The sequence below is a fragment of the Pseudochelatococcus sp. B33 genome, assembly GCF_053570585.1.
Map to the genome: position 1 here is coordinate 1 of NZ_JBSEFH010000034.1, position 53,934 is coordinate 53,934.

Genomic DNA, 53,934 nt, shown 5'->3' on the forward strand with positions numbered 1-53,934 from the left:
ACTATGTGGGGCCGGACAACCCGGTTCGCTTCATCGAGGCTGTCGTGGACGGCCTTGATCTTGCTGGCGCCGGCTTCGAGCGGGTGGCGGCAAAGGAGACGGGGCGGCCGGGGTTCGATCCGGCCGACATGCTGAAGCTCTACATTTACGGATATGTGAACCGGGTGCGCTCCAGCCGCCGCCTGGAGGCTGAGGCGCATCGCAACATTGAGGCGATCTGGCTGCTGCGGCATCTGAAGCCAGATTTCCGCACCATCGCCGCCTTTCGGCGGGTGAACCGTTCGGCCTTCAGGAAGGTGTTTCGCGAGTTCGTCATCCTGTGCCGCCAACTCGACCTGTTCGGCCGGGAGTTGCTGGCGGTCGACGGCACACGCATCAAAGCCGTCAACAACAAGGACCGCAACTTCACCCGCGCCGCGCTTGCGAAGTTCATCTGGGAAGCCGACGAGAAGCTGGCCGATTACATGAAGCGCCTCGATGAGGGCGACACCGAGGAGGATCGCGTTGGCGGCGAAAGCGGCGGCTCTGGCAGCAAACTCGCCGAGAAGATCGCGGCGATCAGGGACAAGCGCACCCGCCACAAGGTTATGCTGGAGGAACTGCACCGCACCGGCGAGGACCAGATATCTCTGACCGATCCAGACGCCCGTGCCATGGTGCGCATGACGAAGGTCGGCGTCGGCTACAACGTCCAGCTCGCCGTGGACACCAAGCACAAACTGATCGCCGAGCAGGAGGTGTCGCAACCAGGTGACCACATGCAGCCCAAAACGCCGATGAACGGAAATTCCGGGAAAAATACGCATCGCTCAATGGCGAGTGCCTATAAAATCCCAAGCCCGCCGCCTTTTAGGACAGTCTGTCCGAAACCTGCGACGACCTTAGCGACAAACTACTGCGACGTAACGGGTTTTAGGAGTTCTGCGAATCATCTGCCCTTCATTCCACCTCGACAATAGCGAGCGCGAAACCGTCCCATCCCTTCTATCCAACGGTCTGTATGGCGGTGCAGCTTAGGCGCTGTTCTTGGGCGCTCATGCGCAGAAACTCGCGAACGCCGCGAACATTGGCATCCTCGCTCGTTGCATCAGCAACGGCGCTGCCGCGCACAACGTTATCTCCGATGATAACTGTTCCGGGTTTGGCCGGTCGCAACGCCCATAGCAGGTAGTTCGGGTTGTTTGGCTTATCAGCATCAATGAAGATCAGATCAAACGGCCCTGCCAGAGAAGGCAGAACATCAAGCGCCGCCCCGACGCGAAGGTCAACACGATCGGAAAGGCCAGCTCGATCAATGTTGGCATGTGCAACTTTGGCGTGGTGCTCGTTCGCCTCTATCGTCACCAGCCGCCCATCTTCTGGCAGGGCGCGGGCCATCCATATGGTGCTGTATCCTCCCAGAGTTCCGATTTCCAAGACGCGTGATGCTTTGCCATTTTGATGAACAAGGCAAGCATCTTGCCTTGTATGGCCAAAACATCATGGGAGGGAAGGCCGGCCGCCGCATTCCCAGCAAGAGCGGCTTCCAAATGGCTATCCGATGGTGCCAGCAGATCGGCGAAGTAGATATCGACAGCCGACCACTTTTGAGCATCTGCCAACGGATAATCAGGGACGCGCATTTGATTCTACCTCTCAGACTGGGCTGGTTCACCGACGGCTTGTAATTCCTCTCGATACACAAGTTATGATAGAAAGGGATTTGTCGTGAAACTCTCCAACCTGCGACGAAACCGGTCTTAGGATTTCTGCGACAATACGGCCAACAGCTCGGCCAGATGATCGGCCTGGGCATCGTCCAGCTTGTCGCCAACATGCCGTTGCAGCGCTCGTGCATAGACGCTCCACATGCGCGCCTGCATGGCGCGGCCGTCCTCCGTGATGATAACCCAACGGCCGCGGCCGTCCTCCGAAAACACCTCGCGCTGAACCAGGCCGGCCTTGTTCATCCGATCGAGAAGGCGGGACAGGTTATGTTGTGCCAAGAGTGTGCGCTGCTCGATCTCGTAGGGCCGAAGTCTGCCGCCCTCAGTTCGCACCAGCTCTAGCAGCACGTCATACCATCCAAGAGGCGGAAGTTCGGCCGCCTTCAAATCCTGCTCGATCGCAGCGAGAACGATTTGCTGCGCTCGCATGAGGCGCACCCATGCCCGCGTGACGGACGGGGAGGGCCGTGGGGAATTGGTATCTGAGCAATCGGACATAGATGTAATTACATCTACATTGATCAGCAAGGCAAGTGCATATATAGATGCAGATGCATCTATATCAATCGGGGGCCTCGCCCATGATCCAAGACCACCTGACTGACTACGTCGTCACGCTGCTGCGTATCAGCCTCGGCGTGATGTATCTCGCCCATAGCATCGTGCTCAAACTGTTCACCTTCGGGCTTGCCGGCACGGCGGGCTATTTCGAATCCATCGGCCTGCCGGGCTGGCTGGCCTATGCCACCTTTGCCGCTGAAGCCGTGGGGGGTGCGATGCTGGTTCTCGGCATCTATGCCCGTTGGGTGGCCGTGGCGCTGATCCCGGCACTTCTCGGCGCCATTATCTGGGCGCATGGCGGCAACGGATGGGTGTTCAACGCCCCGGACGGCGGTTGGGAATACCCGCTCTATCTCATCGTCCTGTCGGTCGCCCAATTCCTGCTTGGCGACGGACGCTATGCGCTCCGGCCGTCCCCCGCCCTTCGCTAAACCTAACATCAGGAGCATGTATCATGTCCGATGCCAAGCTGACCCTCATCAGCCACCACCTTTGCCCCTACGTCCAGCGGGCCGCGATCGCCCTTGCCGAAAAGGGCGTGCCTTTCGAGCGCCGCTATGTCGATCTGTCGGCAAAGCCCGACTGGTTCCTTGCCATTTCCCCGCTCGGCAAGGTGCCGCTGCTGATCGTCAAACAGGACGATGGCACGGAGGCTGCGTTGTTCGAGAGCGCGGTGATTTGCGAATATCTCGAAGAAACGCAGCCCGGCGCTCCGCTTCATCCTGCCGATCCGCTGGCGCGCGCCCGGCAGCGTGGCTGGATCGAATTCGGTTCCTCCATCCTGTCGGACCTGTGGGGGTTCGAGACGGCGAAGGACGCCGCCACCTACGAGGCCAAGTGCGCCGCCCTGCTCGACAAGTTCGGCCGCGTCGAGGCTGAATTGGGGGCGGGACCATACTTCGCCGGTGAACCGTTCAGCCTGGTCGATGCGGTCTTTGCGCCGATTTTCCGTTATTTCGACGTGTTCGACACCATCACGCCGACCGGCATTTTCGACGAGCTACCGCGCGTGACTGCATGGCGGAAGGCACTGGCCGAGCGCCCGAGCGTGCGCGAGGCCGTCACCGATGACTATGCCGACCGGCTCAAGATGTTCCTCAAGAAGCATGACGCGTGGCTACTGAAAATCGCCCTCTGACAGGACCACCTCTGCCGACCAGGCAAAGCCGGCCACTAGCAGCGTTCCATCGACACCCTTCCCTTGGGGCTGACGATGCGCTGCTCATATCCCTCCGCTTCGAACAGGTCGCAGGCATACGTTAATTCGGAAAACCACAGGCCGGTGGGCTCGTCCGGATCGGCATAATGAGAAACGTTCGTGACCACGGGGAGAATGCGTTCGGTCATAGGAATGTCCTTCCTCTTGGCACTCACGACAGGCGTTCCGATCGCCACAGGCCATCCTTGCCTCGGGCAAGTCGCCAGGTCCGCGCTGTCACAAGTGTGCCCTTCGCTGTGCGATAGTCGGGGACGGAAAGTCGGATGGCCTCGTCATCGATCTGCCATTCCGCGATGACGGTGACACCATCGCCAAACTCGACCAGGCATTCCGGCCCGGCCTTCCCGTCATCATCGACCGTGACGCGCCCTCTCCGAAAGGCATGGCTATGAGGGAACACGAAACGCATCCGTTGGCACCACCTCGATTTTCATCGCCCGATACGGATACTATGTCAGGTGTGTCCATGCTCGGTCCACAGTGAAGCGACGCGTCGCGCTCGAAGGAAAGCGAGATGCAGACATTCTTGGCGCCTCAAGGCGCGGTTGCGAAAAGGCGTCGAGAACGGCGATCTTGCCGAAGACACGGAAATTGCGCATCTCGCAGCCTTCTATCACGGCGTTATGCAGGCAATCTCGTTTCAGGCGCGGGATGGCATTGCCCGAGCCGGCCATGTTGGCTCTATCTTGACGCCATCGCCGTATTCCCTCCCAGGACATTTATTTCGTGCCGGTGGAGAGCAAAGCTGGTAACGCCCGGCACGCCGAGCGCGGGCCGAAGCTCAAGGGTCGGAATCAGATAATCTCCACCGTTCTGGCGACGGAATGGGATCGGGTCGGTGATTTCCACCGTACGCATCCGCTCGCGCAGGCTCTCTGCCGCCCATGTAAACCCAGCCTCGTCCAGACGGTCCGTCCGGTAGGTGGCGAAGGGCGGCAGCACGTCGTAGCCTGGATAGTGCAGGATACCGTGGTTGATCGGGTAGAGGTCCGACACTTGAACCTCGTGAACCCGAGCCTTCAGTTCCGCGATGGCGACGTCGCGCAAGGCGGCGTTGAGGGAACGGGGTTCGGGGTGGGCGAAAACGATGAGCACGTTCATGATGAGCACCTGTTAGCCTGGAATGACTGCACTCCAAGCTAGGCGTCAGCTCATTGATCCGGTATGGGTCATGTCCGGATAGGATAATGCCGATAAATGGATAAGTCTGACGTCACTCTTGAGCGCATGCGCACCTTCGTTCGCGTGGCGGAACGCGGGAACCTGTCGGCCGTCGCGCGCGAGATGAACATCGGCCAGTCGAGCGTCGCGCGGCATCTGCGCGAGCTTGAGGAAGCCCTGGGCGTGGCACTGTTTAGCCGGACGACGCGGCGCGTGACACTCACCGAGGAAGGCAGCCGCTACTATGCGAATGCCGTCCAGATCCTGCGCCTCGTGGAGCAGGCCACCGATGAGGCGCGCAGCACGCGCGGCGCTTCGGCCGGCACCGTACGCATCTCCTGCACGGCTGCGCTGGGCATCCGGCACATCAGCCGGCTGGTTTTCGCCTTTCAGGACCGTTATCCTGACATCGACGTCGATCTCGGCCTGACCGACGAGCGCATCGACCTCGTCCGTGACGGCGTGGACATCGCCATCCGTCTCGGCCCGCTTGGCGACAGTTCCATGAAGCTGCGAGTGCTGGGGATGAGCCGGCGCATCCTCGTCGCCTCTCCCGCCTATCTCGCGCGCCATGCACGGCCGGCGACACCCGAGGAGGTGGCGGGACTCGATGGCGTCCGCATGTCGAACATCGCCGGCAGCGACAGGCTCGTCCTCGAGGGGCCGGACGGAGAAAGCCATGTCGTGCCCTTCGGCGGTCGGCTGCGGGTCGACCACGGGCTTGCCGCGCGGGAAGCCTTTCTGGCCGGACGCGGCATTGGCCCCGCGCATATCTGGCTGGTGGACGATTTGCTAGCGGAAGGCCGGCTGGAAACGATCCTGCCGGACCACGCTCCCCCGCCCGTACCACTGAACATGCTCATCGTGCCGGAACGCGCCGCTATTGCCCGCGTCAGGCTGCTGGTGGAATTCCTGGCCGAAGAATCTGCGCGCATTCCAGGCATCGAAAAGACATCGATGGATGGCTACAGCATCAAATCACGTCGTCCTCACACCAGCTCGATGACGATCTTGCCGAAGGCGCCGCGGTCGAGATGATCGAGCGCAGCGGGCAGTACTGCAAGCGGATTTTGCGCCGGCAGCGCGACCGCCGATGCCTCATTATGACAATCGGCGTCGGTGAATTGCGTTGAACGCTGACCGTCGCTGGAGATTCAGAAGCAGCGTCGCATACAAGGCCAATGGGGTTGACGAGGGCGCACTGATGATCCATCATTCTATTGTCTTTTAGAATGATGGATCAAATGACTGGAACGATAAGCCGACAGCAGCTTGAGGAGGCGGCCGCCATGTTCAAGGCACTGTCTGACCCTGCCCGGCTTCAGACGCTTATCATCCTGGCCGCTGGTGAGCGCAATGTCGGTGAGCTCGCTGAGGTCGAAGGCGATCGGATGGGTACGGTCTCTGCGCGTTTGAAGGTTCTGCTGCAAGCCCGCCTCGTCAAGCGCCGACGAAAAGGAAAGACGGCAATTTACGCGATTGCCGATGCGCACGTGCTCGGCCTTGTCCAAAACGCCGTTGAGCATGCCTGCGAGCAACACTGAAAACGAAAGGACGCAAAAATGACCAGCTGCAATCTTCCCCATCATGCCAACCACGATCATGTCCATGGACCTGGTTGCGGACATGTCGCCGTGCGCCATGGTGACCACATTGACTATCTGCACGATGGACACCTTCATCATCCGCACGGCGATCATGTCGATGAGCATGTGATCGAGGTGAGCGAACGTAACCCGGATCGATGCACGCCGGAGCATCGCTGTGGCGGCCATGAACCGGGCCACGTCCATGGGCCGGGTTGTGGGCACGAGGCCGTGCCGCACGGCGATCACATCGACTACCTCGTCGATGGTCATCTGCATCATCCGCACGGCGACCATTGTGACGATCACGGCCCGCTGGAAGTCGTTCGCCGTTAAAAGCTCCGTTTTCAAGAAAAGTGGACATCGGGTCGCACGGAAAAAGTGCGTCAGATCAAAACTTACAGCTGTCTACGTTTCACTGAAACGTAGACAGCTGTAGCGGTTCCTGTGTTGTGGCTGTGCGGTTAGTGTCGAACCACTTAGTCATTTCAAGTGCGGGCACGCCATCGGTCGGAACGGCATCGCCGGCGTGATGATCATCGACGATGGCGTTGGGATCGAATTTTTCGCTACCACGGGCCATGGCAAAGTAGACGTCCAGCGATGGCTTGCCGCTCTTCCAGCCATAGATCGCAGGAATGGCCCCCACCATGACGCTGGTGTCGAGCACCTGGTCATAGAGCGAAAAGTCGTTGCTCGGGATGTGTGTGATACCGGCCGCCTTCTGGCTGGCCCAGTTTGCCTTGCGGAGGTCGGCGGCGACATCAAGAAGGGAAAGCTCGGCCAACTTGCCGGACCAATAGCCTTCCAAGGCAAATTTGAGTTCCCGCTTGGGGCCGCTGGACAGCAACTCGCCGCCTACAGCTGCGGGAGTCGCTCCGGCATTGGCTGGCAGCTGCCGCACCAAATTCCCTCTCAACCCTGATCGCGGACAGGCAATCAAGTATTCGATGCATTATAACGTTGCATTAAATAAGCATGATCATCAAGGCAGACATAAAGAAATATTTATGTCCTTATTCTGCCTGATATTGCCAAGCCACGCGCCGACATTGTGCCTTGCCCGTTGCCGCCCCGGAGATCAAAGCAGTCATCCGGTCAAATCACAGTCGCAAGGTCTTCTCTCCTCACAATGTCGCCATCTACCGGCATCGCAACCGGATTGAACGATGCTGTGACGCCTCAAGCGTGTCCAGTGCGTCGCAACCCGCTACGATGCTGAACGACGTCATCCGGACCGTCCCATGTGATGATCCGGGGTTCCTTGCACGATTTTCCGCCACCATCTGCTGCCTTCATGGGGTCACCTGCGGCCAGGGGTCTTCGAAGATCTCCCCTTGTTGCCAAGCGGCAATTTCGTCTTCGGTGCAGAAGCACGTCTTCAGTGCATCCACGAAAGTGTCAAGCTCCCGCTCCTGACCGATAATGACCAATTGGCACCGTCGATCACCGAAGATTGGCGACAGTCCCGCCACGTGTTCCTCAAGGGCGTCCCGTTCTTCCTGCGTCAGCTTCAGGTCCGGGTCGTTCAATGCAGCAGCACGCCAATAGCTGACCACTTCAAGGTTGATCGAACCCGCAGCCTGATTCCAGAGCAGGCATTGACTGTCTCGCGACGGAAGCCAGAAGAAACCTTTGGATCGGTGGATGCCCACGCCCAGAAAACGATTGTACACATCCCACAGCCGCTGCGGATGGAAGGGACGGGGATCGCTCAAGGCGCGCGACGCGATAGCATAGGAAGCAGGGTCGGCAAGATCGTTCTCGCCATCGGTTTGCTCCGCCAGCTCTTCTCCCAGACGCGCAACCCGGTGAAAGTCGTAGGCCGGCATGCCAAGGACATCATCGAGCCGTAGCCCGCCCCAGGTCATTCCGGTAATCTCCGCGAAGGGATTGAGGGGATGGACCGCCTGCGCGATTGCCTGCAAGGCGCCGTCCGGGAGGCGGTCCGTCTTGGTCAGGATCAGCCGGTTGGCGAACATGATCTGTTCGGCCAGCAGATTCTCCATCCCGCGCCGGCCTTGTGCCAGATTGCGACGAAAGCCTTCGATGAGCCCATTGCCACGGTCGAAATCCTGCAAGAGCATCACGCTGTCGACAAGTGAGAGGAAGCCGCGCAGCTCGACTTGAGGCATATCCCGCAAGGCTTCGATGAGCGGCCACGGATGGGTGCTGCCCGAGGTCTCGATCAGGATATGCGTGGGAGCATCGTCCGCGATCAGTTGCGCCAGCGCCGCCTGAAAGCGCGGCAGCAGGCGACGGCTGGAGAGGCTGCCGGTGCTGATGGAAATGAAATTGTTGCGGCCACGACCGACAAGATCGGTGTCGGCGATGACATCGGCATCGACATCAATCTCGCCCATGTCATTGGCTATCACGGCAACGCGAATGTCCTCTCGATTCCTCCCTTGATGCAGGAGAGAGTTGAGCAGGGTCGTTTTCCCCGACCCGAGAAAGCCGTTGAGAACGGTTACTGATATTTGGGCCACGAAATTCTCACCATGAGCAGATTTCTCTTCAGCGCAGTTATTGAGGCAAGGCCCGGACAAGTGACGCCGGCGCGGCTGCCAGGAACCGGACCATGGCCTTCGACCATTCTTCATCGAGCCTCGACTGTTCGAGGGGAGGGCTGAAAGCCGTCGATGCTCAACAGTGCAAGATCGCGGGCCAGCGGATCATCTCCAGAAACAAGGAGCGTCGTGAGCCCGCGCTGACCGAGCAAATCAAGCAGAGTCGCCGGGTCGTCCGGGCGAGGCATTGTTTCGACCAGAGCGTCGCGGTCCTGCGTCCGGGTAAGAAGCCGGAGCCGGCCCGCCTCGCTCATGACACGGGCATCGAAACCGTTCGGAATGGTCATCGGCGACTGTGGAACTTCACCGATCCGCACGAGCGGTCTCCCGGTCGCGATGCGGTGAAAGAAGCCGGCCATGATGTCGCGGGCCTCGTCCGCCGCCAGACCGACCGTGACCTCCACGCCCGTTTCCCGCAACTTCCGGAACCCGCCGCCATTCACACGCGGATCCGGATCCTGCAACGATGCATGGACATGCGTGACGCCGGCTGAAATGATGGCGTCTGCGCAGGGCGGCGTCCTGCCCCAGTGGCAGCAGGGCTCGAGAGTAACGTAAAGGGTGGCGCCGCGAGCCTGCTCACCGGCGTCGTCGAGCGCCACGCGTTCCGCATGGGGGCGACCGCCGATCTGCGTCTGGCCACGGCCGACGATCCGGCTGTCGCGTACAATCACGCATCCCACGGCGGGATTGGGCCAGACCCGTCCCAGCATGGTGCGGGCAAGGGCAACGGCCTCCGCCATCCAGCGCTGATGATTGTCGGGTCGATGGAGCATCCTGAATATCCCACCGCTCACAGCTGCGTCGGATTGGGAGCGTCGCCGTAGACCTGTTTCGGATCGAACACCTTGTCGGTCTCCGTGAAAGTGAGGCCAATGGGACGCGACGCAGTCCGAACCGGAACGGCGCGGTAGAAGCAGGAACGATAACCGACATGGCAGCTTGCGCCGCCAGCGATCTCGACGCGCAGCCAGATCGCATCCTGATCGTCATCGACCCTGATCTCCACCACCTTCTGGACCAGCCCGCTCGTCGCGCCCTTGTGCCACAGGCATTGCCGGCTACGGCTCCAGTAGTGGGCTTCGCCCGTCTCGATCGTGCGCAGCAGGGCCTCGGCGTTCATGACGCCCATCATGAGAACCTCGCCCGAGGCCGCATCGGTCGTCACCACCGGGATCAGGCCGGCGGGACCGAACCGGGGCGCGAGAAAGATGCCTTCTTCGACTTCTTCGACAGACTGCCGGGCAGCAAAGGGAGCAACGTCCGTCGTCATCCGAAAGCCTCGTTCGACGACAGGGACGACAGAAACTCCCGGCGCAAATCCGGATTGGTCTGGAATTCGCCGATCAGACGGCGGGTAACCATGCTAACGCCAGGTTTTTTAACGCCGCGCGTCGTCATGCACATATGAGCGGCTTCGATGACGACCGCCACACCGCGCGGCTGAAGCACGTTCTGGATGGTGTCCGCAATCTGCGAGGTGAGCGTTTCCTGGATCTGGAGGCGCTTGGCGAAAGCCTCGACCACGCGGGCGATCTTGCTGATGCCAACCACGCGGCCGGCCGGCAGATAAGCGACATGGACCTTGCCGATGATCGGCACGATATGGTGCTCGCAATGCGATTCCAGCCGCATGTTGCGCAGGACGATGATGTCGTCGTAATCATTCGTCTCCTCGAATGTCCGGGCAAGGAGCTCGGTCGGGTCGGTGTTGTAACCGTCAAAGAATTCTTCATAGGCCTGGACAACCCGTTTCGGTGTATCGGCGAGCCCCTCGCGATCCGGATCGTCGCCAGCCCATTCGATCAGCAGCCGGACAGCGGCCTCGACATCGGCCCGGCCGGGACGCGGCCGCGTTGATTTCACGACAGGCAGCCGGCCAAGTCCGCTTACAGCCATATTCATCGCTGACAAACTCCTTGAGATGATTTGAGGGAGCGCGCTTGCTCCGTAAAATGCAATGTTATACTGTTTCATAGAATCCGCTTGGAGGGCAAGTCGGAAATCGGGAGAGATCAATGGAGATGGCTTTCGCAATCGGCCAGTGCCTCCGCAGTCCCCGGCTTGTCGAAGCGGGTCTGCATGCCGCTGAACGGACCTGCGAAAAGCGTGGTCTTCGATTCACGCCCATTCGGCGGGCGGTGCTTGAGGCGCTCTGGCATTCAGGGCGGCCGGTTAGCGCCTACGATCTTCTGCATATCCTCGAGACCGGGCTCCAGCGTCGGCTCTCACCGCCGACGATCTACCGGGCGCTTGAGTTCCTGCAGGAGCAGCAGCTCATTTCGCGCATCGAAACAAAAAATGCCTTCGTTCCCCGCGTGCATTCGGAACACGAACGGGCATGCGTATTCTTCATTTGCGAGAGTTGCGGAACATCGGCGGAAGTCGAGAACCCGCACGTTGCAACGCTTTTCGAGACAGACGCAGCCGAGCTCGGTTTCCGGATCGGAAAACGTGTGATCGAGCTGCAAGGCATTTGTGCCAACTGCCTCTCGCTGGTCCATGCCGCTGACTGACTTTTTGAGCAGGAAAGTTCCCTTGCCTCACCCCAATAACACAGACGCTTCGATCAAGAGGGTTGTATCACGCCGCCCTCACAAGCAACCCGCGCGGGCGAACATTGTCATTGTCGGCGCCGGCCCGGCCGGTCTCGGCATGGCGCGCGTGCTGCGCGATCTTGCGATCCCGGACGTGCGCATTCTGGAGCGTGCGCGCATCGGCGCCTCGTTTCGGGCCTGGCCACAGGGGATGCGCTTCATCTCGCCCTCCTTCCCCGGCAATGCCTTTGGCCTGACGGATCTCAACGCGATCACCTATGACAGTTCGCCTGCCGCCACGTTGAAGCGCGAGCACCCGAACGGGGTGGAATACGCCGGCTATCTCGAACGGGCGGCTGAGGTCTTCGGCCTGTCGGTCACGACCGGGATCGATGTCGCGGGTCTTGAACCGGATGGCGACGACATCGTGCTGCACACCAACGCTGGCGAAATCCGTGCTCGTTTCGTGATCTGGGCGGCCGGCCAGTTCCAGTATCCTGACGATGGCGGCATTCCAGGCGCCGAACACGGCATCCATTCGAGCCGCGTGAAACGCTGGTCTGATCATCCGGGTGAGGAGGCGATTGTCATCGGCGGTTACGAGAGCGGGATCGATGCCGCGATCGGGCTTGCCAACGCCGGAAAGGCGGTCACGGTTCTGAGCCGGTTCGCGGACTGGGAGAACAACGATACGGATCCGAGTGTCGCGCTGTCGCCCTACACCCGCCAGCGCCTCGATGCATCCCTGCGCCGCAGGCCGATCACGCTCGTGAGCGATGCTGACATCATCGGCATCGAACGGGGTGATGACTGGGTTCGCATATTCGCGGCGGATGGTCGGTCCTGGACGACCGGCGCTATTCCCGTTCTGGCGACGGGGTTTGCCGGTAGCACAAACCTGGTCCGGGATTGGTTCGCTTTTGACGACGGTTGCCCGGTGGTGACGGCGCAGGACGAGTCGACGGAGTTGCCGGGTCTGTTCCTCGTCGGCCCGGAACTCAAACATCGTGGCCACCTCTTCTGCTACATCTACAAGTTCCGCCAGCGTTTCGCCGTCGTGGCACGCGCCATCGCCGGGCGCCTGGGCGTCGATACGGATCCGCTCGAAAGCTACCGCGCCAACAATATGTATCTCGACGATCTGAGCTGTTGCGAGGCCGACGATTGCCGCTGCTGACCCCGTTCATGCCCGCTCAGGTCGAGCTTATTGCCATGCCGCTCGTTCTTACCAACAGTTTCGGAGGCCGCAAGGAGCCCTTCGTTCCTTACAGGCCGGATGAGGTTCGCCTCTATGTCTGCGGCCCGACGGTCTATAACTTCGCCCATATCGGCAATGCGAGGCCCGCTGTCGTCTTCGACGTGCTGGTGCGCGTGCTCGAACGTCATTTTTCGACGGTGATCTACGCCCGGAACCTCACCGATGTCGACGACAAGATCAATACCGCGGCGCTTGCCGAAGGCGTTTCGATTGGCGTGATCACCCGGCGCTATACGGACGCCTATCATGCCGACATGGCGGCGCTCGGCGTGCGTCCGCCGACCATCGAGCCGAAAGTCACGGAGCACATCCTCGATATCATCGCGCTCATCGCACGTCTGATTGCGCAGGGGCACGCTTATGAGGCTGGGAGACATGTCCTGTTCCATGTGCCGTCCTTCGCGGATTACGGAGCGCTGTCACGACGCAGTCCCGAGGATATGATCGCCGGCGCGCGGGTCGAGGTCGCTCCGTTCAAGAAGCACCCGGCCGATTTCGTGCTGTGGAAACCATCGACGCCCGAGCAGCCCGGCTGGGAGAGCCCGTGGGGACGAGGCCGTCCCGGCTGGCATATCGAGTGCTCGGCGATGATCAAGCGCCATCTCGGTTCTCCCATCGACATCCATGGCGGCGGCCAGGACCTGATATTCCCGCATCATGAGAACGAGATCGCGCAGGGCACCTGGGCGCGCTACTGGATCCACAACGGCTTCGTTACCGTCGAGGGCCGGAAGATGTCGAAGTCGCTGGGGAATGTGCTGCTCGTTCGCGATCTGCTGAAGGAGGCGCCGGGGGAGGCGATCCGCTACGCTCTGCTTGCCGCGCATTATCGTCAGCCGCTCGACTGGAGTGCGCAGGGGTTGCAGCAGGCCCGCCGCAGCCTCGACCGGCTCTATGGCGTCTTGCGCGATCTGGACGATACGCTGGCGGACGGCAATCCTGACGTTTTCCTTGCGGCCTTCCATGCCACCCTCGACGATGACCTGAACACGCCGGCCGCCTTCTCCGAATTGTTCCGGCTCGCGCGCATGGCGCAGCACGAAACGTCGCCCGTGGCGCGAAGCGCCCTCCGGGCCGCGCTGCTCAAGGCGGGTGAATTACTCGGGCTACTTCAGCAGGAACCCGAGGCGTGGTTCCGACAGTCGACGATGGGGGAGGGCGACGGTGACGACGCCGAAATCGAGGCGCTGATTGCCAGCCGGCACGCCGCGCGCGTGTCCGGTGCCTTCGGGGAGGCGGACAGGCTGCGTGAGCAGCTCAGAGCGCTTGGCGTCATTCCTGAGGATCGGGGTGATCGAACCGAATGGCGGAGAATCTCACGATGATACTGTCCACGCCGTTCTGCCGGCACCAGCTCGCATGTTCAGGCTGCGTCGCGCGCGCTTGCGTACCGGCAGTCGTCCGAGGGCGATGGCCGCAACATCTTGGCGGTCAGGCCGTTTATTTACTATTCTTCACCGAGGTTATGTCATGATCCGCATCACCCTTCCCGACGGCGCGCAACGTGAATTCGGGCAGCCTGTTACCGGCGTGGAAGCCGCTGCAGCCATCGCTCCGTCCCTGCGCAAGACAGCGGTTGCCATGCTGGTCGACGGCGCGTTGCATGACCTTGCTGACCGGATCGATACGGATGTGCGCATAGAGTTCCTGACACGGGAGGATCCGCGTGCGCTGGAACTCATTCGCCATGACGCCGCCCATGTGCTTGCCGAAGCTGTGCAGGAGCTGTTCCCCGGTACCCAGGTAACGATCGGGCCTGTGATCGAGAATGGTTTCTTCTACGATTTTGCCCGCGACGAGCCTTTTACACCTGACGACTTGCCAGCGATCGAGGCGCGCATGCGCGAGATCATCGCCCGCGACCGGCCGTTCACCAGGGAAGTGTGGCGTCGGGAAGAGGCGAAGGCATTCTTTCGGGAGAAGGGTGAGAGCTTCAAGGTCGAACTCATCGACGCGATCCCAACGGGTGAGGACGTGAAGATCTACCGGCAGGGCGACTGGCTCGATCTGTGCCGTGGACCGCACATGACTTCCACGGGCAAGATCGGCACGGCTTTCAAGCTGACCAAGGTCGCAGGCGCCTACTGGCGGGGCGATGCCCGAAACCCGATGCTGACACGCATCTATGGCGTTGCATTTGCAACCCGAGCAGATCTCCAAGCCCATCTGACGATGCTTGAGGAAGCCGAGAAGCGCGACCATCGTCGGCTCGGCCGGGAAATGGACCTGTTTCACTTTCAGGAAGAAGCGCCAGGCTCCGTCTTCTGGCATCCCAGGGGCTGGACATTGTTCCAGACGCTGATCGGCGACATGCGCGAGCGACAGGCGGCTGCGGGCTATGTCGAGGTCAACACGCCGGATATCGTGGACCGGCATCTCTGGGAGACGTCGGGTCACTGGCAGAACTATCGCCAGCACATGTTCACGACGAAGACCGAGGACGGGCGGGACTTCGCGCTCAAGCCGATGAATTGTCCGGGCCATATGCTGATCTACAAGCAGGGTCTGCGGAGCTATCGCGATATGCCGCTCAAGATCGCCGAGTTCGGCAAGGTCCACCGCTACGAACCCTCCGGCGCGTTGCATGGGCTGCTGCGCGTGCGCTCCTTCACGCAGGACGATGCGCATATCTTTTGTACCGAGGATCAACTCACGGACGAATGTATCAAGGTCAACGATCTTATTCTCTCGATCTACCGGGATTTCGGATTCAAGGATATCCGTATCAAGCTGTCGACGCGGCCCGATCACCGCATCGGCTCCGATGAATCCTGGGATCGCTCGGAGCAATCGCTGCGCCAGGCGCTCGATGATCTCGGCCGGCCCTACACGATCAACGCCGGGGAAGGGGCCTTCTACGGTCCCAAGCTCGAATATGTGCTGCGCGATGCCATCGGCCGTGACTGGCAGTGTGGAACGCTGCAGGTCGACTTCAACCTGCCGGAGCGCTTCGGAGCCTTCTACATCAACACCGACGGCGAGAAGGTCGCACCTGTGATGCTCCATCGGGCGATGTTCGGCTCGCTTGAGCGTTTCACGGGCATTCTCATCGAGCACTATGCGGGCAGGCTGCCGCTCTGGCTGGCTCCGCTGCAGGCCGTAGTCGCGACCATCACATCGGAGGCTGACGGCTACGCTCAGGAGATCGCTGCTGCTCTGCGCGCAAGCGGGTTTCGGGTAGAAACAGATTTGCGTAACGAAAAAATCCCTTACAAGGTCCGCGAGCACAGTTTGGCGAAGGTTCCGATTCTGCTTGTGGTCGGCAAGCGTGAAGCAGCTGAAAAGACCGTATCGTTGCGTCGGCTGGGGTCAACAACCACTGAAACGCTTCCCTTTGACGAGGCCGTGAAACGTCTCGCGGGCGAGTCGCGAGAGCGGCAGCCGCCGGAGCCGGCCGATTCGCCGACAGAGGGTGCGGAGGTGGGGCCGATCCTGGAGGCTGCCGTATGAGGAAAAGGAGCAAGGGCCGGCTCAGGAGGTCGACGTCGCCGTCCTGGGCCGCGTTTGTGACGTCGCGCTTGCGTCGTCGTCCGACAGCGCGGGGGTGCCGGGTTCTTCATCCCGGCCCCGTATCAGAATCTGCCTGAGCGCGGTCAGGTGCGGAAATTCCACCAGCATGCCAACAACAATGGTGGCGTAGATAAGCGGCTGGTCCGGTATGGCGATTGCGGTCACACCCAGCATCATGGGAGCGTTGCGGGCTGCCGTCGTCATGGTCAGCAGGGCATGTTCGGGATAGGTCAGCTTGGCGATCCGGGAGACGATCGCGCCCATCACGAATGTAGCGACGAAGAACATGAAGATCGCTACCAGCACCACCACGAAGACGGAGGCATGCTCGATGAGCGTGCCAATGTTGGCCGCAAAGATCTCCAGTATCAGGAGCGCGATCACGAAAGGAACCGCATAGCCGGCCCAGGCGAGCAGCCGCGAAAAGGCGACAGGAGGCAGAACGCGCGCCAGCACCTGGTGAGTGGCTATGGCGATGACGAACGGCAGCAGAAACCATTGCAGCAGCGCGCTGCCGATTTCGGGCGCACCGACCGGCGCGGCGCCTTCGGCAAAGAGGTGGAGGTAGAGGGGATAGAGCAGGAGCTGGGTGATCATGTTGATCGGCAGCAGCACGGTGCCAAGCGCGGTGTCACCCTTCGCAAGCCGGGTGAAGCCGAGGAACCAGTCCGTACAGGGAGCCATGAAATAGATCATGAGGCCGGTGAAAAAGAGCGGCTGCCCGGACAGAAACAACGACGCGATGGCAAACCCGATCAGGGGCACGACAACGAAGTTCGCCATCCAGGCAGTCGACAGAAAGCGGATGTTCAGCCAGCTCTCCCCGATCCGCGCGAACCGTATCTCGAACATCAGCAGGCAGACGAGAACAAGCACGGTATAGTCGACATAGTCGCCAAGGCGCTCGCCAATCCCGGGAGATAGTTGCCCCAATGCTGATCCGGCCAGGATCGCCGTGACAAACAGTACGGTCGGACCGACACCCGCACAGAGGCGAGCAAGCCCATGCTCAAGGTTCGCTACCCGCCATTGCTTCGTTACCGGGTCAGACATGAATGCGTTCTCCTGCATTTCCAGCCTCACGCTCATTCCCGAATTTGCGAGACTGGCAGTGGAACGGCGCCCATGCGTTGCCCGTCTTCGTCCGTTCGATCGGGGGCGCAGGCAAATGCCTTGGGTGGTCATAGGAACCGGGCAGCCGTTCGTATCTGCGCCATACCAGAGGATGAATCCGAAGTGCGGATTCATGCATGGAGCAGCTCTTCCTGAGCGCGCCAAGCGTGCGTTCCGCCAAAGGGGGATCCGGGGGCTGCTCCCGAACCCGGTCAGGCATCTTCACGATGCCGATAGGGAGTGTGACGGCGAAGATGACAAACATGCCATGTAACGTGCTCACGGCCATGCTGTGAGCCCGGCCACGCGAAGCAGGTGCTTTCACGCTGGATGCGCCGTCGACGCCTTCGATCACGTGCTCAAGGTTTGGCGGATCCGGACAGGGCGCTGAAGAGGGGTGCTCAACGGTGACAGGCAGCATGGACATGCATATATGAGATGATATAACATTTCGTATATTGTGCGCTGACAGCAGCAGGATTGCAACAGGCGACCTCGGCGGGATGTCGTGAAGGGCTCGCTTCCCACGCGGGGGAGACCAGCGATATGCATTATCCGCGATGGCTACCCCGGCCAGATGCGGCGGATAGGGGAGGGGCTTGGGAGAAAAATTCCATGCGATCGTTAACAACCTACGATGACTGGAAATATTGCATCACCGAAACTTGCAGGATACCGCTCACAGCGGAATTTATCGCGTCGCGGCTCCGGGAACTGCGCAATGGCAGCGACCACAATACGCAGAAGTTCATCCGGATCTGGGGGGAGCCCCACCGGCAGCGGGTCATTACATGGTTCGAGCAGGCGGAAGCCGAGCTGGCACAGAACAGCCGTCGTTAGAAGCACGGGGTGGTTCGGGAATGTGTACAGATTAGTTGCGCGCGAAACCGGCTTCTTCTGCCAATCGTGCTGACAATGGGCTGTGGACAGCCATGACGTGGAGAAGGATGCATTCGGCGATGCGGCGGTGGAGAGAAAGCCGGGAAGATAGCGCGGTATCAGTCCTTGAAGTTGAAGGTCAGTTCGACACGGCTGCTCGCAAAGCAAGTTTCGGCGTGCGTCAAAGGTACATCGTTCTCATCGACACTGGTAACGATGGTGACCAGTACATGCTCACGCGCTGCAATATCGAGGTGGCGAGCTTCCTCGTTCTCAGGCGGACGCGATCGAATCCGGACATTTTGGCGTTGATAACCCGTGGCACCGCATTGCTCAAAAAGCGCGGAAAATGAAAATTGCTGACTACTGCGTCCGACCAGTGACTTGAAAAGATCGACGACGCCCAAAAGCCGGCTGCTGGCGACATAGTGCCGACCATAATTGACGACTACGTCATTGGCATGGCCGAGCGTCGTGACGAAGAGAACATTCTCTCCGCTTCCGAGCTTCAGCGCCTGGACAATCTCACTCGACGGCAGACATTCGACGGCCGACAGAACGGTACGAGCCGGGACGAGATTGTTCCCCGCCAGATTTTGTTCGAAAAGCTGATGCGGTCCGATGTTGTACTTCAGGGGATTGACGACCGCGTAGGTGCCGCGACCACGCTCGATGCGCACCTTTCCCTCCGCCTCCAGATGCGCGATCGCTTTACGAACCGTGTGGCGGTTGACACCGAAACGCGCGGCGAGGGCTTCGCTGGAGGGAAGGCGCTGGTCCGTCGTGAGGACACCTTTTTCAATGTCTTCAACGAGACTCTGGCCAATTTGTCGCCAAAGGGTCAGGCCGTGTTCCGTCATCTTCACCTCAAACCACGTCACAAACGACTCACATAGAAAATAGTAGTCTATACTTATAGGGAAAATTCGCCGCGTTGGCGAGTACGACCTGAGTGATGTCGATCCCCTTCACAGTTCTCCCCTCTGCCATCCCAGATAGACGGCGCTCATCTTCGGCCGTTCGACCATCCAGCGCCCCTATGTCACATCAACTTCATACATAGCATATAGTCGTCTAGTCCCAATAGGAAGGCAAGGTGCCATGGCGGCTGTGGAGTTCTCACAGGTTACGAAAACATACGGTTCGCAGCAGGTGCTGCGCGACGTCTCCCTGAGCGTGCGGAACGGCGAGTTTCTGACACTGCTCGGGCCTTCAGGCTGCGGGAAGTCCACGCTGCTTCGCATACTGGCTGGTTTGACAGCTCAGGATACGGGAACCGTCTCTCTCGACGGAATGCCTGTGGATCGACTGCGCCCCACGCAGCGAGACGTGGCGATGGTCTTCCAGAACTACGCGCTCTATCCGCATATGACGGCAGGCCAGAATATCGCGCTGCCGCTCAGGATGCGGAGGCTCAACATATGGCAGCGCCTGCCGCTTCTCGGCCGCTTCCTGCCAAACACCAGGCCAATCGAAAAGAGCATCCACGCCGAGGTGGCCGGGACCGCCGAGGCGCTCGACATCGCCCATCTGCTGCATCGCAAACCTGGGCAACTCTCGGGCGGCCAGCGCCAGCGCATTGCAGTCGGCCGCGCCATGGTACGGCATCCTGCGGTTTTCCTCATGGACGAACCGCTGTCCAACCTCGACGCCCGGCTCCGGGTGCAAATGCGCTTGGAAATCTCCGAGCTTCACCGGCGCCTCGGAGCCACTTTTATCTATGTAACCCATGACCAGACCGAGGCGATGACCATGTCGGATCGTGTCGCTCTCATGATGGACGGCACGATCCTACAACTTGGTCCGCCCGACGAAATTTATGCCGATCCCCTCAATATCCGCGTGGCGACCTTTATCGGCTCACCGCAGATGAATCTCATCGAGGGCGTCCTGCGCACCCCATGTGTGATCGATCTTCCGGGCACAGAACTTGCGCTCCCGCAGCCGATCGACGGCGCACCGGGCACGAGGGTTAAGGTAGGCATCCGGGCCGAGCATCTGCATGAAGCGACTGAGCGGAACGCCGCGACGCTAAACGGCACCATCTTCATGAGCGAACATCTTGGCGCGGACATTCTTGTCCATATGAGGCTTGCGCAGGGCAACACACCCATTGTCGCCCGACTGCCGGCCGAAGCCCGTCCGAGAGTATTTATCGATGCCCTCTTCTGCCTTACCGCATCGCCGCACGCGCTTCTTGTCTTCAATGAGGCCGGTCAACGGCTACGCGCCCGCCCGGTCGAGACGGCAGCCGCAGCATTGGAGGCCGTCCTGTGAAAGTGATGGAAACCCTGACGCAGAGGGCACGGCCGCCGCGGAGTCCCGATGCATGGACGGCTTATCTCCTGGCCGGGCCGGGCATCTTACTAATGGCAGTGTTGGTCATCCTACCGGCTGCGGGCGTGCTGATCATCGCGCTAACTGACTGGCAGATCGGAGCCCCGTCGCTGAATTTCGTCGGCTTCGGCAATTTCCTGTCGCTGGCACGCGACCCCGTATTCGTGTCTTCGTTCGTCAATACGTTGACCTATATGCTCGTCGTCGTGCCGGTGACTCTGGTACTATCGTTGATAGTGGCGCTGTCGATCGAAGGTAGCGGACGCTTCCGTTCCCTCTATCGGTCGGTACATTTTTTGCCGGTCATGGCGACCTTCTCCGCCATGGCGGTTGCCTGGGAAGCGATGCTGCATCCCACGATCGGGCTCATCAACCTGATGCTCAGAGATTATGGTCTGCCACAATCCAACTGGTTGCGCGATCCATCCCTCGTCCTGCCGACCTTGATGGTAGTAGGCATATGGCAGCAGCTCGGTTATGCGGTGCTACTTTTCATTGCGGCACTGAAATCGGTCCCCACAGAACTTTACGAAGCTGCTGACCTGGACGGTGCTGATGGACCGCTGGATCGGCTGGCAACCGTCACGCTGCCGATGCTGGGGCCTGCCGGCATGTTCATCATCGTCATTATTTCGATGCGCGCCTTGCAGACCTTTGACTCGGTCGCAGTGCTCACCAAAGGCGGGCCAGGCAGCTCCTCCGAACTCTTGCTGCACACGCTCTATGTGGAGAGCTTCCAATATTTCCGCACCGGCTACGGGGCGGCAATGACCGTGGTGTTCCTCATTCTCGTCATCGGGCTGACATTCTTGCAAACGCGCATCCTGGATCGGAGGATTCACTACACATGAGCGGCCAACTGTCTCATATGCCGTCTCTTCTGGCGCGGCACCTGACGCTGATCGGAACCTCTGCCTTCATGCTAGCTCCGTTCCTGTGGATGGTGAGCCTTTCGCTCAAGCCGCCCAGCGAAGCCTTCGCGCAGACAGTATATTTCTGGCCTAACCATTTTTACGGCTACGAAAACTATCGCCAAGCGCTCGTTTCCTCACCGCTGGCGCGCTTCATGCTCAACGGCGCGTTCATCTGCATAGCGACCCTGATCCTACAAATCCTCGTGGCGGCACCTATGGCCTATGCGTTGGCGAAGCTACAATTTCGCGGGCGTGACGTGCTGTTTGGATTTGTCCTTGTTGCGTTGCTCATCCCCCCCGAAGTTCTGGCCATTCCACTGTTCATTTTGCTTCATTATCTCGGGTTACTGAACTCTTATGCAGCCCTGATCCTTCCGGGAACCATATCACCTTTTGCCATTTTCCTGCTCCGGCAATACTTCAAGGCCATTCCGGACGACTTCCTCGATGCCGCGCGGCTGGATGGACTGTCGGAATGGGCCATCATCTGGCGCGTCATGGTTCCCTTGTCGGTCTCTGCGGTGGTCGCCTTTTCGCTTCTTTCGATCGTTGGACGGTGGAACGATCTATTCTGGCCGATGACCGTCATCCGGAGCGAGCAATTGATGACGCCGGCGATGGGTATTGTCCGCTTCCGCAACGAAGAAATGGGCAGCGCCTACGGCCCGCTGATGGCAGCGGCGGTCGTGGTCGTCGCGCCGATGGTCATACTCTTCCTCGCCGCCCAAAAACGCTTCGTCGAAGGTTTGACCACGAGTGGACTGAAATGAGGTCCGCTGCCCTTAGGCATTCCCGGTTTCCGATTTGCATGAATCGGAAGGGCCGGAGTTCAGGTGCAAGCTGACCTCCGGCCCGACTAGCGCCAACCTGCACAATGATGGAGACTCACCATGCATCCAACGCTAAAGGCGGTCGCCGCCAGCCTCATTCTTGCAACATCCTCTGTTGCAAGCGCAAGTGCCGAGGAAATCACCCTCGACGTATGGGCGACGCCGTCCATCTTCAAGTCGATGTTCGATCGTCTTGTGGACGGGTTCGAGGCAAAGAACCCGGATATCAAGATCAATCTCGACGCCTCGCAACGCTCGCAGGAGGATATCGTGCAGGCCGTGCTGCGACAGGCACTGGTCGGTGATCTGCCGGACATCTCGTTTCAGGGACCCAATTTTCTGCGCACCATTGCCGATCTCGGTGTGACGGTTCCGCTCGACGGACTGATCGCTGGCGATCCGGATTGGACCAGCGAGAATTATTCAGAGGCGCTTGCCGCGGGCGGCACTGTTTCGGGTTCGGTTCATGGAATTCCGATCGGGCTTTCCGTGCCTGTTCTGTTCTATAATGCGGATTTGGTGAAGCAGGCGCAGGGCGACGCTCCCTTTCCTGATACCTGGGACGGTATCATTGGACTCGCTGCCAAAATCGGTTCCCTGAACAGTTCAGTGGTCGGCGGCTTCTACCGCACCGATGCACTGTTCTATCAGGCCCAGGTCAATGCCCGCGGTGGTACCTTCATGAATGAAGCGGAAACCGAGATCGCATTCACGGGTCCGGAGGGTCTTGATGCGCTGACCTTCTACAAGCGCATTGGGGAAGCCGGTCAGGGACGCACGCCGATGACGCGCGATCAGGCACGGCAGGCGTTCGCGGGTGGAACAGTTGGCATGCTCAGCGATACCAGCTCCGGCATTGCCTCGCGCCTCGAAGAGATCGGTGATCGTTTCACGATGGGAGTCGCGTCTTTCCCCATCCCGGCAGCGGACGGCGGCATCCCTTCTCCGGGTATCGTCGCGACTATTTCAACCAAGGATGAAGCCCGTCAACAGGCAGCTTGGCTGTTCATCAAATATCTGGTGAGCGTCGAGGGTCAGGAAATCGTGGCGACCGAGACTTCTTACATTCCGGCCAACGGCGCCGTCTTCGATAAGTCCGACGTTTTGAAGAACCTCGCGGTGAATCAGCCGCTGCTCGCGCCAGCGCTCGACAGCGCTAACCATGCGGTAGCCTGGTATGCCTTTCCCGGTCAGAACGCCGCCAAGATCGACGAGGTCATGGCTGCCACGATCGAAGCAGTCTCGACTCTGAGGATCAAACCGGAAGAAGCGCTCTCGAAGATGCGCTCGGATGTCGAGGCGCTGCTGCCGCGCTGAACCTCGCCCCAGCCGGCCTCGGGCGACATGCCCGGGGCCGTCCTCCCCTAAATGCGACAGCACAGAAGCTGGCAAGAACAGGAATATCCAATGCAAATCAGTACGTCGAACGGGGCCCGTACCAGTACCGGGATGATAGATACTGCGGGCAGGCTTCCGATCGATCTGTCGCGGTCCGTGCCTCCAGTCGTCCAAGAGTTCGAGGATTTGGTGCGTCTCTCTTTCGCCCAGCTGGCTCAAACGCAAGGCGACATCGGAGAACGATTGCGGCTTGCCGTACTTGGCGGGACGGACGAGGATCGGGAGATTGCCGCGCAATTTCTTTCACCACGTTTCGGCCACCCGATCGATCCCGGCCGTATCATCGTCGGAAACGGCACCCAGAACCTTCTGACATTATTACTTGCTGAACTCGTCGGGCGTGGCGGCCTCCTGCTCAGCGAGGAGCTGACCTATACTGTACTTTCGCTTGTTACGGATCGGGCCGGCATCAATCTGCGCGGCATAGCGATAGACGACGGCGGCCTGCGCAGCGATGCCTTTGCAGATTCCTGCAAGAGACTGCGGCCGAAGGCGCTCTACTGCAATCCGACCGTTCAGAACCCCACAACCGCGATTATGCCTCTGGCGCGTCGGCTTGAAATTGCAGAGATCGCCCGGGCGAACGGCGTTGCAATTATCGAGGACGATGTTCAAGGATGTCTACATAACGAGGCGCCGCCGCCGGTCGCCGCTATCGCCCCGGATGTCACATGGTACATCATGGGCCTGACGAAATGCGTCGCTCACAGCACCCGTATCGCTTATCTGGTCGCGCCGAGTGCGGCAGAAGCCGCAAGATTGATGGAGCCGATCAAGCGCCTTTCCATGTGGTCCGCTTCGCCTCTTTCGACTGTCATCATCAATTGGCTCATAAGGACCAATCGGATTGACGCCATCGTCCAGGCGATACGCGATGAGTCCCATGCCCGGCAGGCTCTCGCAGTTCAGCATCTTCCATCCGATTATCTCGTCACCAAGCCAGGCGCACTCCACCTTTGGCTCAGGCTACCCGCAGGCTGGAATCGAGAAGATTTCGCCCGCATGGCCGAAGAACGTGGCGTGCTGATGCGCCCGGCCGATCGTTTTGCCGTTCCCGGCGCGACGATTCCCGAGGCTGTCCGCTTGTCGCTTTCTAGTCCAGAACAACGAAGCGACGTCGAGTTGGGATTGCGCATCGTGACGAACTTGCTTGACGGGAACTGATTGACGGTAGCTAGGCCGTTTTGGCTGCCGTGGGTGGCGCCGGCGCATGGGCGCAAAGCCGATCACCCTCAGAGCATCGGTCGAGAGCGTTTTCGACAACAGCGACTGGACGGTGGCATCGTCGAATTTCGGACTGGCGAGAGGCGCCCGCGTACCTTCCGCCTGTCGACGACATTCGACTTCTGATGGACGGCTGCAGCCGGACGAAAGCTGGCCCCTCTAGACCATGTCATCATCTCATGGAAACGCTGACATGGCCTAACATTTTGATTTTGATCGGAATGCGCTCTAGGATCGGGGTGTCCATTGAGGAGAACTGTTCGAAAATGGAGGGATCGCCCGGACTCAACCGCAGAGGTTTCCTGAGAGGGACGCTTGAGCGCGACATAACGGCGGCCTGTGTGCCCTTCAACTGTTCGGCAAAAAGTTTGATGGAAGCCGGGCTGATGCCTCAGGCTTTGGCGCCATTCGAAGGCAAGCTTCGCCTCCTTCACCACGATTCCATCGGCGTCAACGATGCAAATACTCGTCATCTCAAGGGAAACATCCAACCCTGCAAAGTAGTCCATCTTCTTTCTCCATTCCGATCGGCAGCAGACCGCTGCTGGCCGGTCGGCTCACCGATCCCGGTACGGCCGAGAGCGAGCTCTTCCCACGCGACGAGAACAGCAACAGCTATCCCGGCTAACTTAAACTGGAGGAGAATCTCAGTGGCAGGTCGAAACAGTCCGAAATCAACAATGCACGAGAATGCTTCGAGTCGCTTGCCATTCAAAACCAGAGGTTGCTCGAACCCCTCCTCTCGATACGACATTAATATGTCATATCATGCGTTATCGATGTCGATGAATTCTGATATACCGCTAAGAACGAAGTTTGTTGCATTAAAATAGGCAAATATGTCAAAAAATTGCGACAATTTTATCTTGCTGCCTAATAAAAACCCATTTTTATATAAATTGCGTGTGCAGATGTTTGACCTCAATTCAATTGTTGCTGATACTCAGAGTCAATTGCCTAGGGTTCAACTAATGTGACGCAAAGGTCCGCGTCGCAGAGGTTTTGTCACGTGGCGAGGATAACGTCTTTCAATCCTAACTTGTGGGGTGGCGTGAGTGTGATTTTTGAAAGGGCTTGAGACATAGTTTTGAAAAGGGGCTGCGATATGGCGACGTTGAGCATCAGCGGTGTCTCGGAAGTTGACGTTTTTGAAACGGGCGATTTAGCTGTGGATAAGTGGTCGTTCTATGACCGCTTTACCTTTGACTATGTAGAGGAGGGTAACTCTTCTGATTGAAGTTAATGACGGCGGATTGCTTCTTGATACTGCGGAAAAACGTGTTAAGTTCTTAAAATTTACTGGTTCTTTAGTCGATGTTCAGAGCGCAATTAGATGCGCTCTATTTTATTCCTGACAATAAGGAACTTGGGGGTGAGGGTGTAACGCCCCGTGCGACGTTTACGCTATCTGCGCCCGGCGCTGAAACCGTCACCCATACTGTTACGACCCCCATTGGTTCTCCCGAGCTTTTGTCGACGGCCAGCAGTGATCCGCTTGGGGATGCTGCCGAAATCGACGGGCAGGTGTCACAACCGTTTGATTCACAATCGGAGACCCCGGCGGGGGAAGATGTTTCCCCCGAGGTGGCAAATTTGTATCACTGGATTTTGTTGCGGGATGGGGACCCTGAGGGACTGGGGTTCTGGACGCAATATTCGCAAGAAAATCCCTCACATAGCCTTCCTTGGTTGTTCCTTGAATCTCTGGAAGCGCAAGAGACAGGGACACCGATAATCCTGCTATATCAGCTCGTGTTCGGACGCGTGCCGGACCAGGGGGATTGGCGTACTGGCAGAATCGGATAAAGGAGAGTAACGACGTCGGTTTTCTGCTGAATGAGCTGGTCGCGTCGGATGAGTTCCACGTCCTGCATAATGATGTGAGCCGTGAAACCTTCATTAGGTCTCTTTATGAAAACGGCCTCGGCCGCGCACCAGACGAGGAAGGGCTGCAATTCTGGCTTCACTCTTCTTTCAGCTACGCCGATTTGCTCAAGCACTTTGTTATATCGGAAGAATATCTTGAAAGAGAACATACGAAGGTAAGAGAATTTCACGAGGACGTTGCGGACAATTCACAAGATTATACAGGATCATTGTTTGATGTCGATGTGCCGCAAATTACAGGCTTTGTGGACGATACGGGGGGAGCAGGGAGATAATATTACATCTGACAACACCCTCACGCTATTTGGCGCGACAAGGGCCGGCTATACTGTTGTCATTATGCTTGCAGTTATTGAAATTGGAAGAGCTATTGCCGATGAACACGGCAACTGGGAACTTGAGGCCCCCAAGCTTGACCCCGGAAAACATAAATTTGCAGCCTATGCGATTGATTTTGTAGGAAATAATAGCGACAACTCCGATAAAATCAAGATTACAATTATCCCGGACGATGCAGACGCGGATTTCGCGTTCGACGACAACGTTGGTGTCGATTTGACCGTTCAGCCCGCAGAGACCGCAGTGGCACCAAATACTGCTAGCGGTACAAGCCTTCTTAACGCCTCCTTGCTAGGGGACACGGTCTCCCTAAGTGTCCTGTCCGGGTCTGAGGTTCTTCGTGTGAACGTGGCAGAAGGCACGGAGCAGGAAATTAGCCTTAGCGGTACTTATAGTGCTCTTGGCGTAACACTATTGGGAGGTGCCAGCGTTAATCTGGTGTTCAAGAGAGATGTATCTGGACAGAATTATGTCAGAGATACAGAGAATAGCATCTCTGAATGATTTTCTGTCCAAGGCGTCTTTGGTATAAGTGGACAGCATTCTCCTACCTCCATTAGGCTTGATGACCCAGGTGAATACGCTTTTTTATTGACTACATCGAACAGCGGTCTATTGGGCATAACGGTCTTACCGAATACAACGCTCAACCTTCTCGGTGGTACGGAGTATGATTACAACACACCTCCTGCAATGGTTGTTGGAGAGGTTGAAGGCAATGTCATCATCGACGACAACGGCAATGGCTCCGATGACGCTCCGGAAGGGTCGGTCGTCTCGCTGATCAAGGGGACGGACGGCGTGGACGTAGAAGTTCCCGACGAAGAAGGACAATCTGTCGATGTAGGTGGAATCTACGGAACCTTGACCATCTCCAAGAACGGCGACTTCACTTATGTCGTGAATGAAGACGCCGGTGAGCACGAAGGTTCTACTGACACATTCACATACACCCTGCAAACTCTCGACGGACGTACCGATACGGCCGAGTTGCGGATAACGATTGGCGGTTCTTCCGAGGGCGCTTCCGTTGAAAGCCTGGTGGCATTCACTCTGGTTGCCCCGGATGATGGAGTGCTCGATGACGTCGGCGTCGATGACAGCGGCAACGACTTCGCGCTTGACGACGGCGAGGTCATCGACACGCCTGAATCGGTTGCCGATACCGGTGAAACGACGGACTATCGCAACGGGTCGGCATTTGCCCTCATCCTTGATGGAGAGCAGAATGTTGGGTATCAGCCCGATGCGGGAGAGCCCGAGATCAGTCTTCCGCTTGTTGGCATCCAGACGGATCATCATCTGGCGGATATAGCGTAACGATCAGCCGCGTACGGAGAGCCGATCTGCAAGGATCATGCTCCCGCGCCAGCCAGCGATCCCGAAAAGTGGCACCCACTTTTCGGGATCGTTCGTTAGGCGGCGGATGGCGAGAAGAAATCGTTCCCGCTGCTCTACCCCTCTCGTTGGCGCATCAAATTCGTCCAGAAACCGGCATCTGCTTCCGGATTTGGTGCTCCAGAGAGGTTTTATGCGGAGCATTGCAGATGAAGCAGCATATATGGCCGCTTATGCGTTGGTCGTGTCTCTCCCTTTTTCCAGGCCGTTTTCAGGTTCGTAGCCAAGCTCTGAAGATCAATAGCTAGTGGCTCGGCTCGTCCGGCGCTGGAAAGCAACGGATGCGAATGCGTGTGATGGGGCCAGAATGCGCGAGGGATTACTGGATCGCAGCAATTGTGGGTTCCAACGTGCTGGGCCGCGACCGCGTATCGGCCAGCCGCGAACGAGCGCTACATGGAGCCGTGTGCCTTCGTCTCGAAGATCCACCCCAAGACGACGCCGCATCGGGAGATGCCCAAGCAGACACGCCGCGCAAAACGCGATCGAGGTGCTTGAGCCATGCATGGCGGCAGAAACACCGGATCGTCGCGGACATGCTGGCCGTTCTTGAATGCTTCCTCAACAAGCTCAAGCAGTTCCGGCGGGTCGCCGTGTGCTACGACAAACTGCTCGGCACTTCACGGGCTTGTCAAACTCGCTGCAATCGCTATCTGGCTAAGATAGTTAAATCGTCGCTACGCACCAATAGCCTGGGCCTCACGCCAATCGATTAGGCGCTTTATTCCTTCTCTCAAGGAGACTTTTGGCTTCCAGCCAATTTGGTTGCGGGCGAGATCAGAGCTGTTCCGGAGATGCGCGACGCTGGAGGAACGTACCTCTCGAGTATCCTGGACGTATTGGGGACGCAGATCGGTCCTCCCAGCAAGTTCCAGAATAACCAGGACAAGTTCGTTAAGGGAGACGTCGATGCCGGTCGAGATGTTCATGGCCAAGCCAAACTTCTCGCTTGTGTAAGCGGCAACGCAGGCATTCGCTACATCCGTGACATAGATGTAGTCATGCACTTCGCTGCCGTCGCCATGGATAATTGGAGGCTCTCCGTTGCGAATCGCTTCGTATGTCTTTGCCATGAAGGCAGCGTTCACTGCACGAAGATGCTGGCGCTCGCCGTAGACAGTCGAGAAGCGAAGTGCGTTGAACTCAAGCCCATATTTTTCCTGGTACAGGGAACACAATCCCTCCCCGACCAGCTTGCTCGACGAGTAGACCATCGACGCGGAACTGAGGCCCGCGCTGAGATATGGTGTCGGCTCGATCATACGATCGGGATTGGAGTTCCCGTAGACGGCCGTCGAGGAGGAGAACACGACACGGTCCACCCCGGCCATCCTGCTGGCTTCCAGCGTGTTGGCCATTCCAGTGCAATTCACCGCAACGCCTGTGAGCGGGGTCTGGGACATAGGCAGCGTCAGAAAACCAGCCAGAGCGAAAACGCCGCTGACGCCTTCTGCGGCTTCGCGGATCTCGTCTGGCTTCAACACGTCGCCGGTGATCATTTGCACGCGTGGATCATTCACCAGGTGGGCAATTGTCTGTGGCGTGCCGAGAGAGAAGTTGTCGAAAAGTATGACCTCGCTCGCTCCCGCTGCCAGCAGCGCGTCCGCGAGGTGAGATCCGACGAGGCTTGCCCCGCCAGTGACAAGCATCCTTTTTCCCTCAATTCCGCGCGTCATCGACCAACCTCTTATGTAGCGGATATTCAACAAGCTCTCGTTCGCCGCTTCCGCCCGCAAGGGCGGGGAATTCCGCCGGCAGTCCCTGCCGGCCGATCATCCGCCTTCCGGTTCGAGGTCGAGCCGTACAACCCCTTCCAGCCCTTCGCACAACGCCGGGTAGCGCCGCATCACCAGTGGATCGTGTCCGGGTATGATGTGAGCCGGGGAACTGGCGAGTGCGTGAAGCGTGTCATAGCCGCGCAGCATATCCTCGAGATCGACCACGATGGGGAACGGACGCTGCTGTTCGAAGTTCGCGTAGTAGTGGGAACTGTCGGAGGCCAGGACGATATAGCCGCGCTTCGTGCGAACCCTCACGACTTGAAGGCCTGCGGAGTGGCCGCCGACCCAGTGAACGCTTATACCGGGAGCAATCTCCTCCGACCCGTCATGAAACGTTACCCGACCCTCGAATACGCGTCGAACCATCGCGAGCACGTCGTCGAGCTCGAATGGCCTCTTGAGTTGCTGATAGCACATGCACGAGCCGGTGCAGAAATGCATCTCCTTTTCCTGGAGATGATAACGGGCATTCGGAAAGATGTCGTGATTGCCGACGTGGTCGTAGTGCATGTGGGTAATGATGACGTCATCCACCTTGTCCAGGTCCACGCCGGCGGCTTTCAAGCCCTGAGCCACCGGCCGAACGACTACCCTTCCTCGTTTGACGCCCGTCGCGGGATCGAACCCTGTGTCTACTATAAAGGTGCGGTCCGCGCCTTTGATGACCCAGACAAAGAAGTCCATGTCCATTGGTCCATCATGCGGATCGGCCCCGAGGAAATTCAGGTTGGCAGGACGATGGAGGTGTTCGCCGTAGCGAACGGCGTAGACTTCATATTCGGACATTTGTGCCCTCCCTAACGGTGTGAACATAGCCTCAGCAAAAAAGCTGTGCAAGGACATTTGTCGTCAAAATTAAGAAAAACATTTTCAAATGTCGCTTGACATAACCGTATTTAGCGATGATCATTGCGATATTGATCCATGAACTGGACATATACTAAGAGAGGCGCGGAAGGAAAGCGGACCTTGGGTGGAGCGATGAATGACCAGAAAAGGCCGTTAGGGGGAGTGCGCGTCGTTGACCTGACGCATGTCATCGCTGGCCCCTATGCAACACAGATCCTGGGTGACCTAGGAGCAACCGTCACCAAAATAGAAGAGCCCAGCCAGGGGGATGCGGGAAGGCACCTCGCTCCCTTCGTTAATGGCATGAGCCACTATTTCACGTGCTTCAACCGTAACAAGCGCAGTATCGCATTGGATCTCAAACATCCTGCGGGTCTCGATGTAGCAAAGAAGATCATATCCAGTGCGGATGTGCTTGTTGAGAATTATTCACCCGGCGCGCTGCGGCGCATCGGCTTGGGGTACGAGGATATAAAGGCGCTGAACCCGAGTATTATATATTGTAGTATTTCAGGTTTTGGTCTTACAAGTCCACTGAAGGACCATCGATATTACGACCTGATCGGGCAAGCTTACTCCGGCGTGATGTCAACGACCGGCGAGCCGGGGCGGACGCCCGTGAAGGTCGGCGTGCCGATCGGAGACACGAGCGGGTCTCTCTTTGCGGTCATCTCCATTCTCGCAGCGCTTAGTCTGCGCGATACGACCGGTCACGGTCAGCATATCGACATCTCGCTAACGGACTGCCTTCTGGCGGTGCTCGCAAATTATGGCGGCTATTATCTCGCGACCGGAAAGCAACCGGAACTGGTCGGATCACGGCATTACTTCTCTGTTCCATACGGCGCCTATGAGGCGAAGGATGGAAGCGTTGTACTCGCCACATCCACCGACGAGCAATGGCAGCGCTTCTGCAAGGTGCTGGACCTTGGGGATTTGGCGGGTGATCCGGCGACAGCCACGCGGCAGAGCCGATCCGACAACCGGGCGCGGATTGAGTCCGCTATTGTCGAGCGCTTCGCGACAATGACCGTGGCTGAGATAACCGACCGTCTGGATTCCGTCGGTATTCCCAGCAGCCCCCTCAACGGGCTCGATGCAGCCTTTAATAGCCCGCAGGCGCAGGCAAGGCAGATCGTACGCGAGGTCAGCCATCCCGACTACGGTTCGACTCGCATCGTGGGTTCTCCCCTTGGCGCGCCGCTGACACGGGACCAGATTGACGCGCCTCCGATTCTCGGAGAGCATACCGTTCAGGTCTTGGAAGAATATGGATACGACCGCAGCGAAATAGACCGTCTTCTACAAGATAACGTTGCCCGTTACAGTAGGAAACAAGAGATATTTTTATCGACGAAGGAAGAAAATAGCCATGTCAGACCTTCCAAAGAAATCCATCATACGTGAAGAGGGGCCGCGCGAAGGGTTTCAGATCGAGGAACAAATTATCTCGACGGAAGATAAGCTGAGATTCATCGACTCACTCGCTCAAGCGGGTGTTCCGGAAATCCAATGTGTTTCCTTCGTCAACCCTAAGCTAGTTCCGAACATGGCCGACGCCGAGGAGGTCGCTAAGGGTATTAAGCGTGTTCCCGGCGTCCGCTACACGGGGATCTGGCTCAATCTCAAGGGTTTTCTGCGGGCGCTGGAGGCGCCTCTGGATCGCCATGGCACGCTGCAGATGAGTGCCTCGGAAACTTTCTCCATCAGGAACACGAACCGGGATACTGCGGCGACTGTCGAGGAACAGCGCAAAATCCTCGATGCCTATCTGGAAAACAAGGTGCCCGTTGATCGCGCCTACGTCATGACGGCCTTCGGCTGCAATTTTGAAGGATCGATCGCACCTGAGACAGTGCGCGATCGGGTGGCCACAATCCTGGACATCGCTGCTGAAAGAGACGTCAAGTTGAATACCATGATGCTGGCCGACACGGTCGGCTGGGCCAATCCCGAGGCGGTAAGCCGGGTGGTGGGTCTGATCCGGGAACGGTGGCCCGATCTCCAGCTCGGTTTGCATCTTCACGATACGCGTGGTCTTGCGATGGCCAATGCGCTTCGTGGCCTGGAACTGGGCGTCCAGGTTTTCGACGCTGCCTGCGCGGGCCTGGGCGGTTGCCCATTCGCCGGACACAAAGGCGCGGCGGGCAATATCTGCACCGAGGATCTCGTATTCCTCTGTCAGGAGCTTGGCATCGAGACGGGTATCGATCTCGACGCGCTCATTGAGTCCGCACAGCTCGCGGAATCGATACTGGGCCGACCATTGGCTGGAAAGATTATGCATTCCGGAAGCCTTAACCGCTATCGGCAGGCCGCATAACAGAAGGTGAACTGAATGAGCGACTATAAGGAAGTCCTGGTCGAGACGCGCGGTCAGGCTCTCTGGATCACGATCAACCGGGAGGAGCGCCGCAATTCGATCGATGACCAAGCCATCCATGCTATTTCCGCCGCGCTCTCTCAGGCCGAGACCGATGTTTCGGTGCGAGCGGTGGTGCTGACCGGCGCTGGTGATCGCGCCTTCTGCTCCGGCGCGGATCTGTCGGCCAATTCTGGAACCTTCCAATTCGATCCCTCGCAGACAGGTCTCCCGTTCGCACGGCTGTTGAAGCAGGCGCGGGAGCTCAAGCTGCCCATTATTGCGCGGGTGAATGGTCATTGCGTTGCAGGCGGGATGGGTCTTGTCGGAATGGCGGATATGGCCGTCGCGGCGGAACACGCGAAGTTCGGGCTGCCCGAGGTGAAGGTTGGCGTATTTCCGATGCTGGTCACCAGCGTTCTGCAGAGCCTCGTTACGCCGCGACAATTGAGCGAACTGGCTCTCACGGGCGAAATGATTTCGGCATCCGGCGCCCTGGACATCGGCCTGCTGAACTATGTCGTTCCGGGGGCTGAGCTTGATGCGAAGGTCGACTGGCTCCTGGGCCGTCTCGTCGACAAAAGCCCCACTGGAATTCGGCGAGGAAAGTTCGCTATGCAGCGCGCGTCGTCGATGAGCTTCGAGGGCGCCCTGGCCTATCTTGAGTCGCAAATCGCAATCATGGCGCTGACCGAGGACGCAGCCGAGGGACGCAGGGCGTTCCAGGAAAAGCGCGCGCCGATCTGGACGGGGAGATAGATTGAGCTGCCAGGCGGGGAACATGCCGGATCACATGATGAGTTCCCAGGGCCTCCCCGTATCCATCAGGTCGTCCAGGAATTTCATGAAGGCGCGGACGCGTGCCGAGGAATGGCGGGAAGGTAACATGAGCGCGTAGATCGAGCCGCCCGACACCGTGCATTCCTTCAGGACTACTTCGACTTGACCGGACTGAAGCCTGGCATGACCGGAACGGCTTTGCCTCCGACATGCACCAGAAGCAGCAAGGGGGTGTTCATCAGAACCATCAGTATCGACAGGGCAACCATCAAGATCGGCGTGGCCAATCTCGCCCACAATAGCACCCGCTATGTCTGCCACGAGAAAAGAGCAGCGGCGGCGTGACATCACGTGAACCGGCGGCACTCGCCGGTGCCGAAATCCGAGTGAACCATCAGCTCGCAAACTGCCATTGCGCAGAAAGAACGAACATCAGAGGACGAACGCGGCAGGTAAATCAAGCTGGATCCGGATGGGGAGTGCGGTTTCGAAACGGCGCTATCGGCCAGCGAACAAAGGGTATTTCAAGGGGAGGAAAGCATGTATCTGAAGAACTTGATCGTTTCCGCGGGTCTTTTGCTCGCGGGTCTGGTTGGTGCTCAAGCTCAGGACTACCCCAGTCGGCCCGTAACGATCGTCATTCCATACACCACAGGTGGGGGAGGAGATTCGCTTGCCCGCATCTTTGCGTCGGATATGGAAAAGACCCTTGGTCGGCCTGTCGTCGTGGAGTCTCGACCGGGCGCGGCCAGTCTGATTGGCATCGAGTATGTGGCAAACGCCCCTGCAGATGGCTACACACTGCTGCTGGCGTTTTCCTCGATAACCGTCAATCCGGTGGTCTTTCCCAACGCAAAGTACAAGGTCTTGAAGGATTTCACGCCGGTTGCGCTGCTGGCGACCGTCCCCCACGTCATGGCGGTGAGCAAGAATACGGGTGCGACGTCGGCGGCAGATTTCATCAGGATCGCAAAGGACAAGCCAGGGCAGCTGAACTTCGGCTCCGTCGGCGAAGGTAGTTCAAACCAGCTTGAAGCCGAACTATTCAAGAAATTGACGAGCACCGACATCAAACACATACCGTATCAAGGCGGCGCGGCAGCGGTTGTCGATCTCATCGCTGGCCGACTGGACATGATGTTCGCAACGGCGTCGAGCCTTCTTGGACCCGCACAAGGGGGCAAAGTCGTGCCGATAGCTGTTACAGGCGACAAACGCCTTTCCGGCCTGCCGGATATTCCCACCATCGCGGAAGCCGGAGTCACCGGGTTCAATGCAGTTGAGTGGGCAGGCTTGTTTGCGCCGGCAGGCACGCCCCAGCCGGTCATTGACAAGCTCGAGGCTGCAGTCGAGTCAGCGTTGGCCAATGACGATCTTCGGATGCGCATGGAAAAGATCGGATTTACACCTGCGGAGATGAGCCGGGACGCGTTCATAGAATCGCTGGAGAACGACTCTTGGTCGCAAATCGCCAGTGAACTCGGCATCCGCATTCAACAGTAGTCCCCAGACGGTCTGCGTCCGGCAGGCCTTCGCCTGCCGGAACATAGCGCAGGAGTATCAGTATGCAACAGCGCACAAAAAACGTCTTCGCGGGGGCACTGTTCCTCGGAGTCGGAGCGGTATTTCTGGTCTGGTCGCTGCTCACGCTGCATATGGGTACGGCTTCGCAGATGGGGCCGGGCTATTTTCCGGCAGCTCTTGGCGCTCTTCTTTGCCTGCTGGGAGTCGGCGTCATCACTTCCGCGCAGCGGCAAATGGCCCTCGCCGAAGATGCGGAAGCAGATGAGCGCGGACCTGTCCGCTGGCGTCCGATCCTCATGATCGTATTGTCGCCGCTTGCATTCGCATTGACGATTGAGCCGCTGGGACTTCTTCCGGCTTCGTTCCTGACTCTCATCATCTCTGTTTTCGCGAGTTCCAGCGTCAGTATCGGCAGGGGGCTGGTCGTGACGTTGGGCTTCACCGCGTTTTGCGCGCTCGTTTTCAAATACGGTCTCGGTGTCCCGTTTCATCTGGCTTGGTTCTGACGACGCGGAGAGAATTAATGGACCTGTATAGTTCTCTTTTGCTGGGCTTCGGGACAGCGCTCTCAGCGACCAACCTTATATTCTGCTTCATCGGTACGTTGCTGGGCACTCTGATAGGTGTGCTGCCCGGTATCGGACCTTTAGCGACAATCGCCATGTTACTGCCGATCACGGTCACGCTCGAGCCGACAACAGCCCTGATTATGCTGGCAGGCATCTACTACGGAGCGCAGTACGGCGGCTCAACCACGGCCATCCTGATGAACCTGCCCGGGGAAGCGGCCTCTGCCGTGACTGCACTGGATGGATATCAGTTGGCGCGGCAAGGGCGCGCCGGACCCGCACTCGCCGTTGCCGCTCTTGCGTCATTGTTTGCAGGCACCGTGTCAACTGTGTTTATCGCACTGTTTGCGCCAATATTGACGGTTGCGGCTCTGCAGTTCGGCGCGCCTGAATACTTCTCGCTGATGGTACTTGGCCTGGTTGGCTCCGTGGCTCTGGCCCGGCAGTCTGTGCTCAAGGCGATCAGCATGATCGTTCTGGGCCTTCTCATAGGCATCGTGGGGACAGATATCTACTCCGGTGCCTGGCGTTTCACGTTTGGTTTCAATGCGTTGGCGGACGGAATCGATATTGTTCCCGTCGCGATCGGTCTCTATGGCATAGCGGAGATCCTTCGGAACCTGGAGCATGAGTACGCCGAGCAGGGGACTCTGCGTCAGATCGGGCGGCTGATGCCAAGCCGGCTGGAGGCACGCCGCTCTGTTGGTCCCGCCGTTCGAGGCACTCTTCTCGGCTCTTTCCTCGGCGTGCTGCCCGGTGGCGGCGCACTTCTGTCTTCATTCGCTTCCTACGCAGTCGAAAAGCGAATTTCGCGGGTACCAGAACAGTTTGGCAAGGGAGCGATAGAAGGCGTGGCAGGGCCTGAGGCTGCCAACAATGCCGGCGCGCAGACCTCGTTTATCCCGATGTTGACACTTGGCATTCCGGGGAATGCGATAACCGCGATGATGATCGGCGCGATGATCATCCAGGGAATTGTGCCGGGTCCAGAAGTGATCCAGCGGCAGCCGGAGCTTTTCTGGGGTCTCGTTGCTTCAATGTGGATCGGCAACCTGATGCTGGTGATCCTCAATCTGCCGCTGGTGGGGCTCTGGGTCAGAGTCATATCTGCGCCGTACTATATTGTATTTCCTGCTGTGATAATTTTCTCAGCAATCGGATGTTATGCAATCGCAAACAGCACGATCGACGTGGTGTGGATATCGGTATTTTCTGTTGTAGGCTATATTTTCTACCGGCTGGATTGTGATCCCACACCTTTTATCCTGGGTTTCATCTTGGGTCCGATGATGGAAGAGAATCTCCGTCGTGCGATGATTTTTTCGCGTGGAGATCCGATGATCTTTCTGACGAGTCCGATCAGCCTTGTAGAGCTTGTTCTGGCATTTCTCCTGCTGATCATGCTCACACGTCCTGCGATCACGAGAAAACGCAGAGAGGTTTTCAAGGAAGAATAGCTATCGATAGTACGATGGCTATCTGGTGTGCCAGGAATCCGTGCGTGATCCGATACTTTTCTGCCCATATCCACTTAACATAGACGAATAGAAGGATAGAACAATGAAAGTGAGCGAGACAGCGGGTGAAATTCTTGGTCGACATTTCTCCGGTATTCGGGACGAAGCTATACCGGCTGAGCAAAAGCATAAAGCCAAGACATTGGTTACGGACTATTTCGGTGTCGCTATCGGCGGGAGCCAGACGGATAGCGCGGACATTGCGGCCCGCTTCGTTCTTTCGGCGGGCGGCCGCGAGGAGGCGTCTCTGATTGGTCGACGTGAGTCCAAAGTTCCGGCAGTGCATGCCGCCTTCGCAAACGCCATCGCGTCACACAGCATCGAAATGGACGATGTGGATGTGCTGGCACTTTTCCATTTCAGCCCGCCGGTTGTTTCCGCGGCCCTTGCTGCGGCTGAGCTTGCCGACTCAACCGGTGCGGAATTCGTGTCGGCGGTGGTGCTGGGGTGCGAGATGATGGCGCGCGCCAGCGATGCCACCAATTTCTCCCTGCGCAACCGCGGTTTTCATACGACTCCGTCCTGCGGTGTGTTTGGCGCGGCTGTGGCGGCCGGACGTCTGCTGAAGCTCTCTGCGGACCAGATGACGTCTGCTCTGGGGTTGGCGGGCGCACAGGCTTCTGGCCTGATGGAAATGTATGGCCCATCCATGCAAAAGCGCTTCAATCCGGGGCCGGCCGCCCGAAACGGGCTTACTGCGGCTCTGATGGCCAGGCTTGGATATACGGGCGCAGCCACGATCCTTGATGGCGAGCGTGGATTTTGCCGGGCGTTTTCCGATGAGCCGGATTTCTCGAAGCTCACAGACGGGCTGGGCACTGACTTCCCCATTTATATTGAATACAAGCCATACTCCTGCGCGCGCCCCATCCATAACGCCATCGATTGTGCCCTCGATGTCCGGAATCAGCTTGGCGAACCGCCGGAAGCAATCGAGTCGATTACTATGTTGCGGCATCCCGCCTGGGCGCAATACCATCTCAACCCACGACCGGCTACTTACCACGAGGCTCAAGTCAGCCTTCCATATTCCGTCGCCGTTGCACTGATCGAGGGTGAGGCGTTGCCCCCGCAATACAACGACGAAAAGCTAAATGATCCATCTATTCAGCGTTTGAGTGAAATGGTGCAGGTGTTTCCGGACGAAAGCCTTCTGCGCGGCGTTTCATGCCGAATGACCGTTACGACCCGCGATGGACGTACTCTCGTTTCACAAGTGGATCATCCGCTCGGTTCCATCGAAAGGCCGATGCCGTCGGAGCGGGTCAATCACAAGCTGCACATGCTTGCAGACCCTGTGATCGGAAAGGCGGGTGTGGACAACCTGGTCGATTTGGTGGGCTCACTCGAAGGGCTCGACACCGTTGGCGCGCTTATGCGTGCATCCCAGCCATCCGCTTGAATGAGGAAATGCCGGCCATGAACGAGCGAGCGACCGCGACCATTGAATTTCCTGACGTTGATAGCGACGGCATCACGCGGCAACTCGCCCGTTTCGTCGCTGGGCTTGATGCCGTCAGCATTCCTTCGGCAGTGCGCCAGGTCCTGCAGGTTGCGGTCCTCGACGCTGTCGGCTGCGGCCTCTATGGACTGACGACGCAAACATGCCGGATTGTGCAGAGCTATGCCGCCGATCAAGGCGGACCTCCGGAGGCGAGCCTCTGGGCTAGCGGAGGTCAGCATATCTCGGTCGGCAATGTTGCGCTCGCCGCCGGGACGGCGGTCCATGGCTTCGACTTCGACGATCACTCGCGGGCGAAGATCCACCCCGGAGCCGCAGTAATACCGGCGGCGTTGGCCCTCGCCGAGCGGAACGCATTGAGCGGGGCCGAATTCCTCGTTGCGATTGCCGCAGGCTATGAAGTGATGAACCGGGTCAGCCTCGCGGCTGACCCGAACTCGGCACGAATGCGCGGTTGGCATCTAACGGGCACGACAGGAACCTTCGGAGTGGCAGCATCGGCGTCGAGACTGCTGGACCTGGATGCGGAAACCACTGCGAGCGCCCTGGGGCTTGCCGGAACGCAATCGAGCGGACTTTGGGCCTTCAACGCCGACGGAGCGATGAGCAAGCGCATTCATCCCGGCCTCGCCGGCCGCAGCGGCTTGATGGCGGCGGAGCTTGCCGCTCGTGGCTTTCATGGGCCGCGTTTCATTCTGGAAGCCGAGGACGGTGGATTTCTGGCTGCGATGTCGGACAAGAGATGCCCCGAGGAAGCAGTGCGTGAACTGGGCAATGTCTGGCGGACGGAGAAGACCTGCTTCAAGCCCTATGCCTGCTGCGGCAGCAATCATGCGGCGATAGACGCTGCGCTGCAGTTGATCTCCGAAAATAACCTGTCGGCGGAAAGCATCGACCGGATAGAGGTTGGCGTTAGCGCGGTGGTGGAGCGGCAGACGGGGTTTCCTTATGTCCCTTCAACCGTGCTGAATGCCCAAATGAGCATCCGGTTCAATGTCGCTGTCGCTATCATCGACCGAAATGCGCTCGTGGAGCAGTTTACATCCGCACGCATCGTGGACCCCGCCGTTTGCGATCTTGCAGCGCGAGTTAATGTTGTTATCGACCCTGAGATGGATGCGGTCTACCCGCGACTCTACGCCGGCATAGTAACGCTGAAGCTGAAGGATGGTCGCAGTCTGACGCGTCGTGTCGACCATTCGCTTGGCATGCCTGAAGCACCCATGTCCACCGAAGCCATGACCGAGAAGTTCATGTCACTGGCTGGAACTGCAATCGGATTCGATGCGGCGAGGGATCTCCTTACCGAACTCCAGAGCATCTTCGATGCACCGGATGTCAGGCCGATCGCGGAACGAATTGGAAGCTTGACGATCCGCGACCCGTAGGTGGGATTGCCGCCAGGCAACGCGGACTGTGACTATCTTCTCAGGAACTTGAAAGTTCCCTGGGCGCTGCAGATAGTGCGCTGCCCAACGACCAGAAGCCCCCGAGTGAAGCTCATGCTTCCGGTTTCGCGCGTGACCTCGCACCGACTGCTAAGAAATTCGCCGATCTCCACTCCGTCCAGGAAGTGAACGTCCAAGTGAATAGTGACTTGATCGCTCAGCGTATATCTCACCTCTGAATGAGCATTCCTGGCTTCAAGGGCGGCCAATGCAAGGCCCTGGTCTGCTATGGTCGCAATAAGGGCCCCGTGCATCCGGCTGAAACCATTATTGTGTCTTGGTTCGCATAAAATGCCCAAATTTGTGCGTTCGTCCTCGACTTTTTCCCACAGCGTTCCGATGGACTCCATGAAAAGGTTTGATCGCCGGATAGACCAGCCGGCTGCAACGGGATCGTAAGTCATTGGATGTCAACTCAGCGATAGGATTTGACGGGCCTGAGCTGGCGTTGCCAGTTCGAAACCGAGGCCCTCAATGATTTGCACGCCCCGTTTCACAAGCGGCACATTGCCCTCAGCCAATTCTCCGTGGGCGATAAATAGATTGTCCTCCAGACCGACCCTGCAATGCCCCCCCAATATCGCGGATTGCGCCACCATCGCCATCTGTGTTCTGCCGATTCCGAAAGCAGACCACACCGCGCCAGGTGGAACCATGGACTTCATCAAGATCATCGCTTCTGTTGTTGCTGGCGCTCCGCCTGGGATGCCGAGACAGAACTGGAAGAACGGCGGCTTTTCGATTTGACCTTCGTCAATAAGCCTGAGTGCAAGCTCGAGTTGACCGAGGTCGAACACCTCGAGCTCAGGCTTCGTGCCGGCCTCCGAAATCATTTTCGCCATCATTCTAAGATGGTCGGGCGTGTTGACGATTGCCTTTTCGCCGAAGTTCATCGTCGCGACGTCGAGCGTGCATACCTCCGGCTTGAGCTTGCTAATGTGGTTAGTACGCAAAACAGGATGCATCACGACTTCTTGAGCCGGCATTCCTTCTTCAAGCGACGGGATATAATTCGCTCCCATTCCGGTGGTCAGATTGAGTACGACGTCTACATCGGAGTTTCGAATTCTATCGACGACCTCCTCGTAATATTCGAATTTCATCTCCGGTGCGCCGGTAGCCGGATCGCGCACATGGATATGCACGCAAGCTGCGCCGGCACTGGCTGCGGCAATGCATTCGGTGGCGATTTGCTCTGGCGTGATCGGTACGTAACGGCTGTTTTTGGTCATCGGTGTTCCGCCGGTAACCGCACAGGTCAAAATAATTGGTCGACTCACTGTTTGAATCCTTCCCTTGCCGTTCCCTAGCCATTCCTTCCGGCATCTTCAGAAATCAATATTCATTGAGATGCCGATTGAGTGAGCATGCAACTTCTAAGAAGCGGGGCTGTATGCTGCCGTGGTGGCGCCATCCACGGGAATAACGGCTCCCGATATGTAGCTGGCTGCATCCGAGAGCAGAAACTGGATCAAACCAACAACATCCTCGGGCTGCCCAATGCGCCCAAGAGGCGATTCACCCGAAAGTTTATAGCCTGGTCTTGCCGCGAGCGCTCGCGTCATTTCGGTGTCTACCGTGGCCGGGGCGATGACATTTACCAGGATTTTCTTTGCAGCCAGCTCAGCGGCCAGCACCCGCCCGATGTAGCTGACGGCAATTTTGGATGCCGCATAGGCTCCGCCGCCGATTTTGGGACGCAGCGCTGCTGCCGAACCGAGAATGACGATACGTCCCAGGCTGTTACGATCGGCATATTTTTCCAGTAGCGGAATGGCGGAGCGCGCAGTCAGCCACGCGCCTTTCACATTGACAGCAAACGTCTTGTCAAAATCGAGTTCATCCATTTCGGCGAGAGAGGAAGGCCGCAGTATTCCTGCAGAGCAAATGACGGCATGAAGCGTACTCGTTTCCGCCTGTATCTTCGCGAACGCTTCGATGACCTCGGAGGATGATGTCACGTCGCACCGGACAGGAATTATGCGACCGCTCCCGCTGGCAGGCTGCAACGAGTCGGGATCCACTACTGTGCCCGACACCTCAAGAGCGTAAACTATCCAGCCCTGCTGTGCCAGCATGATCGCGCAGCTCCGTCCGATGCCGGAACCCGCACCCGTGACAACCGCGTGTTTCAATTCACGCTTATGCTCAACGGTCATAGTCCCTCTCCCCCTGCCTACCTGACTGCTCTTGTAAGCGACATCAGGTCGCCATAATGTGGATTTCTTCAAGCCGTGAGACTCGACGTCTGGCTCCCGACAGGTGCAACTCCTGGATAGCTCAGGAGGAAATTCTTGTAATACCCTCAATATTCCTAGTGTGTGCGCGAATTAAGAATATCCATGATAGGCTTTATGTCCTCTAACCCTTCAAAGTTATCGACGATATTTATAATATCCTTTATGTCGCTACTACTGAGGCATGAGGAAACAACATTGCGGAACTTGTTGACGACGTCGTTCCTTGAAATAGGATTATCGGGACTGCCCCGGCGATTCCATTCAGCTCGGGAAAAGACCCGACCGTCGGATGTGGTGATGGAGACTTTTGCGGCGTGGCGAAATGCTGCTCCACGCCCGTCTATGTCGGGATCGACACTCGCCTTTATCTTCTCTATGAAGTGCAGGAGCCGGGGATCCGACAAGCGCTTTTCGTTATACTGGTCGACAAAAGCAACACCATCGACGGCAATGACGGCCAAGCCATAGAACAAGTTCATTTGAGCAGCGGTGACGCCCTGCGCTTTATATTCCCAGGCGCAGTGAACATGCGTCATGGTGCTGAGTTTGACGTCGACACTTTCAATGTCGTCGGGGGATACCCCTGCTTCCTGCATAAGGGCGAGCAATGCGTCCTGTGCTGAGTGGATGCTTGTAACGCTGGCGTGTGGCTTGTAGCCTATTAGTGCCGTCTCCCAAACTTCGCCCAGCCCGTCCGTCAGGCGCTTCGGGTTTGGCGCTCCCGAGTAGGTGCTCAAGAAGCCTCCGTAGCCGGCTTCGAGAACATCCTGCGTTCCCGTGAAACCTTCGCGCGCCAACAGCGCCGAATACACTCCACTTTGTGCTGCTCGGCCGGCGTGGAAGCGCTTCACCATTGCCCCTTCCTGCGCCGCCATCAGCCCTCCCGCCTGGGAGCCGGCGATCCCAAGCGCGTGCTGCATCCGGCCGGCGTCCAGATCGAGGCATTTGCCTGCAGATGCGGTTGCAATAAAGACGCCGGATGCACCTTGAGGATGAAATCCGCGGAAGAATAAATTCATTGTGGCGGCGTTGCCGATCCGTATTCCGACTTCATAGCCGGCAACGATCGACGTGATGATATCTTGTCCGGTTGCGTCGCCTGACGCTTCGGCGAATGCAAAGGCTACAGGGACTGCGATGGAGCCAGGATGGAGAATGGACTCCTTATGGATGTCGTCCAGCTCGAATGCGTGTCCTGCCGTGCCGTTGACAAGGACCGCGTTCGCAATGGACGTTCGGGTTCGTCCACCGTAGACGGATGCGACTTCGCGCGCTCCTTCGGCTCGAACCATTTCCTCGACACGTTGCGTCCAAGGTAATGTGACTCCAAAAATGCAGCAGCCGATACTATCGAGAATACTCAACTTTATTTTATCGATGACGAGGTCAGGGATATCTTCAAACCGGAGCCTGGCCGCAAAAGCGGCCAGATTCGCCGTCGCATCTGGGAGAAGGGGGCCTGTTTGCTCTGTCATTTCAGATCTCAATGAAGCGACCATAGGTCAGTTACACCGTGCGGTGCGGGATTTTTGGTCTTCTGGATAAACAATCTAGAACGCTGAATCTCGTTCCGGTGCCATCTTGGAACGTCCGGCAGTCACCAGACGTATGAGCCGCGAAGGCTGATTCAAAACGAGGAGGCATCAAGTCGGTTGCGATCTCCCGTCTTTGAAGAGATAGATGTCCTCGGTTCAGCTCAAGGGAGGCATCATCGCTCATTGGTCTGCCATACTATCAAGTGTTCTTCGCGAAGCAGTCTCAGAGCGCAGTAGGCTTGTCCGGACCGAAGCGAAGATACTGTATGCAAGGAGGGCGGCCGTAACAGCCAGTACCCCTAGACTGATTGGACGCTCTATGAAGGTTGACAGGTTTCCTTGAGACAGAAGAAGGGCTCGCCGAAAATGCTCCTCCATCAGCGGTCCGAGAATGAATCCGAGCATTAATGGTGCCACAGGAAATTCGAATAGCCTCAGAATATATCCAAGGATCCCAAACGCGATCATGACCATGACGTCGCCGGTGCTGAAGTTCACCGAATAGACACCGATGCAGGCAAAAACCACGATCGCAGGATAGAGAATGCGGTAGGGGATCGAAAGCAGCCTGACCCAAAGACCGATCAGCGGGAGGTTAAGAATAAGCAGCATCAGATTGCCGATCCAAAAACTCATCACCAATCCCCAGAACATGTCAGGCTTGTCGAGCATGAGCCGGGGGCCTGGTGCCACGCCGTGCATCATCAACATGCCGAGCATGAGGGCCATGATTGGGCTGCTCGGGATCCCAAGCGTCATCATGGGGATAAAGGCTGTCTGATCGCTCGCATTGTTGGCCGCTTCCGGCGCAACCACGCCTTCTATGGCACCTTTCCCGAACCGGGAAGGATCTTTGGCAACCTTTTTCTCGACGCCGTAAGCCAGGAACGATGCAAGCATGCTGCCTGCTCCCGGCAAGGCGCCGAGAGCCGAACCGATGGCAGTGCCGCGCACCGCAGGCAGGCAGGACCTGCGGATGTCGTCGCGCATCGGAAGCATAGATCGGAATGTCACCTTGCCCACAGTCCCCGGGGGTACGTCACGAACGCTCGTGATGATTTCCGTCAGGCCGAAAAGACCCATTGCGACGGCAACAAGATCAAGCCCGTTATAAAGCTCGACGAATCCGAAATCGAAGCGTTGTACGCCGCTGTAGACATCCACGCCGACACAGCCAAGGCCGATGCCGAGAACGACCATGGCGATGCTGCGGATGGCAGAGCCCGACGACATGGTCGATGCGGCCACTAGCCCGAGCACCATGAGCGCAAAATATTCCGCCGAGCCGAAAGCGAGGGCTGTTCTGACAATTGCCGGCGAAAACAGCATCATTAAAATGATGCCGACGCTCGCTCCGAAAAACGATGCGATCGTGGTGGTGAAGAGAGCTATGCCCGCTCTACCCTGACGGGCCATCGGATAGCCGTCGAGACATGCAACCGTGCTCGAGGCGGATCCAGGTACGTTCAGCAGGATGGCGGTGGTTGAGCCTCCGTAAGCCCCGCCGTAGTAAATTCCGGCCAACATTATAAGGGCGGATGTCGGGTCCAAGTAAAAGGTGAGAGGAAGCAGCATCGATATCGTCGCCAGGGGACCGATCCCCGGTAAAACGCCAATGAGCATCCCCAGAAAGACGCCGATGAAGCAATAGAATAGATTGCTCATCGATAAGGCGGAGTTAAGCCCGTAGGAGATGTTATTGATAAGAGTATCGATATCCATCACAAAGCCCAGCTGAAGAGAGGTATGTTGATTTTCAGGCCATAGTGGAACACGACAATCGAGAATATCGCCATCGCGAGCGCAATTGCCAAAGGCTCAAGCCATCCGGATCGCTTTTCGGCATAGGTAGATGCTATCGCCGCCAGCACAACAGCGGGCAGCATGCCGAAATATGGAACAGCAAGCGCGAACAGCAATACGCTTGCCGCAATAACGATAAGTGGGCGATAGACAATGTCTATTCTATCGCCAGGCGTGAACAGACCGGTCAATATGATGACACAGCTGACCCCGCTCAGAAGCCAACCAACAAGGACGGGGAAGAGGCCTGGCCCCATTTCCCTCAATGTGCCCAGCGAATAGTGATAGGCCGGATATATTGCCAGAAGTAAGCCGAAGGCTAGCATCACCAGGCCTCCGAGTACAGACTTGTAATCCAGATTGTTCATGGCGATGACAGCTTTTGTTGTTGGTATTCAATACGGTGTTCCCCGTTCGATGCAGGAATCAGCCGTGCTTGATACCAAGTTCCGCGATCAGCGTTTCGATTGTTGTTCGCTGCTGTGTGATAAAGCCGAGGAACTCTTCGGGTGTGCCTCCGACAAGAACTGTTCCCAACGCTTCTTGCGGGCCAGCAACGGAGGGGTCCCTGCACGCCTCACCGAGCGCCTTGCTCGCTTTCTGGACGATGGAATCTGGAACGCCGGATTTGAAGAACATTCCCGCCCAATCGTCGAGATTGAAGCCGGGAAAGCCGCTTTCCGCCAACGTCGGAACGTCGGGGTGGATCTTCACTCTTTCGGCGCCTGTTGCGGCGAGAATGCGCGCCTTCCCACCGTCGAAGGCGGGCTTGATCGTGGAAGTCGTCGCAATCACCGCGTCGACCTGGCCGCCCATGAGATCACGAACAGCATCCGATGCGCCTTTATAGGGAATATGCGCAAGTTTGATGTTGGCGGTTTTCTGCATCAACGCCAGCGCAAGGTGAGGGACGCTAAAGGTAGAGTGGGTGCCGCACGTGACTTTACCCGGGTTGTTCCTGACATATTCAAGGAATTCGGCAATTGTCCCGGCTGGAAAATCTTCCCTGACTGCCAATATGCTTGGAAACCGCGCAATCTGAGTTACGGGGACGAAATCGGTCTTGTAGTTGATCGTCAAATCTTTGACGGTCACGGGGTTCGTAATCTGGTTCGCTGAATCCCAGAACATCGTATAGCCGTCGGCAGGGGCCGCCAGCGCCGCGTTGGCGCCCACAACTGCGTTCCCGCCGGGGCGGTTATCGACAACTACCGGCTGTCCGATCTTCTCCGTCAGTTTGACCGCGAGCGCTTGTGCGACAATTCCGGCGGCGCCACTCGGGCCATATGGCAGAAGAAGCGTGACTGGTCGGGTGGGCCAGTCGGCTTCTTGAGCAACGGCCCTTCCGATGAAGGGGACGCTCGCCATCGCGCCTAGAAAAACGCGTTTTGTAATCGTTGTCATCTTATCCTCCCATTCTTTTTTGTAGCTTATTGCTGCTCAAACAACCTGCAGGTAACTGGCAAATAGTTTGTAAATTCTTGAATTCCTGGACTACGCAAATGCCCCGACAAGCTCCATGCCGACAAGAGCTATGACTTCGACCGCTGCCAGCGGGACCGGCACCAGAAGGGCCTCAAATTCTACTGATCCCCTGCCGGGAGGTCCCGGCAGCCGATCCTGAAGAGAAGCGAGCGCTCGTGAAAGACGTCGGATGTCGGATCACGGAAACTCAAAGGCGCTTGATGCCAATATGCCGAATAAAGCAGATCACGATGTTCCTTTAGATTTCAAGCGAATTGCTCGCCAGGCCAGCGTATGCGCCTTGAGTGCCATGCGATTGGCTACGATGCCGTGTGGCGAAGTCAATTCCTCCTTGAGATTTCGGGAAAACTCATCAAGCAAGACAGCCAATACCACCCGGCCGCCCGATCGTGCCAGATCGGCAAGTATGCCGCCAAATTGAGCGATCAACGTGAAGTTCACGACCGAGTTACCGATGTCGTTGCCGGGCAGGACGTTGAATTTCGCCGTTACCGCCACGTTAGAGTTTCTTACTTTGCCGACCCCGACGCCCGATACGGTTCCACACCGATTATCGACATCGAAATCGGAACTCAGTTGCCCTTCGAAACGGATACGCTTTGGACCGAATGCGACGACCAGGGCTCCGCTATAAACGCCGCTCTCGTCTGGCCCTTCAAGTTCCGCACCAGGCAGACATTTGGCCATGCGCCTGAGGTCAGACATGGCTGCAATGGCCTCATCCGCCGGCAGTGGTACGCCGAAAGTGCCGTCAGAAGTGATCATGGTCGAGGTTCCTGCCTTTAGACCGAACGTGCATGTTTCAGGAATGGCGACCGGTTCGGGATGCCATATAGTACTTTCCGATAGGCGTCGTTCATTTCGGTTGGGGATACGCGCGCGTCGACAAGGAACAGACCGCCTTCCACCAGTCCGCGACGGATTGCGTCTCCTATATTTTCTTCCTTATCAAGCAACACGCCGTCTCCCCCGAGGCTTTGTGCAAGTCCAACGAAATCCGGCGAGGATTGTTTTGCGAGATTAGGCTCATACCCTTTGGCGCCAAGCTTGTGCACTTCCGCGCCCAGCGCGGCATCGTTCATCACGACCACAATCGTGGGCCTGTTGTACCGGGCGATAGTATCCAGTTCCTGGATATTCATCATCAGGCTTCCGTCGCCTTCGATGACGATGCATGGTTTGTCAGGCAGGGCGAGGGCCATTCCGAATGCAACCGGAATGGTCTGGCCGATCGAGCCGAACTGTATCGAAACGTGGAAGGTCGAATCGCTCGGTACGGGCAGGTGCATCGCCACAAATCCCAGGAAATGGCCGAGTCCCGAGACGATCAGCGCATTTTCGGGGATGGCGCGGGACAGATGGCGCATCAAGAGCCGTGGATCGAGGCCGTCGCTGGCAGACTCGTATTTGTCCGCAGCTCTGGAAAGAACGGCCATCGTTTCCTTGGTACGAAATCCAATATTGTTATGCCCCACGCTTTCGAGACGCTCAACAACCCTGGCGAGCGTTTTCGCCGCATCGCCGCGTAGATGCAGCCCTGGAAGCATTCCGAGCTTGCCGGGCTCTGAAATGTCTATGCGAGCGATCTGCGCATCAGGATAAAGCAGCCCGCCCTCACTGGTGTAGTATCCGAACTCCGCGCCAACAGCGAGAACAAGGTCAGCTTGACCAAGCACCTCCTCGCTTGCTGCGCTTGCATATGAGCCGGAAATGCCGGCATCGTACGGCATCCCGTCGAACATTCCTTTACCCTGCAGGGACGTCGCCAGCAAGGCTCCAGTGATCTCACCAAGACGGATGATCAGCCGCCGCGTTTCTGGAGAGCGGGCGCCCCGACCGGCAATGATTACCGGATACTGCGCGGTTGCCAACAGGTCGACAAGGCGGTCGACGTCGTCGTCGTTCGCTGCGGGCCGGCCGGGGATGAAGTTGCTCGCCGGTCGATAATCCCATGCCCAGTTGAGCTCTGTCTCCTGGAGCGCAAGAGGCACATCGAGAAGTACAGGGCGGCGGTACCTCCTTGTGGCATAAAAGGCCTCAGCGATCTCTTCGGCGGCGGTGTCGAGCGACTCAACCTGCACATACATGGCTTCGCAGGCATCGACGAATCGTTTGTGATCGAACTTCTGCATGCCGGTGCGGTGATTGCTTGTGGCCAGGCTCCCTGTCGCAATCACAAGTTCGCTGCGCGCGCGGGACGCGGCCACAAGGGAAGTCCCGACCTGAGTCAATCCAGGGCCGCTGGTCAGTGTGACGAGGGCTGGCCTGCCACTGCCGCGGAAGTAGCCGTCGGCCATCGCGACGGCGCCCGCTTCGTTGCGTGCCGAGTAGATCGATACACTATTCTGCTTCGCCAGCGCTGCCCAGATCGACATGTTGCCGTCGCCAATGACACCAAACATGGTGTCGACGCCTTCGTCGACCACAGCAGAGGCTACTGATTCAGCGAGCTTCATGATCGAACTTTCTGTTCCCCGTCTGCCAGGCGATACGATCCCAAAGACAGTTTCCATAAACTGCCAGTTCATAACAGCCTCTAGGCGGCATCCTCATAGCGAAGACGAATCAGAATCGTGTATTCGCATGTCATCGCTATTTCATCTCGTTGGTTCTTCACCGAAATCTCAAACTTGAGAATGGCTCTATCGCCGCCCGATGTCAGGCGCTTGTCAACGATCTTTGCGAAAGATGAAATAGTATCCCCTGGGACTACCGGTACTTTGGCGCGCACCTTGTCCAGTCCCAGAAACGCAACGATCAGATACCTGTAAATCAGCGTCGAACTGATCTGGTTCAGTGAATAATGCAGGATCGTCGTTCCGGGTAAGAGGCGATCAGGAAAAGGTGTATTGGCGCGGATCCACTCGGTATCGGCGTGAAGGGGAGCAAAGCTCCCGCCCAGTGCAGACATAAGCAAGTCAGCTTCGGTGATCGTGCGACCTGTGCCGCTGAATTCAAAGCCATCGGGAATCTCATCATAAGATCTCCACGGCACGAGGAATTGTTCTAGCGTCTTCGCCATATCAGGCCGAACCTCTACTTGTATTTCTTTGCAGTTCTGAAGATGCAGGCGATCTGATGACCCCCTGAACGATGAGCGCCTCGATCTGATCTTGCGGGAGACCGGCCTCGGCTAAAATCTCGGCGGAGTGTTCCCCATGCAGGGGCGGCGCCGTCATGTGCTGGGCCGCCAGATCGCCGAACGGGTGTGAAATGACGCGCACGCTTCCGTAGCCGGCATGGTGGACGTCCTTGACCATACCGCGCCCTTGCATATGCGGGTTATATAGAGCCTGACCGATGTCGTTGACCGGGCCGCAAGGGATCGACGCTGCATCCAGGCGAGAAACGGCCTCCTGAACGGTCAGACAAGACAATTTCTCGACAACTGCTGAATCAATGATTTGACGGTGCGCGACCCGGCCAGCCGCGGTGGTGTATCGTTCGTCGGAAGCCAGTGCTTGCAGGCCTAGGGCCTCGCAGATTGACTGCCACTGAGCATCGGTGAAGACGCCGATGACGATGTCGCCGTCCTTTGCAGGGAAAGAGCCGTAAGGGACCGAATAATAGTGCTTCGAACCCGCGCGTTGAGGCTGAATGCCTGTGGCCAGGTAGTAGCCTCCATAGTTGGCGAGGGTTGAAAGCAGGCAATCACAGAGGCCGAGATCGATATACCTGCCTTTTCCGGTTTCTCTCTTGCCGTGAAGCGCCGAAAGTATAGCGATTGTCGCAAAAAGTGATCCCGAAGTGTCGCCCACCGGCACGCCCACCTTGACCGGGGGAGAATCCGGCTCGCCATTGGTGCTCATGATTCCGGCATAAGCCTGACCTATCAGGTCGTAATAGCCCTTGCTGGCGAGTGGTCCCTCCTGGCCGAAGCCGGAAATGCTGCAGTAAACGATGCCCGGATTTAGTTTTTGCACGTCTGCGTAGGCGAGCCCACGACGTGCCATCGAACCTGGCGCGAAGTTCTCGACAAGCACGTCCGCCCGGCGCACAATTTCATTGACCGCAGCGAGACCGCGCGGATCCTTGAGGTCGACCGCCAGACTGCGTTTGTTCCTGTTGAACGCGAGGTAATAATGGCTCTGGCCAGAGATGTAGGGCGCCATGGACCGACCGACATCGCCCCGGTGGACTTCTTCTATTTTGATCACGTCCGCACCCAGATCGGCGAGGAACTGGGTGGCCAGCGGTCCGGCGATCACATGCGTAAAGTCGGCAACGACTACTCCCTTCAGGGGTAGTTGTTCGACGGAACCTATGGTTTCAGGCCTCATGGTCGGCCCTGTCCTCCCGTTTTTTAATCGTCCTCATTTTTTCCATAAAAAAAATCAAACGTCAACAAATTTGAGGTTATAATTTATGTATGTTGTCGATGTGCCCCGGAAATCCGTGCGCTTGAGTGCGGGGCATGTGGCGCGACGTTTCCCTATCGACCTTCTCCAAATTCGGGGATAAACAGGGGTTCAGGCACGGTGCAGTGGACAAAGGGGCAGCTTTGCAATGAGCGGACAGAATAGCGAATACATACCACCGAAGATGGACAACTTCCTGCTTACCGATGGCACCGAACCCGCAGTTCAACTCGACGATCTGGACCGAAGAATACTGTCGATTCTTTCTCGAAACGCGCGTCTGTCTGCCCGTGCGATCGCGAGAGAACTCGAGGTCTCGGCGACCTTGGTCCTCGATCGGATCTCGCGCCTGGAAGCGTCAAAGACAATTCTTGGCTATCGCGTGGAGGTCAGCCCGGCGGCGGTCGGATTCAGCGTCAGCGCCTCGATAGGAATTCGGCTCAGCAACGGCGTCGATATTCGGGATGCCATGAGCTATCTTGCTACGATCGACGAAGTTCAGGTCGTTGTTGCGATTTCGGGTCAGTACGACCTTTTGGTCAGTGTCTTGACCAAGAACATCGCCGATTTGTCGAGAGTCACACTTACCAAAATACGGGCGATGCCCGGCTTCTCCAGCAGCGATTGCATGATTGGGCTCATGCAGATGCGACGGGTCGGAGGGCGCTTCTCCTTTGTTTGGACGAACGAGTGATCCTAGGCGATTAATTTTAGCCCTATAGCATATGGCGCATGGAAGGACTGTGAGCAATGGCGATCTCTTTGGGTTTCATTGGCGTTGGCGTAATGGGCGCACCGATGTGCAGGCATCTTGCTCAAAAAAGTGGCTCGACTGTGTATGCTTTCGATCGGAATGCAAAAGCGCTGGAAATGCTCGAAGAGCACGATGTGCAGCCGGTGGCCTCTGCGGCAGAGGTGATGGCATCGGCGGAAATCGTGTTCATTTCACTGCCCAGCGGAGCCCATTTGAAGAGCCTCTGCGAAGGACGGGACGGCTTGCTGAGAAATAGTCGGCCGGGCCAGACCGTCGTCGACCTCGGAACGAGCCAGCTTGAACTGACCCGCAAGATCGGCGACCGGTTCGAGGCGGCGGACGTGAGCTACGCCGATGCTCCGGTCGCGCGCACGCGCGCCGCTGCGGAGGCCGGGAATCTCGCCGTGACCGTCGGGGCGCGCCCTGAAGTATTCGAGCGCATAAGGCCATATCTCGCCTGCTTTGCGACGGAGGTGACTCATTGCGGTCCGATCGGCAGCGGGCAGGTCGTGAAGATCCTCAACAACATGATCGTTTCGAGCACTGTGGTCGCCTTGTGTGAAGCAGCTCTCATTGCGCAACGCAACGGAATCGAGACGACGGAGCTATTCCAGACACTGGCTAAGGGGTCGGCCGACAGCTTCGCTCTGCGCAATCATGGCTTGCAGTCCGTCGCTGTCGATTCTTTCCCGATCGGTGTATTTTCCACGGAGTATGAGCTGAAGGACGTAACTTACGCGCTTCAGATGGCCCGCGACGCTCACGTTGAGGCACGCTCGGCGCGCCTCACCCAAAATCTGCTCAGGAAGGCGGTGGATGCAGGCTGGGCCCACGAATACTGGCCGGTAATCAAAAGGCTTGTAGCGCGCCCCCGCAATCAAGAAAGTCATCAAAAGACTATATAAGCCAATATTTTAGCGCGGAATGACATAAAGTTGCTCCGTATCCAGCGTTGAGCAAGTAGTTTCGGCATTCGTACTGCGTGAATTGTCGAGCAAGGAGCCGGTACGTCTCCACGTTGCTTCTTGGGTTCGTTCTGC

At 58.0% G+C, this 53,934-nt stretch carries 54 protein-coding genes and 3 pseudogenes; 32 read left to right on the forward strand and 25 right to left on the reverse strand.

The genetic code is table 11. The features are described 5' to 3' along the window. Positions 1 to 959: transposase (locus ACUSIJ_RS26395; protein WP_449311405.1), on the forward strand; the 959-nt coding region annotated here is incomplete at its 5' end. Positions 960 to 984: 25 nt separating this feature from the next. Here ACUSIJ_RS26395 and ACUSIJ_RS26400 read toward each other — a convergent pair. Together ACUSIJ_RS26400 and ACUSIJ_RS26405 are read right to left on the reverse strand one after the other, a co-directional pair. Next, positions 985 to 1,622, reverse strand: a pseudogene (locus ACUSIJ_RS26400) (O-methyltransferase). Positions 1,623 to 1,739: 117 nt separating this feature from the next. Next, entirely contained in the window at positions 1,740 to 2,135 is a 396-nt protein-coding gene (locus ACUSIJ_RS26405; protein WP_449311406.1) for a MarR family winged helix-turn-helix transcriptional regulator, read from the reverse strand. A gap of 152 nt (positions 2,136 to 2,287) precedes the next feature. Between ACUSIJ_RS26405 and ACUSIJ_RS26410 the strand changes: the two genes are divergently transcribed. Both ACUSIJ_RS26410 and ACUSIJ_RS26415 read left to right on the forward strand, forming a co-directional pair. After that, on the forward strand, positions 2,288 to 2,698 hold the full coding sequence (locus tag ACUSIJ_RS26410; protein WP_449311407.1) for a DoxX family protein: 411 nt from the start codon (positions 2,288 to 2,290) through the stop codon (positions 2,696 to 2,698). Positions 2,699 to 2,721: 23 nt separating this feature from the next. Then, on the forward strand, positions 2,722 to 3,405 hold the full coding sequence (locus ACUSIJ_RS26415; RefSeq protein ID WP_449311408.1) for a glutathione S-transferase family protein: 684 nt from the start codon (positions 2,722 to 2,724) through the stop codon (positions 3,403 to 3,405). A 50-nt stretch (positions 3,406 to 3,455) separates the two neighbouring features. Here ACUSIJ_RS26415 and ACUSIJ_RS26420 read toward each other — a convergent pair. The 3 genes and pseudogenes from ACUSIJ_RS26420 to ACUSIJ_RS26430 all read right to left on the reverse strand — a co-directional run. Further along, positions 3,456 to 3,614 (reverse strand): annotated as a pseudogene (locus ACUSIJ_RS26420) (type 1 glutamine amidotransferase domain-containing protein); the annotation flags it as partial. A gap of 23 nt (positions 3,615 to 3,637) precedes the next feature. Continuing rightward, positions 3,638 to 3,895, reverse strand: coding sequence for a hypothetical protein (locus tag ACUSIJ_RS26425; protein WP_449311409.1), 258 nt, complete (start codon positions 3,893 to 3,895; stop codon positions 3,638 to 3,640). A 272-nt stretch (positions 3,896 to 4,167) separates the two neighbouring features. Continuing rightward, positions 4,168 to 4,587, reverse strand: a complete 420-nt coding sequence (locus tag ACUSIJ_RS26430; protein WP_449311410.1) for an NAD(P)H-dependent oxidoreductase — start codon at positions 4,585 to 4,587, stop codon at positions 4,168 to 4,170. Positions 4,588 to 4,683: 96 nt separating this feature from the next. Here ACUSIJ_RS26430 and ACUSIJ_RS26435 point away from each other — a divergent pair, with 96 nt between their 5' ends. The 3 genes from ACUSIJ_RS26435 to ACUSIJ_RS26445 all read left to right on the forward strand — a co-directional run bounded on the left by ACUSIJ_RS26435 (position 4,684) and on the right by ACUSIJ_RS26445 (position 6,569). Next, a complete protein-coding gene (locus ACUSIJ_RS26435; protein WP_449311411.1) occupies positions 4,684 to 5,685 on the forward strand; it encodes a LysR substrate-binding domain-containing protein in 1,002 nt (333 codons plus the stop codon). A gap of 251 nt (positions 5,686 to 5,936) precedes the next feature. Beyond that, positions 5,937 to 6,191 (forward strand): ArsR/SmtB family transcription factor, encoded by a 255-nt coding sequence (locus ACUSIJ_RS26440; RefSeq protein ID WP_449311412.1) that lies wholly within the window; start codon positions 5,937 to 5,939, stop codon positions 6,189 to 6,191. 18 nt (positions 6,192 to 6,209) lie between these two features. Further along, on the forward strand, positions 6,210 to 6,569 hold the full coding sequence (locus ACUSIJ_RS26445) for a hypothetical protein (RefSeq protein ID WP_449311413.1): 360 nt from the start codon (positions 6,210 to 6,212) through the stop codon (positions 6,567 to 6,569). Positions 6,570 to 6,696: 127 nt separating this feature from the next. Here the strand turns inward: ACUSIJ_RS26445 and ACUSIJ_RS26450 are convergent. The 5 genes and pseudogenes from ACUSIJ_RS26450 to folE all read right to left on the reverse strand — a co-directional run. Then, positions 6,697 to 7,128 (reverse strand): annotated as a pseudogene (locus ACUSIJ_RS26450) (5-methyltetrahydropteroyltriglutamate--homocysteine S-methyltransferase); the annotation flags it as partial. A gap of 400 nt (positions 7,129 to 7,528) precedes the next feature. Then, the gene (locus tag ACUSIJ_RS26455) at positions 7,529 to 8,836 is read right to left on the reverse strand and encodes a CobW family GTP-binding protein (RefSeq protein WP_449311414.1); all 1,308 of its coding nucleotides are present in this window, start codon (positions 8,834 to 8,836) and stop codon (positions 7,529 to 7,531) included. Further along, entirely contained in the window at positions 8,833 to 9,579 is a 747-nt protein-coding gene (gene ribD / locus ACUSIJ_RS26460) for a bifunctional diaminohydroxyphosphoribosylaminopyrimidine deaminase/5-amino-6-(5-phosphoribosylamino)uracil reductase RibD (RefSeq protein WP_449311415.1), read from the reverse strand. The genes ACUSIJ_RS26455 and ribD overlap by 4 nt, the downstream gene beginning before the upstream one ends. Before the next feature lie 17 nt (positions 9,580 to 9,596). Beyond that, positions 9,597 to 10,076 carry a phosphoribosyl-AMP cyclohydrolase gene (gene hisI / locus ACUSIJ_RS26465; RefSeq protein WP_449311416.1) on the reverse strand — a complete coding sequence of 160 codons (480 nt, stop codon included), beginning with the start codon at positions 10,074 to 10,076 and terminating at the stop codon, positions 9,597 to 9,599. After that, positions 10,073 to 10,708: a GTP cyclohydrolase I FolE gene (folE, locus tag ACUSIJ_RS26470; RefSeq protein WP_449311457.1), complete on the reverse strand. Its 636-nt coding sequence runs from the start codon at positions 10,706 to 10,708 to the stop codon at positions 10,073 to 10,075. The genes hisI and folE overlap by 4 nt, the downstream gene beginning before the upstream one ends. 119 nt (positions 10,709 to 10,827) lie before the next feature. On the opposite strand from folE, the gene ACUSIJ_RS26475 reads away from it, so the two are divergent. The 4 genes from ACUSIJ_RS26475 to thrS all read left to right on the forward strand — a co-directional run bounded on the left by ACUSIJ_RS26475 (position 10,828) and on the right by thrS (position 16,048). Then, positions 10,828 to 11,319, forward strand: a complete 492-nt coding sequence (locus ACUSIJ_RS26475) for a Fur family transcriptional regulator (protein ID WP_449311417.1) — start codon at positions 10,828 to 10,830, stop codon at positions 11,317 to 11,319. A gap of 22 nt (positions 11,320 to 11,341) precedes the next feature. Then, entirely contained in the window at positions 11,342 to 12,517 is a 1,176-nt protein-coding gene (locus tag ACUSIJ_RS26480; RefSeq protein WP_449311418.1) for an NAD(P)/FAD-dependent oxidoreductase, read from the forward strand. After that, positions 12,505 to 13,923, forward strand: coding sequence for a cysteine--tRNA ligase (gene cysS / locus ACUSIJ_RS26485; protein WP_449311419.1), 1,419 nt, complete (start codon positions 12,505 to 12,507; stop codon positions 13,921 to 13,923). Before ACUSIJ_RS26480 ends, cysS begins: the two co-directional genes overlap by 13 nt. A gap of 145 nt (positions 13,924 to 14,068) precedes the next feature. Beyond that, the gene (gene thrS / locus ACUSIJ_RS26490; RefSeq protein ID WP_449311420.1) at positions 14,069 to 16,048 is read left to right on the forward strand and encodes a threonine--tRNA ligase; all 1,980 of its coding nucleotides are present in this window, start codon (positions 14,069 to 14,071) and stop codon (positions 16,046 to 16,048) included. Between the two features lie 21 nt (positions 16,049 to 16,069). Here thrS and ACUSIJ_RS26495 read toward each other — a convergent pair whose 3' ends face one another. Then, on the reverse strand, positions 16,070 to 17,161 hold the full coding sequence (locus ACUSIJ_RS26495; protein ID WP_449311421.1) for an arsenic resistance protein: 1,092 nt from the start codon (positions 17,159 to 17,161) through the stop codon (positions 16,070 to 16,072). Positions 17,162 to 17,836: 675 nt separating this feature from the next. On the opposite strand from ACUSIJ_RS26495, the gene ACUSIJ_RS26500 reads away from it, so the two are divergent. Then, entirely contained in the window at positions 17,837 to 18,061 is a 225-nt protein-coding gene (locus ACUSIJ_RS26500) for a hypothetical protein (RefSeq protein WP_449311422.1), read from the forward strand. A gap of 158 nt (positions 18,062 to 18,219) precedes the next feature. Here ACUSIJ_RS26500 and phnF read toward each other — a convergent pair whose 3' ends face one another. Then, entirely contained in the window at positions 18,220 to 18,960 is a 741-nt protein-coding gene (phnF, locus tag ACUSIJ_RS26505) for a phosphonate metabolism transcriptional regulator PhnF (RefSeq protein WP_449311423.1), read from the reverse strand. 241 nt (positions 18,961 to 19,201) lie between these two features. Between phnF and ACUSIJ_RS26510 the strand changes: the two genes are divergently transcribed. The 10 genes from ACUSIJ_RS26510 to ACUSIJ_RS26555 all read left to right on the forward strand — a co-directional run bounded on the left by ACUSIJ_RS26510 (position 19,202) and on the right by ACUSIJ_RS26555 (position 28,349). Beyond that, positions 19,202 to 20,377, forward strand: a complete 1,176-nt coding sequence (locus tag ACUSIJ_RS26510) for an ABC transporter ATP-binding protein (protein WP_449311424.1) — start codon at positions 19,202 to 19,204, stop codon at positions 20,375 to 20,377. 5 nt (positions 20,378 to 20,382) lie between these two features. Further along, positions 20,383 to 21,288, forward strand: a complete 906-nt coding sequence (locus ACUSIJ_RS26515; protein ID WP_449311458.1) for a carbohydrate ABC transporter permease — start codon at positions 20,383 to 20,385, stop codon at positions 21,286 to 21,288. Continuing rightward, on the forward strand, positions 21,285 to 22,121 hold the full coding sequence (locus ACUSIJ_RS26520; protein ID WP_449311425.1) for a carbohydrate ABC transporter permease: 837 nt from the start codon (positions 21,285 to 21,287) through the stop codon (positions 22,119 to 22,121). Before ACUSIJ_RS26515 ends, ACUSIJ_RS26520 begins: the two co-directional genes overlap by 4 nt. A gap of 120 nt (positions 22,122 to 22,241) precedes the next feature. Continuing rightward, a complete protein-coding gene (locus tag ACUSIJ_RS26525) occupies positions 22,242 to 23,498 on the forward strand; it encodes an extracellular solute-binding protein (RefSeq protein ID WP_449311426.1) in 1,257 nt (418 codons plus the stop codon). Between the two features lie 90 nt (positions 23,499 to 23,588). Continuing rightward, positions 23,589 to 24,743: an aminotransferase-like domain-containing protein gene (locus tag ACUSIJ_RS26530; protein ID WP_449311427.1), complete on the forward strand. Its 1,155-nt coding sequence runs from the start codon at positions 23,589 to 23,591 to the stop codon at positions 24,741 to 24,743. A gap of 1,165 nt (positions 24,744 to 25,908) precedes the next feature. Beyond that, positions 25,909 to 26,040 carry a hypothetical protein gene (locus ACUSIJ_RS26535; protein ID WP_449311428.1) on the forward strand — a complete coding sequence of 44 codons (132 nt, stop codon included), beginning with the start codon at positions 25,909 to 25,911 and terminating at the stop codon, positions 26,038 to 26,040. Positions 26,041 to 26,117: 77 nt separating this feature from the next. Further along, positions 26,118 to 26,609 (forward strand): hypothetical protein, encoded by a 492-nt coding sequence (locus ACUSIJ_RS26540; protein ID WP_449311429.1) that lies wholly within the window; start codon positions 26,118 to 26,120, stop codon positions 26,607 to 26,609. Then, positions 26,585 to 26,965 (forward strand): DUF4214 domain-containing protein, encoded by a 381-nt coding sequence (locus tag ACUSIJ_RS26545; RefSeq protein ID WP_449311430.1) that lies wholly within the window; start codon positions 26,585 to 26,587, stop codon positions 26,963 to 26,965. The genes ACUSIJ_RS26540 and ACUSIJ_RS26545 overlap by 25 nt, the downstream gene beginning before the upstream one ends. Next, positions 26,907 to 27,533 (forward strand): Ig-like domain-containing protein, encoded by a 627-nt coding sequence (locus tag ACUSIJ_RS26550; RefSeq protein WP_449311431.1) that lies wholly within the window; start codon positions 26,907 to 26,909, stop codon positions 27,531 to 27,533. The genes ACUSIJ_RS26545 and ACUSIJ_RS26550 overlap by 59 nt, the downstream gene beginning before the upstream one ends. A gap of 87 nt (positions 27,534 to 27,620) precedes the next feature. After that, positions 27,621 to 28,349 carry an Ig-like domain-containing protein gene (locus ACUSIJ_RS26555; RefSeq protein ID WP_449311432.1) on the forward strand — a complete coding sequence of 243 codons (729 nt, stop codon included), beginning with the start codon at positions 27,621 to 27,623 and terminating at the stop codon, positions 28,347 to 28,349. A 755-nt stretch (positions 28,350 to 29,104) separates the two neighbouring features. Here ACUSIJ_RS26555 and ACUSIJ_RS26560 read toward each other — a convergent pair. Both ACUSIJ_RS26560 and ACUSIJ_RS26565 read right to left on the reverse strand, forming a co-directional pair. Next, on the reverse strand, positions 29,105 to 30,103 hold the full coding sequence (locus tag ACUSIJ_RS26560) for an NAD-dependent epimerase/dehydratase family protein (protein WP_449311433.1): 999 nt from the start codon (positions 30,101 to 30,103) through the stop codon (positions 29,105 to 29,107). Between the two features lie 96 nt (positions 30,104 to 30,199). Next, positions 30,200 to 30,994 (reverse strand): N-acyl homoserine lactonase family protein, encoded by a 795-nt coding sequence (locus tag ACUSIJ_RS26565; RefSeq protein WP_449311434.1) that lies wholly within the window; start codon positions 30,992 to 30,994, stop codon positions 30,200 to 30,202. Between the two features lie 195 nt (positions 30,995 to 31,189). On the opposite strand from ACUSIJ_RS26565, the gene ACUSIJ_RS26570 reads away from it, so the two are divergent. The 9 genes from ACUSIJ_RS26570 to ACUSIJ_RS26610 all read left to right on the forward strand — a co-directional run bounded on the left by ACUSIJ_RS26570 (position 31,190) and on the right by ACUSIJ_RS26610 (position 40,659). After that, the gene (locus ACUSIJ_RS26570; RefSeq protein ID WP_449311435.1) at positions 31,190 to 32,464 is read left to right on the forward strand and encodes a CaiB/BaiF CoA transferase family protein; all 1,275 of its coding nucleotides are present in this window, start codon (positions 31,190 to 31,192) and stop codon (positions 32,462 to 32,464) included. Further along, positions 32,430 to 33,380 carry a hydroxymethylglutaryl-CoA lyase gene (locus tag ACUSIJ_RS26575; RefSeq protein WP_449311436.1) on the forward strand — a complete coding sequence of 317 codons (951 nt, stop codon included), beginning with the start codon at positions 32,430 to 32,432 and terminating at the stop codon, positions 33,378 to 33,380. The genes ACUSIJ_RS26570 and ACUSIJ_RS26575 overlap by 35 nt, the downstream gene beginning before the upstream one ends. Positions 33,381 to 33,395: 15 nt before the next feature. After that, complete coding sequence (locus tag ACUSIJ_RS26580; protein WP_449311437.1) at positions 33,396 to 34,178, forward strand: enoyl-CoA hydratase-related protein; 783 nt, start codon at positions 33,396 to 33,398, stop codon at positions 34,176 to 34,178. A gap of 183 nt (positions 34,179 to 34,361) precedes the next feature. Further along, positions 34,362 to 34,544 carry a hypothetical protein gene (locus ACUSIJ_RS26585; RefSeq protein ID WP_449311438.1) on the forward strand — a complete coding sequence of 61 codons (183 nt, stop codon included), beginning with the start codon at positions 34,362 to 34,364 and terminating at the stop codon, positions 34,542 to 34,544. Between the two features lie 195 nt (positions 34,545 to 34,739). Continuing rightward, entirely contained in the window at positions 34,740 to 35,702 is a 963-nt protein-coding gene (locus ACUSIJ_RS26590) for a Bug family tripartite tricarboxylate transporter substrate binding protein (protein ID WP_449311439.1), read from the forward strand. A 62-nt stretch (positions 35,703 to 35,764) separates the two neighbouring features. Next, positions 35,765 to 36,229, forward strand: a complete 465-nt coding sequence (locus ACUSIJ_RS26595; RefSeq protein WP_449311440.1) for a tripartite tricarboxylate transporter TctB family protein — start codon at positions 35,765 to 35,767, stop codon at positions 36,227 to 36,229. A gap of 17 nt (positions 36,230 to 36,246) precedes the next feature. Further along, on the forward strand, positions 36,247 to 37,749 hold the full coding sequence (locus ACUSIJ_RS26600; protein ID WP_449311441.1) for a tripartite tricarboxylate transporter permease: 1,503 nt from the start codon (positions 36,247 to 36,249) through the stop codon (positions 37,747 to 37,749). A gap of 103 nt (positions 37,750 to 37,852) precedes the next feature. Next, positions 37,853 to 39,211, forward strand: coding sequence for an MmgE/PrpD family protein (locus ACUSIJ_RS26605; protein WP_449311442.1), 1,359 nt, complete (start codon positions 37,853 to 37,855; stop codon positions 39,209 to 39,211). A 17-nt stretch (positions 39,212 to 39,228) separates the two neighbouring features. Beyond that, positions 39,229 to 40,659, forward strand: a complete 1,431-nt coding sequence (locus tag ACUSIJ_RS26610; RefSeq protein ID WP_449311443.1) for an MmgE/PrpD family protein — start codon at positions 39,229 to 39,231, stop codon at positions 40,657 to 40,659. A 32-nt stretch (positions 40,660 to 40,691) separates the two neighbouring features. On the opposite strand, the gene ACUSIJ_RS26615 is transcribed toward ACUSIJ_RS26610, so the two are convergent. From ACUSIJ_RS26615 to ACUSIJ_RS26665, 11 genes are all read right to left on the reverse strand, one after another. Beyond that, positions 40,692 to 41,123 carry a PaaI family thioesterase gene (locus tag ACUSIJ_RS26615; RefSeq protein ID WP_449311444.1) on the reverse strand — a complete coding sequence of 144 codons (432 nt, stop codon included), beginning with the start codon at positions 41,121 to 41,123 and terminating at the stop codon, positions 40,692 to 40,694. A gap of 6 nt (positions 41,124 to 41,129) precedes the next feature. Beyond that, positions 41,130 to 41,999: a 3-keto-5-aminohexanoate cleavage protein gene (locus tag ACUSIJ_RS26620; protein WP_449311445.1), complete on the reverse strand. Its 870-nt coding sequence runs from the start codon at positions 41,997 to 41,999 to the stop codon at positions 41,130 to 41,132. A gap of 96 nt (positions 42,000 to 42,095) precedes the next feature. Then, positions 42,096 to 42,878: an SDR family NAD(P)-dependent oxidoreductase gene (locus ACUSIJ_RS26625; RefSeq protein WP_449311446.1), complete on the reverse strand. Its 783-nt coding sequence runs from the start codon at positions 42,876 to 42,878 to the stop codon at positions 42,096 to 42,098. Between the two features lie 155 nt (positions 42,879 to 43,033). Then, positions 43,034 to 44,434 carry an MmgE/PrpD family protein gene (locus tag ACUSIJ_RS26630; RefSeq protein WP_449311447.1) on the reverse strand — a complete coding sequence of 467 codons (1,401 nt, stop codon included), beginning with the start codon at positions 44,432 to 44,434 and terminating at the stop codon, positions 43,034 to 43,036. Between the two features lie 240 nt (positions 44,435 to 44,674). Then, positions 44,675 to 46,216: a tripartite tricarboxylate transporter permease gene (locus ACUSIJ_RS26635; RefSeq protein WP_449311448.1), complete on the reverse strand. Its 1,542-nt coding sequence runs from the start codon at positions 46,214 to 46,216 to the stop codon at positions 44,675 to 44,677. Beyond that, a complete protein-coding gene (locus ACUSIJ_RS26640) occupies positions 46,216 to 46,665 on the reverse strand; it encodes a tripartite tricarboxylate transporter TctB family protein (protein WP_449311449.1) in 450 nt (149 codons plus the stop codon). Before ACUSIJ_RS26640 ends, ACUSIJ_RS26635 begins: the two co-directional genes overlap by 1 nt. A 58-nt stretch (positions 46,666 to 46,723) precedes the next feature. After that, positions 46,724 to 47,701: a Bug family tripartite tricarboxylate transporter substrate binding protein gene (locus tag ACUSIJ_RS26645; RefSeq protein ID WP_449311450.1), complete on the reverse strand. Its 978-nt coding sequence runs from the start codon at positions 47,699 to 47,701 to the stop codon at positions 46,724 to 46,726. A gap of 306 nt (positions 47,702 to 48,007) precedes the next feature. After that, a complete protein-coding gene (locus ACUSIJ_RS26650) occupies positions 48,008 to 48,547 on the reverse strand; it encodes an SRPBCC domain-containing protein (protein WP_449311451.1) in 540 nt (179 codons plus the stop codon). 17 nt (positions 48,548 to 48,564) lie between these two features. Continuing rightward, positions 48,565 to 50,238 carry a thiamine pyrophosphate-binding protein gene (locus ACUSIJ_RS26655; protein ID WP_449311452.1) on the reverse strand — a complete coding sequence of 558 codons (1,674 nt, stop codon included), beginning with the start codon at positions 50,236 to 50,238 and terminating at the stop codon, positions 48,565 to 48,567. An 80-nt stretch (positions 50,239 to 50,318) separates the two neighbouring features. Next, entirely contained in the window at positions 50,319 to 50,804 is a 486-nt protein-coding gene (locus ACUSIJ_RS26660) for a MaoC/PaaZ C-terminal domain-containing protein (RefSeq protein ID WP_449311453.1), read from the reverse strand. Between the two features lies 1 nt (position 50,805). Beyond that, positions 50,806 to 52,062: a CaiB/BaiF CoA transferase family protein gene (locus ACUSIJ_RS26665; protein WP_449311454.1), complete on the reverse strand. Its 1,257-nt coding sequence runs from the start codon at positions 52,060 to 52,062 to the stop codon at positions 50,806 to 50,808. A gap of 226 nt (positions 52,063 to 52,288) precedes the next feature. On the opposite strand from ACUSIJ_RS26665, the gene ACUSIJ_RS26670 reads away from it, so the two are divergent. Both ACUSIJ_RS26670 and ACUSIJ_RS26675 read left to right on the forward strand, forming a co-directional pair. Beyond that, positions 52,289 to 52,834, forward strand: coding sequence for an Lrp/AsnC family transcriptional regulator (locus ACUSIJ_RS26670; RefSeq protein ID WP_449311455.1), 546 nt, complete (start codon positions 52,289 to 52,291; stop codon positions 52,832 to 52,834). A 56-nt stretch (positions 52,835 to 52,890) separates the two neighbouring features. Beyond that, positions 52,891 to 53,799, forward strand: coding sequence for an NAD(P)-dependent oxidoreductase (locus tag ACUSIJ_RS26675; RefSeq protein ID WP_449311456.1), 909 nt, complete (start codon positions 52,891 to 52,893; stop codon positions 53,797 to 53,799). The last annotated feature ends 135 nt before the right edge of the window (positions 53,800 to 53,934 follow it).

Excerpts from the sequence above, each read along its gene's own strand:
- hisI (WP_449311416.1), bottom strand. The coding sequence starts at position 10,076 with ATGACGACGGACGTTGCTCCCTTTGCTGCCCGGCAGTCTGTCGAAGAA.
- ACUSIJ_RS26645 (WP_449311450.1), bottom strand. The coding sequence starts at position 47,701 with ATGACAACGATTACAAAACGCGTTTTTCTAGGCGCGATGGCGAGCGTC.
- ACUSIJ_RS26565 (WP_449311434.1), bottom strand. The coding sequence starts at position 30,994 with ATGTCCGAATATGAAGTCTACGCCGTTCGCTACGGCGAACACCTCCAT.
- ACUSIJ_RS26670 (WP_449311455.1), top strand. The coding sequence starts at position 52,289 with ATGAGCGGACAGAATAGCGAATACATACCACCGAAGATGGACAACTTC.
- phnF (WP_449311423.1), bottom strand. The coding sequence starts at position 18,960 with ATGACGGAACACGGCCTGACCCTTTGGCGACAAATTGGCCAGAGTCTC.
- ACUSIJ_RS26655 (WP_449311452.1), bottom strand. The coding sequence starts at position 50,238 with ATGAAGCTCGCTGAATCAGTAGCCTCTGCTGTGGTCGACGAAGGCGTC.
- ACUSIJ_RS26405 (WP_449311406.1), bottom strand. The coding sequence starts at position 2,135 with ATGCGAGCGCAGCAAATCGTTCTCGCTGCGATCGAGCAGGATTTGAAG.
- ACUSIJ_RS26535 (WP_449311428.1), top strand. The coding sequence starts at position 25,909 with ATGGCGACGTTGAGCATCAGCGGTGTCTCGGAAGTTGACGTTTTTGAA.
- ACUSIJ_RS26510 (WP_449311424.1), top strand. The coding sequence starts at position 19,202 with ATGGCGGCTGTGGAGTTCTCACAGGTTACGAAAACATACGGTTCGCAG.
- ACUSIJ_RS26540 (WP_449311429.1), top strand. The coding sequence starts at position 26,118 with ATGTTCAGAGCGCAATTAGATGCGCTCTATTTTATTCCTGACAATAAG.
- ACUSIJ_RS26435 (WP_449311411.1), top strand. The coding sequence starts at position 4,684 with ATGGATAAGTCTGACGTCACTCTTGAGCGCATGCGCACCTTCGTTCGC.
- ACUSIJ_RS26660 (WP_449311453.1), bottom strand. The coding sequence starts at position 50,804 with ATGGCGAAGACGCTAGAACAATTCCTCGTGCCGTGGAGATCTTATGAT.
- ACUSIJ_RS26630 (WP_449311447.1), bottom strand. The coding sequence starts at position 44,434 with ATGACAGAGCAAACAGGCCCCCTTCTCCCAGATGCGACGGCGAATCTG.
- ACUSIJ_RS26570 (WP_449311435.1), top strand. The coding sequence starts at position 31,190 with ATGAATGACCAGAAAAGGCCGTTAGGGGGAGTGCGCGTCGTTGACCTG.
- ACUSIJ_RS26455 (WP_449311414.1), bottom strand. The coding sequence starts at position 8,836 with ATGAAGAATGGTCGAAGGCCATGGTCCGGTTCCTGGCAGCCGCGCCGG.
- ACUSIJ_RS26615 (WP_449311444.1), bottom strand. The coding sequence starts at position 41,123 with ATGACTTACGATCCCGTTGCAGCCGGCTGGTCTATCCGGCGATCAAAC.
- ACUSIJ_RS26560 (WP_449311433.1), bottom strand. The coding sequence starts at position 30,103 with ATGACGCGCGGAATTGAGGGAAAAAGGATGCTTGTCACTGGCGGGGCA.
- ACUSIJ_RS26410 (WP_449311407.1), top strand. The coding sequence starts at position 2,288 with ATGATCCAAGACCACCTGACTGACTACGTCGTCACGCTGCTGCGTATC.
- ACUSIJ_RS26650 (WP_449311451.1), bottom strand. The coding sequence starts at position 48,547 with ATGATCACTTCTGACGGCACTTTCGGCGTACCACTGCCGGCGGATGAG.
- ACUSIJ_RS26475 (WP_449311417.1), top strand. The coding sequence starts at position 10,828 with ATGGCTTTCGCAATCGGCCAGTGCCTCCGCAGTCCCCGGCTTGTCGAA.
- ACUSIJ_RS26550 (WP_449311431.1), top strand. The coding sequence starts at position 26,907 with ATGTCGATGTGCCGCAAATTACAGGCTTTGTGGACGATACGGGGGGAG.
- thrS (WP_449311420.1), top strand. The coding sequence starts at position 14,069 with ATGATCCGCATCACCCTTCCCGACGGCGCGCAACGTGAATTCGGGCAG.
- ACUSIJ_RS26530 (WP_449311427.1), top strand. The coding sequence starts at position 23,589 with ATGCAAATCAGTACGTCGAACGGGGCCCGTACCAGTACCGGGATGATA.
- ACUSIJ_RS26580 (WP_449311437.1), top strand. The coding sequence starts at position 33,396 with ATGAGCGACTATAAGGAAGTCCTGGTCGAGACGCGCGGTCAGGCTCTC.
- ACUSIJ_RS26640 (WP_449311449.1), bottom strand. The coding sequence starts at position 46,665 with ATGAACAATCTGGATTACAAGTCTGTACTCGGAGGCCTGGTGATGCTA.
- ACUSIJ_RS26415 (WP_449311408.1), top strand. The coding sequence starts at position 2,722 with ATGTCCGATGCCAAGCTGACCCTCATCAGCCACCACCTTTGCCCCTAC.
- ACUSIJ_RS26440 (WP_449311412.1), top strand. The coding sequence starts at position 5,937 with ATGTTCAAGGCACTGTCTGACCCTGCCCGGCTTCAGACGCTTATCATC.
- ACUSIJ_RS26595 (WP_449311440.1), top strand. The coding sequence starts at position 35,765 with ATGCAACAGCGCACAAAAAACGTCTTCGCGGGGGCACTGTTCCTCGGA.
- ACUSIJ_RS26625 (WP_449311446.1), bottom strand. The coding sequence starts at position 42,878 with ATGACCGTTGAGCATAAGCGTGAATTGAAACACGCGGTTGTCACGGGT.
- ACUSIJ_RS26675 (WP_449311456.1), top strand. The coding sequence starts at position 52,891 with ATGGCGATCTCTTTGGGTTTCATTGGCGTTGGCGTAATGGGCGCACCG.
- ACUSIJ_RS26515 (WP_449311458.1), top strand. The coding sequence starts at position 20,383 with ATGGAAACCCTGACGCAGAGGGCACGGCCGCCGCGGAGTCCCGATGCA.
- ACUSIJ_RS26590 (WP_449311439.1), top strand. The coding sequence starts at position 34,740 with ATGTATCTGAAGAACTTGATCGTTTCCGCGGGTCTTTTGCTCGCGGGT.
- ACUSIJ_RS26525 (WP_449311426.1), top strand. The coding sequence starts at position 22,242 with ATGCATCCAACGCTAAAGGCGGTCGCCGCCAGCCTCATTCTTGCAACA.
- ACUSIJ_RS26425 (WP_449311409.1), bottom strand. The coding sequence starts at position 3,895 with ATGCGTTTCGTGTTCCCTCATAGCCATGCCTTTCGGAGAGGGCGCGTC.
- ACUSIJ_RS26665 (WP_449311454.1), bottom strand. The coding sequence starts at position 52,062 with ATGAGGCCTGAAACCATAGGTTCCGTCGAACAACTACCCCTGAAGGGA.
- folE (WP_449311457.1), bottom strand. The coding sequence starts at position 10,708 with ATGAATATGGCTGTAAGCGGACTTGGCCGGCTGCCTGTCGTGAAATCA.
- ACUSIJ_RS26495 (WP_449311421.1), bottom strand. The coding sequence starts at position 17,161 with ATGTCTGACCCGGTAACGAAGCAATGGCGGGTAGCGAACCTTGAGCAT.
- ACUSIJ_RS26635 (WP_449311448.1), bottom strand. The coding sequence starts at position 46,216 with ATGGATATCGATACTCTTATCAATAACATCTCCTACGGGCTTAACTCC.
- ACUSIJ_RS26430 (WP_449311410.1), bottom strand. The coding sequence starts at position 4,587 with ATGAACGTGCTCATCGTTTTCGCCCACCCCGAACCCCGTTCCCTCAAC.
- ACUSIJ_RS26610 (WP_449311443.1), top strand. The coding sequence starts at position 39,229 with ATGAACGAGCGAGCGACCGCGACCATTGAATTTCCTGACGTTGATAGC.
- ribD (WP_449311415.1), bottom strand. The coding sequence starts at position 9,579 with ATGCTCCATCGACCCGACAATCATCAGCGCTGGATGGCGGAGGCCGTT.
- ACUSIJ_RS26500 (WP_449311422.1), top strand. The coding sequence starts at position 17,837 with ATGCGATCGTTAACAACCTACGATGACTGGAAATATTGCATCACCGAA.
- ACUSIJ_RS26575 (WP_449311436.1), top strand. The coding sequence starts at position 32,430 with ATGTCAGACCTTCCAAAGAAATCCATCATACGTGAAGAGGGGCCGCGC.
- ACUSIJ_RS26445 (WP_449311413.1), top strand. The coding sequence starts at position 6,210 with ATGACCAGCTGCAATCTTCCCCATCATGCCAACCACGATCATGTCCAT.
- ACUSIJ_RS26605 (WP_449311442.1), top strand. The coding sequence starts at position 37,853 with ATGAAAGTGAGCGAGACAGCGGGTGAAATTCTTGGTCGACATTTCTCC.
- ACUSIJ_RS26520 (WP_449311425.1), top strand. The coding sequence starts at position 21,285 with ATGAGCGGCCAACTGTCTCATATGCCGTCTCTTCTGGCGCGGCACCTG.
- ACUSIJ_RS26600 (WP_449311441.1), top strand. The coding sequence starts at position 36,247 with ATGGACCTGTATAGTTCTCTTTTGCTGGGCTTCGGGACAGCGCTCTCA.